The sequence below is a fragment of the Pseudarthrobacter sp. TRD_SC_9 genome, from assembly GCF_055361265.1.
In genome coordinates this window covers 3,423,163-3,478,645 of record NZ_CM143956.1, presented here as the reverse complement: position 1 = coordinate 3,478,645, position 55,483 = coordinate 3,423,163, and the positions used below count along the sequence as shown (strand labels likewise).

The 55,483-nt window shown below is 63.2% G+C and carries 53 protein-coding genes and 1 pseudogene (2 of these 54 running past the window's edge); 29 read left to right on the top strand and 25 right to left on the bottom strand.

Annotated elements, in window-relative coordinates:
• From ACWA13_RS16330 to ACWA13_RS16310, 5 genes and pseudogenes are all read right to left on the bottom strand, one after another.
• Positions 1-456 carry the 5' portion of a carbohydrate ABC transporter permease gene (locus ACWA13_RS16330; RefSeq protein WP_463935278.1) on the bottom strand. Its footprint begins 510 nt before the window's first position, so 456 of the gene's 966 nt are visible here — the first part of the coding sequence; the start codon lies at positions 454-456; its stop codon lies beyond the left edge, outside the window.
• A complete protein-coding gene (locus tag ACWA13_RS16325) occupies positions 456-1,748 on the bottom strand; it encodes an ABC transporter substrate-binding protein (protein ID WP_463935277.1) in 1,293 nt (430 codons plus the stop codon). Before ACWA13_RS16325 ends, ACWA13_RS16330 begins: the two co-directional genes overlap by 1 nt.
• A 105-nt stretch (positions 1,749-1,853) precedes the next feature.
• Positions 1,854-2,798 carry a D-2-hydroxyacid dehydrogenase gene (locus ACWA13_RS16320; protein WP_463935275.1) on the bottom strand — a complete coding sequence of 315 codons (945 nt, stop codon included), beginning with the start codon at positions 2,796-2,798 and terminating at the stop codon, positions 1,854-1,856.
• Entirely contained in the window at positions 2,795-4,840 is a 2,046-nt protein-coding gene (locus ACWA13_RS16315) for a beta-galactosidase trimerization domain-containing protein (RefSeq protein ID WP_463935273.1), read from the bottom strand. Before ACWA13_RS16315 ends, ACWA13_RS16320 begins: the two co-directional genes overlap by 4 nt.
• A 95-nt stretch (positions 4,841-4,935) precedes the next feature.
• Positions 4,936-5,721, bottom strand: a pseudogene (locus ACWA13_RS16310) (NAD(P)-dependent oxidoreductase); the annotation flags it as partial.
• 142 nt (positions 5,722-5,863) lie between these two features.
• Here ACWA13_RS16310 and ACWA13_RS16305 point away from each other — a divergent pair.
• On the top strand, positions 5,864-6,658 hold the full coding sequence (locus ACWA13_RS16305; RefSeq protein WP_463935271.1) for a hydroxypyruvate isomerase family protein: 795 nt from the start codon (positions 5,864-5,866) through the stop codon (positions 6,656-6,658).
• A 59-nt stretch (positions 6,659-6,717) separates the two neighbouring features.
• Here ACWA13_RS16305 and ACWA13_RS16300 read toward each other — a convergent pair whose 3' ends face one another.
• Both ACWA13_RS16300 and ACWA13_RS16295 read right to left on the bottom strand, forming a co-directional pair.
• Entirely contained in the window at positions 6,718-7,536 is an 819-nt protein-coding gene (locus tag ACWA13_RS16300; protein ID WP_463935270.1) for a methyltransferase domain-containing protein, read from the bottom strand.
• Positions 7,537-7,605: 69 nt separating this feature from the next.
• Positions 7,606-8,103 carry a MarR family winged helix-turn-helix transcriptional regulator gene (locus ACWA13_RS16295; RefSeq protein WP_463935269.1) on the bottom strand — a complete coding sequence of 166 codons (498 nt, stop codon included), beginning with the start codon at positions 8,101-8,103 and terminating at the stop codon, positions 7,606-7,608.
• 196 nt (positions 8,104-8,299) lie between these two features.
• Between ACWA13_RS16295 and ACWA13_RS16290 the strand changes: the two genes are divergently transcribed.
• Positions 8,300-10,438, top strand: coding sequence for an MMPL family transporter (locus tag ACWA13_RS16290; RefSeq protein WP_463935267.1), 2,139 nt, complete (start codon positions 8,300-8,302; stop codon positions 10,436-10,438).
• Positions 10,439-10,441: 3 nt separating this feature from the next.
• Here ACWA13_RS16290 and ACWA13_RS16285 read toward each other — a convergent pair whose 3' ends face one another.
• Positions 10,442-11,374 (bottom strand): NAD-dependent epimerase/dehydratase family protein, encoded by a 933-nt coding sequence (locus tag ACWA13_RS16285; RefSeq protein WP_463935266.1) that lies wholly within the window; start codon positions 11,372-11,374, stop codon positions 10,442-10,444.
• Between the two features lie 380 nt (positions 11,375-11,754).
• Here ACWA13_RS16285 and ACWA13_RS16280 point away from each other — a divergent pair, with 380 nt between their 5' ends.
• From ACWA13_RS16280 to ACWA13_RS16245, 8 genes are all read left to right on the top strand, one after another.
• A complete protein-coding gene (locus ACWA13_RS16280; RefSeq protein WP_463935265.1) occupies positions 11,755-12,759 on the top strand; it encodes a hypothetical protein in 1,005 nt (334 codons plus the stop codon).
• Between the two features lie 93 nt (positions 12,760-12,852).
• Positions 12,853-14,691, top strand: a complete 1,839-nt coding sequence (locus tag ACWA13_RS16275) for an LPXTG cell wall anchor domain-containing protein (protein ID WP_463935264.1) — start codon at positions 12,853-12,855, stop codon at positions 14,689-14,691.
• A 203-nt stretch (positions 14,692-14,894) separates the two neighbouring features.
• Positions 14,895-15,662, top strand: coding sequence for a TetR/AcrR family transcriptional regulator (locus ACWA13_RS16270; RefSeq protein ID WP_463935262.1), 768 nt, complete (start codon positions 14,895-14,897; stop codon positions 15,660-15,662).
• 45 nt (positions 15,663-15,707) lie between these two features.
• Entirely contained in the window at positions 15,708-16,145 is a 438-nt protein-coding gene (locus ACWA13_RS16265) for a hypothetical protein (protein ID WP_463935260.1), read from the top strand.
• A gap of 268 nt (positions 16,146-16,413) precedes the next feature.
• Positions 16,414-18,282, top strand: a complete 1,869-nt coding sequence (dnaK, locus tag ACWA13_RS16260) for a molecular chaperone DnaK (RefSeq protein ID WP_463935259.1) — start codon at positions 16,414-16,416, stop codon at positions 18,280-18,282.
• Positions 18,283-18,284: 2 nt separating this feature from the next.
• A complete protein-coding gene (locus tag ACWA13_RS16255; RefSeq protein WP_463935258.1) occupies positions 18,285-18,998 on the top strand; it encodes a nucleotide exchange factor GrpE in 714 nt (237 codons plus the stop codon).
• 140 nt (positions 18,999-19,138) lie between these two features.
• A complete protein-coding gene (locus ACWA13_RS16250; protein WP_463935257.1) occupies positions 19,139-20,116 on the top strand; it encodes a DnaJ C-terminal domain-containing protein in 978 nt (325 codons plus the stop codon).
• Positions 20,117-20,128: 12 nt separating this feature from the next.
• Positions 20,129-20,548 carry a heat shock protein transcriptional repressor HspR gene (locus tag ACWA13_RS16245; protein WP_463935255.1) on the top strand — a complete coding sequence of 140 codons (420 nt, stop codon included), beginning with the start codon at positions 20,129-20,131 and terminating at the stop codon, positions 20,546-20,548.
• On the opposite strand, the gene ACWA13_RS16240 is transcribed toward ACWA13_RS16245, so the two are convergent.
• Together ACWA13_RS16240 and ACWA13_RS16235 are read right to left on the bottom strand one after the other, a co-directional pair.
• Positions 20,513-21,049: a GNAT family N-acetyltransferase gene (locus tag ACWA13_RS16240; RefSeq protein ID WP_463935253.1), complete on the bottom strand. Its 537-nt coding sequence runs from the start codon at positions 21,047-21,049 to the stop codon at positions 20,513-20,515. The genes ACWA13_RS16245 and ACWA13_RS16240 overlap by 36 nt on opposite strands.
• Positions 21,049-21,702: a CG0192-related protein gene (locus ACWA13_RS16235; protein ID WP_463935252.1), complete on the bottom strand. Its 654-nt coding sequence runs from the start codon at positions 21,700-21,702 to the stop codon at positions 21,049-21,051. Before ACWA13_RS16235 ends, ACWA13_RS16240 begins: the two co-directional genes overlap by 1 nt.
• A 91-nt stretch (positions 21,703-21,793) precedes the next feature.
• On the opposite strand from ACWA13_RS16235, the gene ACWA13_RS16230 reads away from it, so the two are divergent.
• From ACWA13_RS16230 to ACWA13_RS16200, 7 genes are all read left to right on the top strand, one after another.
• Positions 21,794-22,297, top strand: a complete 504-nt coding sequence (locus ACWA13_RS16230) for a GNAT family N-acetyltransferase (protein WP_463935251.1) — start codon at positions 21,794-21,796, stop codon at positions 22,295-22,297.
• Between the two features lie 288 nt (positions 22,298-22,585).
• Complete coding sequence (gene urtA / locus ACWA13_RS16225; protein WP_463935249.1) at positions 22,586-23,851, top strand: urea ABC transporter substrate-binding protein; 1,266 nt, start codon at positions 22,586-22,588, stop codon at positions 23,849-23,851.
• A 59-nt stretch (positions 23,852-23,910) separates the two neighbouring features.
• Positions 23,911-24,795, top strand: a complete 885-nt coding sequence (gene urtB / locus ACWA13_RS16220) for an urea ABC transporter permease subunit UrtB (RefSeq protein WP_463935248.1) — start codon at positions 23,911-23,913, stop codon at positions 24,793-24,795.
• Positions 24,792-25,958: an urea ABC transporter permease subunit UrtC gene (gene urtC, locus ACWA13_RS16215; protein WP_463935247.1), complete on the top strand. Its 1,167-nt coding sequence runs from the start codon at positions 24,792-24,794 to the stop codon at positions 25,956-25,958. Before urtB ends, urtC begins: the two co-directional genes overlap by 4 nt.
• Positions 25,955-26,803 carry an urea ABC transporter ATP-binding protein UrtD gene (urtD, locus tag ACWA13_RS16210; protein WP_463935245.1) on the top strand — a complete coding sequence of 283 codons (849 nt, stop codon included), beginning with the start codon at positions 25,955-25,957 and terminating at the stop codon, positions 26,801-26,803. Before urtC ends, urtD begins: the two co-directional genes overlap by 4 nt.
• Complete coding sequence (gene urtE, locus ACWA13_RS16205; RefSeq protein ID WP_463935244.1) at positions 26,790-27,482, top strand: urea ABC transporter ATP-binding subunit UrtE; 693 nt, start codon at positions 26,790-26,792, stop codon at positions 27,480-27,482. Before urtD ends, urtE begins: the two co-directional genes overlap by 14 nt.
• Before the next feature lie 86 nt (positions 27,483-27,568).
• Complete coding sequence (locus tag ACWA13_RS16200) at positions 27,569-28,162, top strand: histidine phosphatase family protein (protein ID WP_463935242.1); 594 nt, start codon at positions 27,569-27,571, stop codon at positions 28,160-28,162.
• A gap of 27 nt (positions 28,163-28,189) precedes the next feature.
• On the opposite strand, the gene ACWA13_RS16195 is transcribed toward ACWA13_RS16200, so the two are convergent.
• The 6 genes from ACWA13_RS16195 to ACWA13_RS16170 form a co-directional block, all read right to left on the bottom strand.
• Positions 28,190-29,704 carry a DUF5129 domain-containing protein gene (locus tag ACWA13_RS16195; RefSeq protein WP_463935240.1) on the bottom strand — a complete coding sequence of 505 codons (1,515 nt, stop codon included), beginning with the start codon at positions 29,702-29,704 and terminating at the stop codon, positions 28,190-28,192.
• A 110-nt stretch (positions 29,705-29,814) separates the two neighbouring features.
• Complete coding sequence (locus ACWA13_RS16190; protein WP_463935238.1) at positions 29,815-31,083, bottom strand: DUF3500 domain-containing protein; 1,269 nt, start codon at positions 31,081-31,083, stop codon at positions 29,815-29,817.
• A 191-nt stretch (positions 31,084-31,274) separates the two neighbouring features.
• Positions 31,275-31,841 carry a hypothetical protein gene (locus tag ACWA13_RS16185; RefSeq protein WP_463935236.1) on the bottom strand — a complete coding sequence of 189 codons (567 nt, stop codon included), beginning with the start codon at positions 31,839-31,841 and terminating at the stop codon, positions 31,275-31,277.
• Between the two features lie 175 nt (positions 31,842-32,016).
• On the bottom strand, positions 32,017-33,495 hold the full coding sequence (locus ACWA13_RS16180) for a sensor histidine kinase (RefSeq protein WP_463935234.1): 1,479 nt from the start codon (positions 33,493-33,495) through the stop codon (positions 32,017-32,019).
• Positions 33,492-34,241: a response regulator transcription factor gene (locus ACWA13_RS16175; RefSeq protein ID WP_463937956.1), complete on the bottom strand. Its 750-nt coding sequence runs from the start codon at positions 34,239-34,241 to the stop codon at positions 33,492-33,494. Before ACWA13_RS16175 ends, ACWA13_RS16180 begins: the two co-directional genes overlap by 4 nt.
• A gap of 125 nt (positions 34,242-34,366) precedes the next feature.
• The gene (locus ACWA13_RS16170) at positions 34,367-34,624 is read right to left on the bottom strand and encodes a hypothetical protein (RefSeq protein WP_463935232.1); all 258 of its coding nucleotides are present in this window, start codon (positions 34,622-34,624) and stop codon (positions 34,367-34,369) included.
• A 271-nt stretch (positions 34,625-34,895) separates the two neighbouring features.
• Between ACWA13_RS16170 and ACWA13_RS16165 the strand changes: the two genes are divergently transcribed.
• Positions 34,896-35,864, top strand: coding sequence for an intradiol ring-cleavage dioxygenase (locus tag ACWA13_RS16165; protein WP_463935230.1), 969 nt, complete (start codon positions 34,896-34,898; stop codon positions 35,862-35,864).
• A gap of 214 nt (positions 35,865-36,078) precedes the next feature.
• Here the strand turns inward: ACWA13_RS16165 and ACWA13_RS16160 are convergent, their stop codons facing one another.
• The 6 genes from ACWA13_RS16160 to ACWA13_RS16135 are packed head-to-tail and all read right to left on the bottom strand — an operon-like array spanning position 36,079 to position 42,523.
• Complete coding sequence (locus ACWA13_RS16160) at positions 36,079-36,900, bottom strand: HpcH/HpaI aldolase family protein (protein ID WP_463935228.1); 822 nt, start codon at positions 36,898-36,900, stop codon at positions 36,079-36,081.
• Entirely contained in the window at positions 36,885-37,670 is a 786-nt protein-coding gene (gene hpaH, locus ACWA13_RS16155; protein WP_463935226.1) for a 2-oxo-hept-4-ene-1,7-dioate hydratase, read from the bottom strand. The genes ACWA13_RS16160 and hpaH overlap by 16 nt, the downstream gene beginning before the upstream one ends.
• A gap of 2 nt (positions 37,671-37,672) precedes the next feature.
• Complete coding sequence (gene hpaD / locus ACWA13_RS16150; protein ID WP_463935224.1) at positions 37,673-38,770, bottom strand: 3,4-dihydroxyphenylacetate 2,3-dioxygenase; 1,098 nt, start codon at positions 38,768-38,770, stop codon at positions 37,673-37,675.
• Positions 38,771-38,810: 40 nt separating this feature from the next.
• Positions 38,811-40,364 (bottom strand): 5-carboxymethyl-2-hydroxymuconate semialdehyde dehydrogenase, encoded by a 1,554-nt coding sequence (gene hpaE, locus ACWA13_RS16145; RefSeq protein ID WP_463935223.1) that lies wholly within the window; start codon positions 40,362-40,364, stop codon positions 38,811-38,813.
• A gap of 10 nt (positions 40,365-40,374) precedes the next feature.
• Positions 40,375-41,064, bottom strand: a complete 690-nt coding sequence (locus tag ACWA13_RS16140; RefSeq protein WP_463935222.1) for a GntR family transcriptional regulator — start codon at positions 41,062-41,064, stop codon at positions 40,375-40,377.
• Positions 41,057-42,523, bottom strand: coding sequence for a fumarylacetoacetate hydrolase family protein (locus ACWA13_RS16135; RefSeq protein WP_463935220.1), 1,467 nt, complete (start codon positions 42,521-42,523; stop codon positions 41,057-41,059). The genes ACWA13_RS16140 and ACWA13_RS16135 overlap by 8 nt, the downstream gene beginning before the upstream one ends.
• Positions 42,524-42,743: 220 nt before the next feature.
• Between ACWA13_RS16135 and ACWA13_RS16130 the strand changes: the two genes are divergently transcribed.
• Entirely contained in the window at positions 42,744-44,681 is a 1,938-nt protein-coding gene (locus ACWA13_RS16130) for an FAD-binding monooxygenase (RefSeq protein WP_463935219.1), read from the top strand.
• Between the two features lie 57 nt (positions 44,682-44,738).
• On the opposite strand, the gene ACWA13_RS16125 is transcribed toward ACWA13_RS16130, so the two are convergent.
• A complete protein-coding gene (locus ACWA13_RS16125) occupies positions 44,739-45,155 on the bottom strand; it encodes a hypothetical protein (protein WP_463935218.1) in 417 nt (138 codons plus the stop codon).
• A 770-nt stretch (positions 45,156-45,925) separates the two neighbouring features.
• On the opposite strand from ACWA13_RS16125, the gene paaA reads away from it, so the two are divergent.
• The 8 genes from paaA to ACWA13_RS16085 all read left to right on the top strand — a co-directional run bounded on the left by paaA (position 45,926) and on the right by ACWA13_RS16085 (position 52,313).
• The gene (paaA, locus tag ACWA13_RS16120) at positions 45,926-46,951 is read left to right on the top strand and encodes a 1,2-phenylacetyl-CoA epoxidase subunit PaaA (protein WP_463935216.1); all 1,026 of its coding nucleotides are present in this window, start codon (positions 45,926-45,928) and stop codon (positions 46,949-46,951) included.
• Positions 46,948-47,424 (top strand): 1,2-phenylacetyl-CoA epoxidase subunit PaaB, encoded by a 477-nt coding sequence (paaB, locus tag ACWA13_RS16115; protein WP_463935215.1) that lies wholly within the window; start codon positions 46,948-46,950, stop codon positions 47,422-47,424. The genes paaA and paaB overlap by 4 nt, the downstream gene beginning before the upstream one ends.
• Positions 47,421-48,311, top strand: coding sequence for a 1,2-phenylacetyl-CoA epoxidase subunit PaaC (paaC, locus tag ACWA13_RS16110; protein ID WP_463935214.1), 891 nt, complete (start codon positions 47,421-47,423; stop codon positions 48,309-48,311). Before paaB ends, paaC begins: the two co-directional genes overlap by 4 nt.
• 5 nt (positions 48,312-48,316) lie before the next feature.
• A complete protein-coding gene (gene paaD, locus ACWA13_RS16105; protein ID WP_463937955.1) occupies positions 48,317-48,853 on the top strand; it encodes a 1,2-phenylacetyl-CoA epoxidase subunit PaaD in 537 nt (178 codons plus the stop codon).
• Between the two features lie 9 nt (positions 48,854-48,862).
• Positions 48,863-50,104, top strand: coding sequence for a 1,2-phenylacetyl-CoA epoxidase subunit PaaE (gene paaE, locus ACWA13_RS16100; RefSeq protein WP_463935212.1), 1,242 nt, complete (start codon positions 48,863-48,865; stop codon positions 50,102-50,104).
• Between the two features lie 55 nt (positions 50,105-50,159).
• On the top strand, positions 50,160-50,951 hold the full coding sequence (locus ACWA13_RS16095) for an enoyl-CoA hydratase/isomerase family protein (RefSeq protein ID WP_463935211.1): 792 nt from the start codon (positions 50,160-50,162) through the stop codon (positions 50,949-50,951).
• A gap of 51 nt (positions 50,952-51,002) precedes the next feature.
• Positions 51,003-51,659 carry a LysE family translocator gene (locus ACWA13_RS16090; RefSeq protein WP_463935209.1) on the top strand — a complete coding sequence of 219 codons (657 nt, stop codon included), beginning with the start codon at positions 51,003-51,005 and terminating at the stop codon, positions 51,657-51,659.
• 102 nt (positions 51,660-51,761) lie between these two features.
• Positions 51,762-52,313 carry a YdeI/OmpD-associated family protein gene (locus ACWA13_RS16085; RefSeq protein WP_463935207.1) on the top strand — a complete coding sequence of 184 codons (552 nt, stop codon included), beginning with the start codon at positions 51,762-51,764 and terminating at the stop codon, positions 52,311-52,313.
• A 38-nt stretch (positions 52,314-52,351) separates the two neighbouring features.
• Here the strand turns inward: ACWA13_RS16085 and ACWA13_RS16080 are convergent, their stop codons facing one another.
• Both ACWA13_RS16080 and ACWA13_RS16075 read right to left on the bottom strand, forming a co-directional pair.
• Positions 52,352-53,209 carry a prephenate dehydratase gene (locus ACWA13_RS16080; RefSeq protein ID WP_463935205.1) on the bottom strand — a complete coding sequence of 286 codons (858 nt, stop codon included), beginning with the start codon at positions 53,207-53,209 and terminating at the stop codon, positions 52,352-52,354.
• Positions 53,210-53,371: 162 nt separating this feature from the next.
• Positions 53,372-54,205, bottom strand: coding sequence for an alpha/beta fold hydrolase (locus tag ACWA13_RS16075; protein ID WP_463935203.1), 834 nt, complete (start codon positions 54,203-54,205; stop codon positions 53,372-53,374).
• A gap of 97 nt (positions 54,206-54,302) precedes the next feature.
• Here ACWA13_RS16075 and ACWA13_RS16070 point away from each other — a divergent pair, with 97 nt between their 5' ends.
• A complete protein-coding gene (locus ACWA13_RS16070; protein WP_463935201.1) occupies positions 54,303-54,869 on the top strand; it encodes a TetR/AcrR family transcriptional regulator in 567 nt (188 codons plus the stop codon).
• 36 nt (positions 54,870-54,905) lie between these two features.
• Positions 54,906-55,483: the 5' portion of an FAD-dependent oxidoreductase gene (locus ACWA13_RS16065; RefSeq protein ID WP_463935199.1), read on the top strand. Its footprint extends 556 nt past the window's final position; only the first 578 of its 1,134 coding nucleotides appear in the window; the start codon lies at positions 54,906-54,908; its stop codon lies beyond the right edge, outside the window.

Genomic DNA, 55,483 nt, shown 5'->3' with positions numbered 1-55,483 from the left:
TTGCCTCCAGAGAATGGCGATGGCGACGCTGCCGCCTAGGAGGGACGGCAGGTAAAAGGCGCTCCGGTAGAGCGCCAGTCCCTTAATTCCCTTGTCGAGGATGATGGCGAGGAACAGCGCGAAAGCCAACTGCAGCGGCACCGAGACAATGACGTAGAGCGCGGTAACCCTCGTCGAGGCCCAGAACCGCTCGTCCCTCATCATCCGGGTGAAGTTGTCGAACCCGATGAACTCGGGTGCGGTGAGCAGATCGTAGTCGGTAAAAGCGAGTACTGCGGAGGCGATGAGCGGCCCGGCGGTTACTGCCACCATTCCGAGCATCCAAGGAAGGAGGAAAATGTGGGCTACCCAGCCCTGGCGCTGGTGCGATGCCTTGCCCGGCTTGGCCTGCACGCCCGCCTGCTTCGGGGGACTCCCGGAACCCCTGGCGGATTCGGGCTTGAGGGCGGTCGACATCAGGACTTCTTAATTTCTGCGGTCACACCGTCCACGAAGTTGGTGGCGGCATCCGATACGCTCCGCTGGCCGAGGGTGACGGCTTCCAGTTCGCGCGTCAGCATTTTGCGCCAGGAACCGGATCCGGCGGGAGCTTCATACCGTGCGCGCTGGTCTGTGCCTGCGATCTCCTTGGTGATTGCAATGACCTTCTGTTCGTCCGGGCTGGCGAACTGTTCGTATTCGGCGAGGAGCTTGGAGCTTGGCGGCGCTCCTGCTGAAAGTCCCACAAGCTTGAGCAGGTCAAGGGAGTTGAGGTTGAAGCTCATCAGTTCTCCCGCTGCCTCAACCCTGTCGTCTTCTATCCCCGAGTACATTGCAAAACGGCTGAAGTAGGTGAAGTGGTAACCCGCGGCAGCGTCAGTCAGGGCAGGCATGTCCCGCTGGTCAAACTCGTAGTCCGGGAATGCAGCAGCGTCATCGACGATGTGATTGGAGTTCGCGAACGTGACCAGGACTTTCCCACCGATGTCCGACCATCCCGGCTCGATTCCGTCCTGTTCGCTGATGGTGGTGGTTGCTCCGGCCTGGCGCAGCTTCTCCCACCAGTCAATCCACGCTGCCACTCCGTCCACACTGGCACCGAGGGTGCCATCCTGCGTCCACAGGTCCTCGCCGCGTTGGCGAAGAAACGACTCGAACGGCATGTCGTGGTACGGCCCGTAGGTTGTTCCCTTGCGCCCGTTCGGGTTGTTCTTCGAATAATCCACCAGGAACTCTGCGAGGTTGTCCCACGTCAGGGTCTGGGGCAGCGATACACCGTCCTCTTCGAGGAAAGTCTTGTTGAACCGCAGGACCGGGCTGAACATCGATTTGGGAAGCGTGTTCAACTCACCGTCCAGCCGGTATAGCTCGATTTCCTTGTCGCTGAAGGCGCTTAGGTCGAGGGAACCGATTCCTTCGAGGTCGCGGTAGATTCCAGCTTCCCGGTACGTCAGGACTGCGGGCGAGGGGATCCAGAAAACCTCGGGCACATCCTTTGCCGCCATCTGGGTCGTCATGCGCTCCTGGTAGGCGTTGTAGTCTCCGAATTCCGGCTCCACAGTGATGGCCGGGTTTTCCTTGCTAAAGCTCTCAAGCGAGCTAAGGTAGGCCTTTTGCCGTTCGGCGCCTCCCCACCAGGCAAAGCGGACGGTGGTATTACCGCTGTCCGCTCCTCCCGATGGTGCGCAGCCGGTCATGCCGAGCACTCCGACGGACAGGGCGCCAAGCCCGGTGATGGCCAGAAAATTCCGGCGATTTATGTCCTGCATGTTGTCCTTCTTTCAATACGGCGTTGTATGGATTGCATGGAAGCTTCAGGATTGGTTGTGCTCGTCTGACTGATTCAGGGCTCGCGGGCCGTCAGTCCCGGGTGGTCATGCCAGGGCATTGACGTCCACCTGGTTTTGGTAGGGAAGGCGGGAAAACCTTCGTTGCAGGTTGGAAAGGAAGATTTCCGTCGCCCGCGCTGCAGTTGCGACGGTTGTTGCTCCGTTGTGCGGCGTGACGATCACTCCGGGCATCGTCCAGTAGGGCGAATCGGATGGCAGTGGTTCCTGAGCATGGGCGTCGAGGCCGGCCGCGGCTATCCTGCGGGAGCGCAAGGCATCCAACAGGTCAGGTTCACGAACGATGTTTCCGCGTGAAACCACCACCACGTGGGCCCCGGGTTTCAGTGAGGCGAGCACAGCCGCATCGATTCTCCCTTCTGTCTCTCGGGTCTTTGCTGCCGCCACCACCAGGACGTCGCAGCCGGCAGCAAACTCGTACAGGTCATCCGGACCGAACATGCGGTCGACCAGGTCCGTATCCCTGTCGGGCCGGCGTCGGAGTGCAATAACGCGCATGCCGAATGCCCGGGCTCGAACAGCAAGTTCGCGTCCTACGTTGCCGAACCCGTAGATGCCCATCGTCTTGCCGTGGAGTTCCGAATGGGTAAAACGCTCCCAGCGGTGTTGACGCTGGGCGTCCAGCCAGCGGTGTGCCTCACGGTCCAGCATCAGGGTAAGCATCATGGCATGTTCCGCAAGCGGAATGGCGCCGTTGCCTGCATAAGAAGTTATTGTTATCCCGCTGCTGCGCAACCGTGGTCCGACTTCGGACTCGACCCCGGCTGCCCAGCAATGCACCCAGTCCAGCGCAGGCAGGGCAGCGAGTTCGCTGTCCTGCACACTGCCGGCGGCTATCGTCACTGACGCAAGATCGACGTCGTCACGCCCTGTGGTCAGTACCCTTACGTCCGGATGCTCCAGGCGCAGCCGCTCCGCAAGCAGTTTCTCCTGCCCGCCGCGGATGAGGACAACATCACGCGGGCCCGTCATGGCCTGCGGTCCTCAAGGACGATGACCTGGAAGTCGGAGACTTCGCCTACCTCGATAATGAGGTCACTGCCCGCTGTCGCGACTGACATTTCATGCGGAAATACGAGGCCGCGGGCAGCGTGCCCTCCTGCTCCCGCAATCCGGAGTGTCACCCCGCTAAGCGGGACGACCGGGCCAAAACCGTTGCGCCGCTGACCGGAGTGGTTGAGCAGGTGGATGAGGATGCCCGCGCTCGAACGTCCCAGGATGATCTCGAGCTGTTCCGGGGCCTCTGCCGTAACCTGGGCGTCAACGCCCAGGAGTTCAGTGACCAGGTCCACTGCGATATCGCGGATCCTTGTGAGGGACAGATCATGGTAGGCCGCACCCGGTGTCCAGGGAACCTGAATCACGCATCCGGAGCCGTGGGCCCGCTCACCGAGAGCGTGCTCAGCACCGCGGACATGCCCGTAGGCCTTTTCCGGGGGCCCATAGGGGGCGGCCTGAATTACGCGGTGCCGCAGCCGTGAATCGCTCCGCCAGGCCAGGGAATGATGACGGCCGTAACGGGGAACGAGGATGGAGCCTTCGACTTCTTCGGCTTCGTTGAGCTGAACATAGGACGACTTAAGGGTATGGGCGTCATTGACGACGCTGATTTGATAATCTCCCGGCATCCAGGAGCTTACGACTCCATCCATGCGGATGCCGCTGGCTCCGGTGGCTAATACGCGTCCGCCACCGCGGACGAAGGACTCCAGCGCATTGTCCTGTGCCTCGTCCAGGGTGGGAAGGTCCGGGAGGACCAGTACCTTGAACCGTTCAAGCGGTATGGTTCCGAGTGAATGTGCTGGAACGATGTCAAACGGAATGTGCTTCTCGACCAGCGCGGAAAACAGTCCCCGATACTCGGCAACGGCTTCAGTGTGTCGGTCGGGAACGGAGGTGAGGGGATCCGGCTTGACCAGTCCGACGGCGGATGCGGGCAACAATTCGTTGTAGAAGCCTGCGTGGTCACGGTGGAAACGCGTCAACGTAGCGGCGGCCGGCAGGCAGTCGTAGTTGATACGCCCGGGCACTCCCATAACGTATGTTGAGGGGTTTGCCCCGCGTGCTATCGCTTGGATGAGGTACTGGGCGAACATGTGTGGTTGTTCGCCGGCCAGGCGGTAGGGCATGTCGAAGAATGCCACGGCGTTGACGAGGACGGGTTTCTGCGGCTGGGATACGCGGAATGCTCCCACTGCTTCGGACGTTGCATGGGGCCACAGCGTCCGGCCAAGTGCACTGTTCGCTTCGTGGAACAGGATGTCTGCTGACCGGCCCAGGATAAGTCCCGCCTCGGGGTTGCGGGCTTCGATGTGGGCGCGGATTTTGGCAGTGAGGGCGTCCACGGTATAGGCCGTGAACCGCTTCCACTCGAGGTAGTCACGTGCCAGATGGTCAGCAGGCAGGTCAGCTATCCCGGTGAACTCGGTGAAGCCCTCCTTGCAGGCCCGGCAATGGCAGACGCCGTGGACCTTTGAGCCATAATCCACCTCATTGAACCCGAACCAGTTAAAGAAGAAGCCATCAACCGGGTACCGGTCCAGGATCTCGTCGAGGATGTCCAGCGTCCGTTCCTGGTAGTACTCGCCGCTAGGGCACACACTCACGAGCCCTTCGAAAACCTGCAACTCCCCGTCCTTGGAAACAAAACACCACTCCGGGTGTGCCTGGGCAATACGGGCATGCACCTTGGAGAAGTCCATTCGGGCGAGAAGCCGCACGCCACGCTTATGGGCTTCGACGATGGCGTCTCCAACCAGGTCCCCACTCTGCCTCAAGTCCAGAACCGGGTTCCGGGTTTGATATGGCAGATCGGTCGGAAAGTGCGAAAGGATGCCGCCGACATTCAGCAGCCAAACACCTGCGCCATGTTCCTGAATCGCATCCAGGGCGTCCTCGACGTCGAGATCGGCATCGATTTCTCTCAAGTTCGTCTGGAACATCTGGAAGGGCTTGTTCCACCATCCCGTCCGGATCATTTCGGCAGCAGGCGAAAGCGGCATCTTGGTAGTCATGCTGCGGCCCCTTTATTGAGTTCACGCGCGAACGTCACAAGGGACGAGTGATCGAGCGGGCCATCGCCGCGTGTGACGAGGGATTGCACGAGTTACGCGACAAGCGCCGTCACCGGCAGGGAGACCCCGGATTTTCGGGCTGCGTTCTGGACGATTCCCAGGTCCTTATGATGTAGCTCCGTCCGGAAGCCCGGCTTGAAGTTGCCTTCCAGTACGCCAGCTGCTTTGCGGTCGATGACGGTACTGCCGCCGAGTCCTTTCGCGATGACTGACAGAGCGAGGGCGACGTCGGCCTTCTGGGCTTCGAGGAACACGATTGCCTCTGCGAGCATCTGCAGGTGGCCTGCAACCATGAGCTGGTTGGCAGCTTTTACCACCTGGCCGGCTCCCGACGCGCCGACGTGCACCACGGTACTGCCCATGGCAGCCAGGACGTCCTGCCATTTCTCAACAGCGGAGGCCTCACCGCCGACCATGATGGAGAGCGCCGCCTCGCGAGCGCCCGCTTCCCCGCCGGAGACCGGAGCGTCGAGAGCGCTATGGCCTCGATCGCTGAACCTGGACGCTACGGCGCGTGCGGTCTCCGGCGTAATCGTACTCATGTCGATGTAGCCGGTACCTGCCGGTATCAAGGCGAGGATGCCGTCCTCGCCGAGTGCCACCGCTTCAACGTCAGGGGAATCCGGGAGCATGGTGATGACGAGATCAGCAGATTCCACGGCCGCTCTTAGCGAGTCAACAACTGGAATCCCGAGCGCCGACGCCGCGTCCCGGCTGGACTGACTGCGGCTGAATCCCTGGACTGAGTGGCCTGCTGCGACGAGGTTCGCCGCCATGGGCCGTCCCATGACACCGAGGCCGACAAATCCGATAGCGGACATACTGGCAATCTCCTTTGATTGGTTCGTAAATCGATATATCAAACGAGAATTCAGCCTTGTGAATCCGCGGATGTGCACTAGTATTTCGATATACCAGCGGGTTAGTCAACCCTTTCCCCGAACCAATTTGAAGGGAGTTTGCATGTTTTCGGCAAACATCTCCATCCTGTTCTCCGAGGTCCCGTTCCGGGAGCGACCGGAGGCCGCCCGGGCAGCAGGGTTTTCGGCAGTAGAGTGCTGGTGGCCCTTCGAGTCTCACAACCCATCAGGACAGGAAATCGCGGACTTCACCACGATGCTGGACCGGGCAGGGGTATCACTGAGCGGGCTGAACTTTTTTGCGGGCGATATGCCTGCCGGAGATCGTGGCATCCTCTCCCGCCCGGATCAGATGGATGTCTTTGCTGCCAACCTCTCCGCCGTGGTTCAAATTGCAGAGCGAAGCGGGTGTCGCGTCTTTAACGCCCTGTACGGCCAACGCCTCCCGGGGGCCGATCCGCGTTCCCAGGACGATGCGGCAATTTCGAACTTGAACCTTGCCGCCGCGGCGCTGGAATGGACGGGTGGAGTCGTAGTGCTCGAACCGCTCAGCCGTGGTGAGAACGGCGACTACCCACTTGTCACGATCGATGATGCGTTGGCAGTCATTGACCAAGCAGAAGAAGCATCGATAAAACTTTTGTTCGATGCTTATCATCTCCATAACAACGGTCTCGACGTCGTTGCCGACGTCGGGCGATACTCACAGCGCATCGGGCACATCCAGATCGCCGACAGTCCCGGGAGGGGGCAGCCAGGCACGGGCGATATAGACTTTGCGGCTCTCTTCTCTGCAATCGCAGCGTCCGGCTATGACGGTTTGATCGGATGCGAGTACCGCCCGCAGGGGCCAACGGCGGAGAGCTTTGGCTGGATCGGCCGCGGCAAACCCCACTGACTCGCATTTAACGCAGTGAAACGCCCGTTTGAGTGCTTTAAATGCAAGTCAGTTGGGAGCTATGCCCGGGCGACAACCTCGCCGTTGGGAATCAGGAACCAGCCGTCGTCAGTGGATCCCCAGCGGTGCCAGCCCGCGGCCAGCCTGCTCAGGTCGGATTCCTGCGCGAAGCCGTACTCCAGTGCCTGTTCGGCGAACGCGGAGTGCAGCACGCGCTCGCTCCAGACCCGCGCCTGCCACCGGCGCTGCTGGCTTGTGGCGTAAAGCCAGTTGCTGCTGGTGGGGGCAACGTCTGTGAAGCCTGCTGACTGCGCCCAGGAGACCAGCCGGCGCCCCGCGTCCGGCTCCGCTCCATTGCGCCTGGCGATCCGCTGGTAGAGGTCCATCCATTCATCCAGTTCGGTAATCTCCGGGTACCAGCTCATGCCGTGGAAATCGGCTTCGCGGACCGCAACGATTCCGCCGGGCTTGGCCACCCGCCGCATCTCCCGCAGCGCCTCGATGGGGTCGGTGAGGTGCTGGAGCACCTGGTGGGCGTGAACGAGGTCGAACGTGTCATCGGGAAAGTCCAGATCGTACACATTGCCGGCCATGAACTCCACGTTGCCCACGCCGCGCTCAGCAGCCAGCGCGGCGGCCTGCGCAATGATGTCCGGTGAACGGTCCAGCCCGGTGGCCGTACCCGGGGCGACCAGGAGGGCAAAGTCGCAGGTGATGCTCCCGGGTCCGCAGCCGACGTCGAGCACGTCAGTGCCCGGGGTGAGGTGCGGAATGACGAATGCGGCCGAATTTTCTGCCGTCCGGGACGCATGTGCGCGCACCACCGATTCGTGGTGGCCGTGCGTGTAGACGTCCTCCTGCGGCTGCTGCTCGCTCATGGATAAACGCTACACCCCCGGCTTTGCGGCTGCGGATCCCGTCCGCTGGTGCGTTTCCGGGCATTGATCTCAGGACGGTTCGGAGGCGGTTGTGGCTTCTTCTCCGGCGTCCAGTGTGGCGGCGATCATTGCCTCCATGAAGCGGGCTGCAATCTCGAGTTCCTCGGCGGAGAATCCGGCCATTGCTGCACCCATATGGCGGGCCAGCGGCAGAAACAGGGTCCTTCCATCCCGGTGCGCCTTGGCCGTCATCCGCAACTGCACCTGACGACGATCTGTGCCCAGCCGTTCGCGGATCACGTGGCCTGAATTGTCCAGCCTGTCGATCAGGGCAGTGGTGGCCGGCGAGCTCAGGTGGAGTTCCTTGCGCAGCACCCCCGGGGTCACCACCTGCCCCTTGGCCGTGTACCTGATGATGACGGCGAGCGCGGTAAGGTCCGTGCGGTGCATGTCATTGCGTCCGCCGGCGGCGTCCACGTAGCGGTTCGTCTGGAGCGAGAAGTCCTGGAGGAGCCGGACCAGTGTTTGGGGCGCGGGGTTCTCCGAGTGGAGCTCTTCGCCAGCCATGCTCCGCCTCCTTGTTCCCTGGTTCCTGCGTTCTTCGCCCAACTATGTAGCACTAACTGCCCTTGGGGGAGCGCTCATAGCAGCAACTAATGCTACCCAGTTGCAAGCGGACCAGCGCGGACCAGTTTATCTCCATGATCGAGATAGTTTATGATGGAATCAATTGTACCCGTCCCGCGTCTAGCCTGAAGGAACCATGACTTCTACTCCACGCCACAGCGCCCCCGTTCCTTTCTGGCTTCGCTGGCTCATCCCGGTCCTGCTGGTGCTGACGTGGCTGGCAGTTGCGGGCGTCGGCGGGCCTACCTTCGGCAGGCTGGACGAGGTTTCCTCCAATGACCAGGCGTCCTTCCTTCCGGCCGGCGCCGAGGCCACGGTTGCCCAGGAATGGCAGGCAAAGTTCCGCGACTCCGAGGAAATCCCGGCGGTGGTGATTATCGAGAACACGTCGGCATTCACTCCGGCGCAACTGGGCGAGGTTGCCGCGCTGAAGCAGGATATTGAAGGCCTGCAGCTGGGTAGCTCGGTGATTGGCCCTATTCCTTCGGAGGATGGGGCGGCCGTGCAGTTTATTACCCCAATTGCCGAATCCGGTGAATTGAAGGAATCGGTTGAGGAGTTGAGGGACCTGGTGTCCGGAGCTGCGCCGGATGGCATGGGGACTTTTGTGACCGGTCCGGCTGGCCTGACTGCAGACCTCGTCAGTGCCTTTGCCGGGATCGATGGCATATTGCTGCTCGTGGCGCTCGGCGCGGTTTTTGTGATCCTGCTGATTGTGTACCGCTCGATCCTGCTGCCGCTGGCGGTGCTCCTGACGTCGGTCTTCGCGCTCTGCGCCGCGATCCTCCTTGTTTTCGGCATGGCCAAACTGGAGTGGATCCAACTCAGCGGCCAAAGCCAGGGCATCCTGTCCATTCTGGTGATTGGTGCAGCCACCGATTACGCACTGCTCTACGTTGCGCGCTTCCGTGAAGCCCTGACGCACACCACCAATCGGACAGGGGCTGTGCTGTCCGCCTGGAAAGCCTCGTTCGAGCCCATCCTGGCCTCGGGCGCCACCGTGATCATCGCCCTGCTGTGCCTGCTGTTTTCGGACCTGAATTCGAACAAGGCGCTGGGGCCGGTGGCGGCGGCAGGCATTGTCTGCTCACTCTTCGCAGCGCTCACCCTGCTGCCCGCTTTTATGGCCCTCCTGGGCAGGGCAGCCTTCTGGCCGTTCATCCCCAAGCTGGTTCCGGCAGACGAGCGTGAACCGGAACTGGTTACCGGGCTGGAAGGGCAAAAAGGAATTTGGCGGGCCACCGGCTCCCTGGTCTCCCGCCGCCCGCGTAGCGTGTGGGTTGCCTCGGTTCTCCTGCTTGTGGTGGCTTCGGCGGGAGTATTGCAGCTCAAGGCCAACGGGGTGCCGCAGACCGACGTTATCCTCACCGCCTCCAATGCCGTGGACGGCCAGGACGCGCTGGCGCGGCATTTCGACGCCGGCAGCGGCAGCCCCGCCGTCGTGGTTGTGGATGAGGCGAAAGCCGAACAGATGCTGGAGGCGGTGAAGGCCGCCGACGGCGTGGGGGACGCCTACCTGCTGGCGCCTGGTTCAGTGCCCATCACCGGCGCGCCCGGTGGTCCCGCCACTCCCGATGTCCGGGAGGGGAAGGTGCTGATTAATGCCACCCTGGACTACGCGGCGGACTCGGCCGAAGCTGAGGAGGCGGTGAAGACGTTGCGCGGCGAGGTGAAGGCGGTGGACCCGGGTGCCCTGGTGGGCGGAGTGACTGCTACCGCGCTGGACACCAACATCACGGCGCAGCGGGACCTGGTGATCATCATTCCTGTTGTCCTGGTGGTGATTCTTTTCATCCTCATGTTGCTCCTGCGGTCAGTGCTGGCCCCCGTCCTGCTGGTGCTTTCCGTGGTGTTGTCCTATGGCGCGGCGATGGGCGTCTCCGCCTTGGTGTTCAACAACATCTTTGGCTTTCCTGGCGCGGACGCCACGGTCCCGCTCTTTGGCTTTGTGTTCCTGGTGGCGTTGGGCGTGGACTACAACATCTTCCTGATGAGCCGGGTGCGGGAAGAATCCCAGAAGCACGGCACCCGGCCCGGCATCCTCTACGGGCTTGGCGTGACCGGCGGGGTGATCACGTCCGCCGGTGTGGTGCTGGCCGCCACTTTTGCCGCCCTGGGCGTCATCCCCATCATGTTCCTGGTGCAGCTGGCTTTCATCGTGGCCTTCGGGGTGTTGCTGGACACGGTGCTGGTCCGTTCACTGCTGGTACCCGCCCTGGCTTACGACATCGGGCCGAAGATCTGGTGGCCCGGAAAGCTCGCCAGATCCTTGTGACCGTCAGACGGTTGCAGTCTTCCGCCACCACGCCACCGTGGCCGTTGCGGCTTCCGGAAGGGGCGTGGGCGGCAGTCCAAAGGCGGCTTCGCTGGCGGTCGAGTCCATCACGAACGGCTTATCGAACTGGTAGGCCATTTCCGCAAGTTCCTTGATATCCGGGGAGAACACACCGCTGAACCTCAGCACCCAGCCCGGAATCCCGAAGACACCCTTCAGCGGCACTCCTGCGGCAACGGCAAAGGCGGTAGCCAGCTCCCGCTGGGTCAGTGCCGGCAGTGTGGGCGCGTGCCACACCTCGTTCCACAGGGCAGGGGTCTCGGCTGCGTGGATCATCGCCGCAGCGAGGTCCGGTACGTAAGTGAAGGCGTGGGGTTGGCCGGTGCTGCCTACTACTGACAGCCTTTTCCCGGCCAAGACGTTGGGCACAATGCGCTCCCCGGCATGGGCTGTCCGGACGCGGGGCCCAAAGAAGTCACCGGCCACCACACTCACAGTGTCCGTGGCGGATGTTGCCCGGGCCGCCAGAAGCTTGGTCCGCACGCCGCGCTTGCCCCCGGTGGCCCCGCGCTGTGAATCCTCCTTCATGACGCGGTCCGGCTCACTGTAGGAGTAGAGGCTCTCCGGGAAAATCACGACGGCGCCCGCTTCCTTCGCGGCGGCCAGCACCTTCTGTTCCGCCCGGGGGAGTTCGGCCTCCCAGTCGCGGGTGTTGTACGCGGCGTGGACGCAGTGGAAGACGGCCTTGGCGCCCTGCATCAAGGTGCGGAGGGCGCCGGCGTCCTGGACATCGGCCCGGACGCGTTCCACCAGCGGGTGGTCCGGGCCCGTGCCGGAGCGGGTGGCGATGCGGACGTTCTTGCCCTGTTCGGCGAGGCGTTGGGCGATGGTCCAGCCGACCGGGCCGGCTCCGGTGACTACGTACGTGGCGGTCATGGCATGCCTTCTGTTGGTTTTGTGTTGTGGGTTCGTTGTTGAGCGTCTGGGGAGAGCGGTGCTCTCGAATCCAACAATGATGGCTCGCAGCGATTAAGTCAAGAGCGCCGCTCTCTAATGCTTACACCGCTCTATTCTCTTCAAGCCGTCCCCGTCGTCCGGGGAGCTTCGGCTGCCGGGGCTAGAAGTTGTGACGGTGGTGGTTGCAGCTTTGAAGATGGGTGTTTACAACCTTTAGGAAGCATGCTTTCCTTAGTTTTGAATTGGTCTTAGTGTGCGTCCGTGGGGGGTGGTGACAGATGGGCAGAGGTCTTCTTCGCTCTGCTGCTGTTGCTCTTCGGGTGTCACTGATCAGCGGGTGTGGCGCGTTGGGATTGTGGGTGTTGTCTGCAGGTGCAGCGGCAGCCGATGACAGCGCGCAGCAGTCTTTGTTGGGGTCTGTTACCCCGGCGATCGAGTCGGTCACGGCCCCTGTGCAGTCTGTCGTCCAGGGTGTTGTTGCTCCTGTGGAGTCCGTGGTGAGCGCGGTTATTCCGTCATCGTCCTCCTCGTCCTCTGGATCTCCCGGTCTGGTCAGCAGTGTGCCGGGGCTTGCGGGCGGGGTAAGTGTTTCCGGGGTGGTCGCGCCGCTGACTGGTGTGCTCGATTCCACACTGCCCCAGGTACCGATTGTTGTTGGGATTGTGCCGTCGGGAACGACTGCCGGCATCACCCAACCGTTATTGCAGGCCGTGGATTCGGCGGTAGCTCCGGTACTGGTCCCTGTGGAGCAGGTGGTGACCCCGGTTGTGGGGGTTCTTGACCCGGTCGTCGGAGTTCTTGACCCGGTTGCGGGAGTTCTGGACCCGGTCGTCGGAGTTCTTGACCCGGTTGCGGGAGTTCTGGAGCCTGTCGTGCCGGGTGGATTTCTGCCGGATTTCACGGGTCTGGTGGAGCCGGTTCTGCCCGGGAACGCAGCGGTAGTTACGGCCGGTAGTGAGGCTTTGTCCGGTTCCTCCGGGCTCAACGATGACCCCGTCGCAGGAGCGGAAGGCTCTGCCCTTTCTTTGTCTTCTGGTGACCCGCGGGGGGCGGATGTCAGGGGCGTGGATGCCCTGAGCGGTGGCGGTTTTGTTCTTGGGGTGGATGGTGCCCGGTACCTGTTGCAGGGCGCTGCGCAACTGGTCGATCCAGGTTCCGTGCCGGTGACTGATCCAGCGATCTTGCTTGGTGCTTCTGCCGGCGCCCGTGCCGGGACGGCAGGCTCTTCGGGTTCTACCGGCGCCGCTGCTGATGCAACGTCTCTTTTTGCTCTCGTTCTTCCTTCGGCGGTTTCGCCGGAGTCCGGCCCGCGCGTGGATTTGCCGCAGGGCCCTTCTTACGATCCCGGTTCGACTCCTGATTAGCGCGCCGTTCGCCGCCTGATACCTGGGCGGCAAACGGCCCATCGCAGCGGCCATCGTGCGCTGCATCAATCTTTGATTTCAGGAGAAAAAACCATGCAAACCTGCATTCAACGAGGAATCCAAGTATTCCTCCTGGCCGGGGGCATTCTCGTTCTCGGCGCCGGGGCGGCGTCCGCCGATGAACCCGGCACCACGGATCTCATTGGAGGGGTAACGGGTGTCGTGAACGCGGCGCTTCCCGTGAACGCCGGTGGTAACGCGATCACCGTCATTGGTGACTCCACCACCACCGGATCCGAAGCCACGGCCACGGGAACCGCCACCAGCACCACCACGGGATCCGGTTCCACTACTAACGGCACCATCCTCGGCGGCGACGGGCTCCTAGGTGATGTCCTCACTACTGTGGATGTTGCCGCACCGGTGAACGTCAGCGGTAACGCGGTCACCGTCATCGGTGACTCCACGTCTGAGGGCTCGGAGTCCTCGACGACGGGTTCCGCTGCGGGCACGAGCGGCGGCTCCGCTGGCGGTTCGAACGATGGCCTGGTCGGTGACGTTCTTGGCACCGTGAACGTTGCTGCGCCGGTGAATGTCAGTGGTAACGCGGTTACCGTCATCGGTGACTCCACGTCTAAGGACTCGACGTCTTCAACGACGGGTTCCGCTGCGGGCACGAGCGGCGGCTCCGCTGGCGGTTCGAACGATGGCCTGGTCGGTGACGTTCTTGGCACCGTGAACGTTGCTGCGCCGGTGAATGTCAGTGGTAACGCGGTTACCGTCATTGGTGACTCCACGTCTAAGGACTCGACGTCTTCAACGACGGGTTCCGCTGCGGGCACGAGCGGCGGCTCCGCTGGCGGTTCGAACGATGGCCTGGTCGGTGACGTTCTTGGCACCGTGAACGTTGCTGCGCCGGTGAACGTCAGTGGTAACGCGGTTACCGTCATTGGTGACTCCACGTCTAAGGACTCGACGTCTTCAACGACGGGTTCCGCTGCGGGCACGAGCGGCGGCTCCGCTGGCGGTTCGAACGAGGGTCTGCTGGGCGATGTCCTCGCTACCGTCGATGTTGCTGCGCCGGTGAATGTCAGTGGTAACGCGATCAGTGTCATTGGTGACTCCACTAGCGAGGACTCCAAGTCCTCGACGACGGGTTCCGCTGCCGGAACGACCGGCACGGGCACCTGGGGTACCGGAAGCGGTAACGATGGCCTGCTTGGTGGGGATCTGCTCGGTGGCGACCTGCTCGGTGGTGACCTGCTTGACCTGGACGGCTTGGTTGGCAATATCGGTCTGGACCTGAACGTCATCGCGCCTATCAATATCACGTGCAATGCGATTACTGTCATCGGGGACAGCGCGGTCAAGGGCTGCAACACTTCCGTAGTGATCCCTAAGGACCCGAAGGACCCTAAGGACCCGAAGGACCCTAAGGACCCGAAGGACCCTAAGGACCCGAAGGACCCGAAGGACCCGAAGGACCCTAAGGACCCGAAGGACCCTAAGGACCCGAAGGACCCGAAGGACCCGAAGGACCCGAAGGACCCGAAGGACCCTAAGGACCCGAAGGACCCGAAGGACCCGAAGGACCCTAAGGACCCGAAGGACCCTAAGGACCCGAAGGACCCTAAGGACCCGAAGGACCCTAAGGACCCGAAGGACCCGAAGGATCCCAAGGATCCGAAGGACCACAAGCACCCGGTTGTTTCTGTTGGCGGCGGCGACAAGTCCGGTACGACCGGATCCAAGGTTGTAGTGGCCGGCTCCGGTGTGGGCAGTGCTAAGCACGCTGCTCCGGCTACTGCCGGTGTTGGCAGTGCCCTGGCACAGACCGGCACGGACGCATCAGTTCTTCTGCTGCTCGCGGGCCTGCTGTTGGGAAGCGGGATCCTCCTCGTTTCCCGCCGGAGCCGCACCGCTCGGAACTAATACACAATGAGTTGGCCGGGGCCTTAGGGACCCAGTCAGCAACCTCTGAATAAGCAGTTGGCCGGAGCCCAAGGGCTCCGGCCAACGTTCCATGACGTTTCGCAGCTGGAACAGCAACTCTCAGGCGTGACACCGGCCGACCGGAGGCCAAGAGCGCTGATCTCAAGCGCTTGCGGTGCTCTCGGATGAGACCTTTGCGTGGCATGCTTGGTGATATGTCCGACGCCGAGTCTGCCGTTCTCCCGCTTACGCCCCGCGCTCGAGCCAGGGCCCAAACGATCGCCGATATCATCCGGCTGGGCAGGGAACATCTGGCCAAGCAGGGGGCCGCCGCGCTGTCGTTGCGGGCCGTTGCCCGCGACCTCGGAGTGGTGTCCTCCGCCGTCTATCGGTATGTCGACAGCCGGGATGAGCTGCTGACCCTCCTGTTGGTGGATGCGTACAACGAACTGGGCGACGCAGTTGACGCCGCCATTGCCGCCCGCACCGAAGGCGACCACCGGGGACGCTTTGATGCCCTGGCCCACGCCGTCCGATCCTGGGCGCTGCGTGAACCTGCCCGCTATGGACTTTTGTTTGGCAGCCCGGTTCCCGGCTACAAAGCGCCGGAGGAGCGCACCACCGAGCCTGGAACAAGGGTGGTGCGGGCGCTGATCAAGGTAGTGGATGACGCCTACCGCGCCGCGGGCGGACGGTTGCCTGCCGAGTCGCGGTCGCCCGCCGTCGGACCTGCCCTTCATGCTGACTTTGAGGCAATCCGCGGGCAATTGGGTGGTGCGCTCAGCGATGCCATGCTGGCGCGGGGAACGCTGGTGTGGACTGCACTTTTTGGCACTGTCAGCTTCGAGGTCTTTGGCCAGTATGGGCCGGATACCTTCCGCGCTAATGATGAACTCTTTGACCAGCATGTGGAGCATCTGGCCCGGCTGGCCGGACTCACAGCCCTGTCGCCCGATGCTGATGGTAAGTAGACTTTCTTTTGTTCTGAAGATGCCCCATCCAGAGGAGTGAAAGCCATGAGCGAGAACACCGATTCAGGATCAAGCAGGAACCCCCTCGACCCCGACGACACTCTTGGCGCCGGTCCGGATCGAGGCCAGGAGCGTGATGTGGTGCAGGACTCGGGCAGCAGCCCGTCCGGCGACGATGCCGACTACGTCGAGGGTGATTATGGGGACGCCGGCAGGGCGGGGGGTGCTGCCTCCGGCGACGAAGGTGGGTACACGACCGGGGACTATGGCAGCGCAGGAGAATCCGAAAGCTCAGGGGTGGCGCGGGAAGAGGGCGGGTATCCGGAGGGTGATTACGGCAAGGCCGGGCATCGTGGATCCGTGAGCAGTTCCGAGCCTGGAGGCGATGGGGATGCTGAATATCCCGAAGGCGATTACGGGCAGGCGGGGCAGGTAGGCCACGAGAAGTACCCCAAGAAGGAGCGCCCTTGGGAAGGCAGCTAGGGGTCGATCTTTCTTCCCCTGCAACCAACTCCGTAGCCAGCTGCCTCTGAGTGTTCGCGGACAGCGGAAGGCTTTTCAGCGTACTTTAACGTGTTCAAAACCCTTGCCAATTCAGGGAAGTCTCCCAACGCCGTCGGACTTTCCCGCTAAAGTTGAGCGGACCTGACTCAACTTTTATTGACATCGCGACGTCCTCGAGTAACCTTGAGTGCAGAACGCTCAAGGATTGAGCGCCGCAGCAAGTTTCCAAGAAAGAAGGAAGCATCACATGTCACGTGCAGTAGGTATTGACCTCGGAACCACCAACTCCGTTGTCTCCGTTCTCGAAGGTGGCGAGCCCACCGTTATTGCCAACGCCGAGGGTGGCCGCACCACGCCGTCGGTAGTTGCTTTCTCAAAGTCCGGCGAAGTCCTGGTTGGCGAAATCGCCAAGCGCCAGGCCGTCAACAACATCGACCGCACCATCGCTTCGGTCAAGCGCCACATGGGCACTGACTGGAACGTATCGATCGATGACAAGAAGTACACGCCGCAGGAAATTTCCGCGCGTATCCTCATGAAGCTGAAGAACGACGCCGAGAGCTACCTCGGTGAAAGGGTCACCGATGCAGTGATCACCGTTCCCGCCTACTTCAATGACGCCGAGCGCCAGGCCACCAAGGAAGCCGGCGAGATCGCAGGCCTGAACGTCCTGCGCATCGTCAACGAGCCCACCGCGGCCGCCTTGGCTTACGGCCTGGACAAGGGCAAGGAAGACGAACTCATCCTCGTGTTCGACCTCGGCGGCGGTACGTTCGACGTCTCCCTGCTGGAAGTCGGCAAGGATGAAGACGATTTCTCCACCATCCAGGTCCGCTCCACGGCAGGCGACAACCGCCTGGGCGGCGACGACTGGGACCAGCGCGTTGTTGAATACCTGCTGAACCAGCTCAAGGTCAAGGGCATTGACCTCTCCAAGGACAAGATCGCCCTGCAGCGTCTGCGTGAAGCTGCCGAGCAGGCAAAGAAGGAACTCTCCTCCTCCACCAGCACCAACGTCTCCCTCCAGTACCTGTCTGTCACCCCCGACGGCCCGGTCCACCTGGACGAGCAGCTCACCCGCGCCAAGTTCCAGGACCTCACCAAGGACCTGCTCGAGCGCACCAAGAAGCCGTTCCACGACGTCATCAAGGAAGCCGGCATCAAGCTTTCCGACATCGACCACATCGTCCTGGTCGGCGGCTCCACCCGTATGCCCGCCGTCTTCGACCTGGTCAAGGAACTGGCCGGCGGCAAGGAACCGAACAAGGGCGTGAACCCGGATGAGGTTGTAGCCGTTGGTGCAGCCCTCCAGGCTGGCGTGCTGAAGGGCGAGCGCAAGGACGTCCTGCTCATCGACGTCACCCCGCTGTCCCTTGGTATCGAAACCAAGGGTGGCGTGATGACGCACCTGATCGAGCGCAACACTGCTATTCCCACGAAGCGTTCCGAAACCTTCACCACGGCCGATGACAACCAGCCGTCCGTGGCCATCCAGGTCTTCCAGGGCGAACGTGAATTCACCCGCGACAACAAGCCGCTGGGCACGTTCGAACTGACCGGCATCGCCCCGGCTCCCCGTGGCATTCCGCAGATCGAGGTCACCTTCGACATCGACGCCAACGGCATCGTCCACGTGTCCGCCAAGGACAAGGGCACCGGTAAGGAACAGTCGATGACCATCACCGGCGGAACGGCGCTCTCCAAGGAGGACATCGACCGCATGGTCCGGGACGCCGAGGAGCACGCAGCAGAGGACAAGGCCCGCCGCGAGGCGACCGACACCCGCAACACTGCCGAACAGCTGGCGTACTCGGTGGACAAGCTCATCGCCGACAACGCCGACAAGCTCCCGGAAGAGGTCAAGACCGAGGTGCAGGCCGACGTCGACGATCTCAAGAAGGCGCTGGAAGGCACCGACGACGCAGCCGTGAAGAACGCTTTCGAGAAGCTGCAGGCCTCGCAGAGCAAGCTGGGCGAAGCAATTTACGCCCAGGCGGCTCCGGCCGACGCCGGCGCTGAAGGTGCTGAGGGGGCCTCGTCCGACGGCGCGTCCGCCAGTTCCGATGAAGACATCGTGGATGCCGAAATCATCGACGAAGACGAAGTGAAGAAGTAATTATGCCCCATCACGGTAACGAGGAAGAGCACGATCCGGTGGTCGAGCCTGTCGAGACCCAAGAGGATCGGGAGCAGTCCGGACGCCAGGAGCCGGTCATCCGGGACAACCGCAAGGTCGACCCGGTGACCGGCAAGGCACGGCACCCGGAGTCTCCCGCGGGCCAGCCCGCCTCTCCGGTGGTCGAGCCTGTCGAGACCGTCGAGACCGACGCCCTCGCCCAGGCCGAGGAAATCCTCAACGGCATCCAGGTGCCCGCCGAGGAATCCGTGGCCCAGGGGGTTCCTGCAGGCGCAACCACCGCTGAAGCGGCTGAACTGAAGAATGACCTTCTCCGGCTGCAGGCCGAGTACGTCAACTACCGCAAGCGCGTCGAACGCGACCGTGCCGTGGCAGGGGAGATGGCCGTCATCGGCGTCCTGAACTCGCTGCTTCCGGTACTGGACGACATCGATGCCGCCCGCCAGCACGGCGACCTCGAGGACGGCCCCTTCGCCGCGATCGCCGCCAAGTTGGAAAATGCGCTGAAGACGTACAACCTGGTCCGTATCGATGAGACCGGCGTGGAGTTCGATCCGACCATCCACGAGGCCCTCATCCAGCAGCCAGGCGAGGACATCGAGGTTGACACCGTCAGCCAGGTGCTTCGCTCAGGCTACAAAACGGGCGACCGCGTCCTCCGCGCGGCCCAGGTCATCGTCGCAGTTCCGGCGTAGTACTACCCCGGTGGTTGAGTCTCGATGGTTGAGCTTGTCAAAACTAAAGAGACTCAACCACCTACCCGGTGGTTGAGCTTGTCGAAACCCCGATCTCGACAGGCTCAACCACCGACCCACAACTTTGAAAGGAAACGCCATTGGCTAGCCAGGATTGGGTGGACAAGGACTTTTACAAGATCCTTGGTGTTGCCAAGGACGCTTCCGACGCCGATATCAAGAAGGCCTACCGGAAGCTAGCGCGCGAGCACCACCCTGACACCAATTCGGGCAACAGTGCGTCGGAGAAGAAGTTCAAGGACATCTCCGAGGCCTACTCCGTCCTGTCGGACCCCGAAGAGCGCCAGCAGTATGACGCCATCCGGGCCATGGGCGGCGGAGCCCGGTTCGCTCCCGGCGGTGCCGGTCCCGGTGGCAATGCAGGCTTTGAGGACATGTTCGGCGGCCTGTTCACCGGCAATGCCGGACGCCATGCCGGCGGTTTCGGCACTGCCGGCGGCATCCCGCCCGAGTTCGCTGACTTGTTTGGCAACGGGGGTTTTGGTGGTCCAGCGGGATACCAGCGCACCCCGCAAAAGGGTGCCGACCGGACCGCAACCACCAGTATTTCCTTCGCCGGCTCTATCAGAGGCACAACCATTGGTCTGCGAGAGCCCAACGGTGAGGTCATCGATGTCCGTGTTCCGCCCGGCATCAAGGACGGCCAGAAGGTCCGTGTCCGGGGCAAGGGTCAGCCCGGTGCCGCGGGGAACGGCGACCTGATGGTCCAGGTTTCGGTCAAGCCGCACCCCTTCTACACGCGCGACGGCGACAACCTCCGCATCCACGTCCCGGTCACCTTTGCAGAAGCTGCTCTGGGGGCGGAGATTGAGGTGCCGACGTTCGACGGCGAGCGGGTTCGGGTCCGTGTTCCTGCCGGGACCCCGTCCGGGCGCACGCTCCGGGTCAAGGGCCACGGCGTGAAGACCTCAAAGGGAACCGGAGACCTTCTGGTGACTATCGACGTCGCAGTTCCCGGCAATCTTAACAAGGCTGCGGAGGAGGCTGTGCGGGCGTTCGCCGAGGCTACCGCCGATGCCGACGTCCGTGAGGGTCTCGCCGCCAAAGCCCGGTTGTAAGGCGGGACGGTCATGAACATCAGTGCTGATCAGCCGATCTTCGTGATCTCGGTGGCTGCGGAACTGGCGGACATGCACCCGCAAACCCTCCGGCAGTACGACCGCCTTGGCCTCGTTTCACCGCGGCGTGCCCCGGGCAAATCCCGGCGGTACTCCCAGCGTGACGTCAATATGCTCCGGGAAATCCAACGGCTGTCCCAAGAAGGCGTCTCTCTGGAGGGCATCAAGCGGATCCTTCAGCTGGAGAACCAGGTGGCTGCGCTGCAGAACCGGGTCGCCGAGCTCACCGAGGAACTTAACGTCCGGCGCCGCCAGCCCCTGGACTCCCGCATCTTCGCAGCGGGAGCAGCTGGCGACGTCGTCAGCCTGGCCCGCGGCCAGCGCCCCCGGGCCAGGTCACAGGCCGTTGTGGTGTGGCGACCTAAGCAGTGAAGCCGGGCTGCCGGCGAAGATGAGCTGCTCCAGGCCGTCTGCTTTTGTGCGTTTTTCCAGCACCAGGCCACATTTGACAGCTACCCGCTGGGACGGAAAGTTGGCCGGATTGATGATAGCCACAACCCGGCCGATTCCCGCCTGCCCTGCGAAATTCAGACAGCCCGCTGCAGCCTCGCTGGCGTAGCCAAGGCCCTGGTGCTCAGGAAGGATGTGGTACCCCACCTCGACCTCGGAAATCCCGTCCACCACCTGCATGGTTAGTCCGCAGTCGCCCAGGAAGCGGCCTTCCTTGGTCTCCACGATCCAGAGCCCGAAGCCGTATTCGGCATAGTTGCGCTTGTTCCAGTCGATCCATCGCTGAGCCTCGGTGCGGGTTCTGGGCGCGGGGTAGTGGCGCATAACCTCCGGATCGCCCAGGAGGCCAGCCATCCGGTCCAGATCCTCATCCGCCATGCGGCGCAGCCGCAAGCGCTTCGTCTCGATGCTGTAGACGGACACTAGATCTCTTTTACCTGCACCAGCGTCGCGAGGGGGACGGGAAGTTCCTGTCCCGCCCAGGTACCGTTCAGCCCCGGTTCTGCAGGCGCCGCGTCCAGGTCCAGGACCCGGAAGACGAAGAGCTGCATCCTTCCGGCATCAATGACAGTGACGCGGTTTTCAGTGGTGGGCGTTGCGGGACTGAGCGTCGGCTCGTCGGTGGGGATCCCGCCGTCGGGCGTTCCACTTCCCTTGATACTGACTGTGCTGGGGCGGGGTTCCAGCTTCCCGTCCGCCTGGACGAACTGCTCCGCCTCTTCCTGACCCAGCAGGATCGCATCGGAGAGGGCAGTGGCGTAGACGGGATCGGCGCAGGCGTCGTAGACCCACCGCTTGCCCAACACCGAGTGGTCCATGGTGCCGGCGAGCCACGCCTCGGCGCCCGGCAGCTCGGAGTCGCGGTAGCTCAACGGGACCTGGTAGACGGTGCCGGCGTGGGAGACGAGGTGCGTCTCCAGCCCGACTTCGCCGTCCGGATCGTCAAAGCGGTAGGCGCCCAGGAGTTGAGGGGACGAATCCATGCTTCCTTGGGTGAACCACGGCTGCAGAGGCAGGAATTGCTCGATGAGCTGAAGCTTTGAAGGGGTCAAGGTTGCTTTGTGAAGGATGGCCATGGCCCCAGCCTAGGCCAGTCTCCGCGTACAAGCTGGGGGAACTGCGGAACTAAACTGTCGTCAAAACGACGGATACGGGGGGCAGGCTTTAATGACCATCACCATACGGGCTACCAGGGCCGAGGACTGGCGCCAGGTGCGGGACCTTCGCCTCGAAATGCTGGTGGACGAGCCGATGGCATTCGCTGAATCTCTGCAGGATGCCCTGCAACTCAGCGAGCAGGACTGGCGGCTTCGGGGCGCCCGGGGGCAGGCGGAATCAGGTACTGCACTTGTTGCAGTTGCTGAAGATGGCCGCTGGGTAGGGACCATGGGCTGCTACATTCCGGAAGGTGCGCAGTACCCGCTGCTCGTTGGCGTATACGTGACGCCGGAGTTCCGGGGAAGTGCTCACGGCGTAGCGGGCGCCCTGCTTGACGCGATCAAGGCCTGGGCCGGAGACCGGGGACGCGTGCTCCGGTTGGAAGTGCATGAAGACAACCCCCGTGCCCAGCGGTTTTACCTGCACAACGGGTTTAGTTTCACCGGTACCAGGAGGCCCTACGACCTCGACCCGAGCCAGACAGAGCTGGAGATGTCCTGCCCGCTGCCCTGACCGTTTGACCTGCTGCTTTGTGTCCGGGGGAGCCGGCCACGTTACGCCCAGCGCGTTTCCTGGACGTTAATTCTCAGGAGCCGAACTTCCGCAGGTCTTCGGGGAAGTCATCTGACCGGCCGCCCTCCGAGCCCGAAACATCACCTATTCCGAAATCACCCTGAAACGAATCAGCGAGCGCCCTGAAACATTCGACCCATACGTTTAGCGCAACGGGTCAGTGTCCTTATGGCCCCGGAGGCGTCCCGCTGCCTTGGCTGCAGCGGCGGAGTGAGAAACGGGTTAAACATGAAAGTTTCGGTCAAGAAGCGCGCACTTTATCCGGTAACCGCAGGCCTGATGGCAGCGGCACTGGCGGGTTGTGGAAGCCAAATCTCAGACCCGGCGGCGGCAGGGTCCACAGCAAGCACCGCAACCTCCTGCGTAGACACGTCAGGAAGCAGCGTCAAAGTAGGTTTCATCAACTCACTGTCCGGAACCATGGCCATCAGCGAAAGCACCGTCTTTGACTCGCTGTCCCTGGCGGCAGAGGAGATCAACGCAACAGGTGGCGTCCTGGGCAAACAGCTCACCGTGATCAGCGAGGACGGCGCCAGCGAGCCAACCAAGTTCGCCGAACGGGCCGGCAAGCTCATCCAGCAGGACTGCACCGCCGCCGTCTTCGGCGGCTGGACCTCATCCAGCAGGAAGGCCATGCTCCCCGTCTTCGAAGCTAACGACGCGCTGCTGTTCTACCCGGTGCAGTACGAAGGACTTGAGGCTTCCGAGAACATTTTCTACACCGGAGCCACCACCAACCAGCAGATCATCCCGGCCCTTGACTACCTGGCCGAGCAGGGCACCAAGTCCCTGTTCCTGGTGGGCAGCGACTACGTGTTCCCCCGGACGGCCAACAAGATCATCCAGGCCTATGCCAAGGCCAAGGGCATGGAAGTCCTCGGGGAGGAATATGCACCCCTGGGCTCCACGGAGTTCTCCACGATCGTCAACAAGGTCCGCGATTCCAAGGCCGACGCCGTTTTCAACACCCTCAACGGTGACAGCAACGTGGCCTTCTTCCGCCAGTACAAGAGCGTGGGCTTGACCGCGGACACCATGCCCGTGGTGTCGGTATCCATCGCCGAAGAAGAAGTCCCCGGCGTCGGACTGGAAAACGTCCAGGGGCAGCTGACCGCCTGGGACTATTACCAGACGCTGGACACCCCGGCCAACACGAAGTTCGTAGCCGCGTTCAAGGCCAAGTACGGCGCGAACCGCGTCACCAGCGACCCCATGGAAGCGGCCTACACCTCCCTGTACTTGTGGAAGGCGATGGTGGAAAAGGCCGGATCGTTCGACGTCGACAAGGTCCAGGAGGCAGCGGACGGCGTGAGCTTCGAGGCACCCGAAGGAACCGTGACGGTCAACGGGGACAACAACCACATCACCAAGACCCCGCGCATCGGCAAAATCAACGCGGACGGGCTCATCGACACGGTCTGGTCCTCGCCGGAACCGGTGGAACCGGACCCGTTCCTGGAGACCTACGACTGGGCCAAGGGCCTGGGCAGCTAACCCGCGTTCGCCGCTAACCACCGAAACACCGCAACTTCCCGGAAGAAAGGCCTCCCGGAATGGAACTCCTGATAGGGCAGATGTTCGCCGGACTCAGTCTTGGCTCGGTGCTGCTGCTTGCAGCCCTGGGACTCTCGCTGACCTTCGGCCAAATGGGCGTCATCAACATGGCACACGGCGAATTCATGATGGCTGGCGCCTACACAGCCTTTGTGGTGCAGCAGAGCATCGCCGATGCGGGCGTCTCACTGCTGGTTTCCATTCCGGTGGGCTTCCTGGTGGGAGGTTTGCTGGGGCTGGTGCTGGAAGCGGTCCTGCTGCGCCGCATGTACCACCGGCCGCTGGACACTTTGCTGGTGACCTTCGGGGTGGCATTGATCCTCCAGCAGGCCGCGCGGGACATTTTCGGGGCCCCCAGCGTTGACGTCCGGGCACCGGGGTGGCTGCAAGGCAACATCGAAATGCTTGGCGCGCCGCTTCCGCTCACCCGGCTGTTCATCCTCCTGCTTTCGCTGTTCTGCCTGGCGGTCCTGGCCCTGCTGCTGAAGGCCACTCCGTTGGGACGGCGCATCCGGGCGGTAGTGCTGAACCGCGACCTGGCGGAAACCAGCGGCATCTCCAGCCGGCGGACGGACCAGCTCACGTTCTTCATCGGCTCTGGCCTGGCGGGGATCGCCGGTGTGGCGGTCACTCTGATCGGCTCCACCAGCCCGTACCTCGGAACCAACTACATCGTTGACGCTTTCCTGGTGGTGGTGGCAGGCGGCATCGGCCAGATCAAGGGTGCTGTCATCGCGGCCTTCACACTGGGCGTCCTGCAGTCCGTCTTTGAATACTCGACGACGGCGAGCATCGGCAAGGTGCTCATCCTGCTGGTGATTGTGGTGTTCCTGCAGCTCCGGCCGCAGGGCATCTTCAGCCTCAAGACAAGGAGCCTGGCATGATCGCCTTGCTACGCGGCCTACGCGGCCTACGCGGCCCGCGCGGAACGGCAGTTGGCTTCATCGTGGGTGCGCTGCTCCTGCTGGTGGCCGCCCCGGCCCTGCTGTCCACCTTTAATCTCGGCCTGCTGGGGAAGTTCCTCTGCTTCGCGATTGTGGCGGTCGGCATCGGACTGGCCTGGGGGCGAGGCGGCATGCTGACGCTCGGCCAAGGTGTGTTCTTCGGCCTCGGTGCCTACATCATGGCCATGCACATGAAACTGGCCGATGCCTCGCTCTTTGGCGGTTCCGGCGTACCGGACTTCATGGCGCTGTACGGCAGCGGCCAGGTCCCCGGCTGGTGGGAACCGTTCCGCAGCCCGGTGGTGACCATTGCCGCCGTCGTACTGGTTCCGGGCCTGGTGGCACTCATCCTGGGCCTGGCAATCTTCAAACGCCGAGTCAAAGGCGCCTACTTTGCGATCCTCAGCCAGGCGCTGGCGGCGGCGTTTGCCGTCTTCCTGATCGGCCAGCAAGCCACCACGGGCGGCTCAAACGGGCTCAACGGCTTCAGGTCCTTTTTCGGTTACGACCTGCAGGATCCCGGTAACAAGGTGATGCTGTACCTCATCGCCGCCGTTGTCCTGCTGCTTTCCATCGCGGTGGCGCGGCAGCTGATGTACAGCCGCTTCGGCGAACTGCTGGTGGCCGTCCGCGACCAGGAGGAACGGGTACGCTTCCTTGGCTACGATCCGGCCACCATCAAAACCGTGGTGTACGTGGTGGCAGCCGTGATGGCCGGCATCGCAGGGGCGCTGTTTGTACCGATCGTGGGCATCATTTCGCCGGCAGATGTAGGCGTTATCCCGTCCATTGCGTTCCTGATCGGCGTGGCAATCGGCGGCCGCTCCACTCTGTTGGGTCCTGTGCTGGGAGCCATCGGTGTTGCCGCGGCGCAGTCCGGCCTGTCCTCCACTTTCCCGTCGTTCTGGGTCTACTTCCAGGGCCTGCTGTTCGTCCTGGTAGTCGGCTTTATGCCCGGCGGGTTGGCATCGCTGCCCGGGCTGGTGGGCCGTTGGCGGGGTGAGGGACGCAGCACAAAGGAAAGCCCGACGGCGGCACCTCCCGGTCCTGCCGGCGGCGCCACCACCAACCTGGAACCTGTACCGGAAGAGGTCAGCCGATGACGGCAACAACCATGCTCCCCGAAGGCGAACCGCGCGCCGGTGGCCTCCGCGGCCGGCCAAAGTACCTCGAAGTGCGGGGCCTGTCCGTGTCCTTCGACGGTTTCCTTGCCGTGGACAACGTAGACCTGGACGTCATCCAGGGTGACCTCCGGTTCCTGATCGGTCCCAATGGCGCCGGCAAAACCACAGTCATCGACGCCATCACGGGTCTGGTTCCTGCTACAGGTTCCGTGAACCACACGGGCAAGGAGATCCTGGGCCGCAAGGTGCACCAAATCGCCAAACTCGGAGTGGGGCGCACCTTCCAGACCGCCAGCGTGTTTGAAAACCTCTCCGTGCTGCAAAACCTGGATATCGCAGCAGGATCCGGCCGTACGGCGCGGCAAATGCTGCGCCGGCGGAAGGCCGTGGAGCCGGCAGTCGCCGAAGCGCTGGAAATTATCGGCCTGGAAGACCTGGCAGACAAGCAGGCCGGCATCCTGGCCCATGGCCAGAAACAGTGGCTGGAGATCGGCATGCTCCTGGTTCAGAACTCGGACCTGCTTCTTTTGGATGAGCCCATCGCGGGAATGAGCCAGGACGAGCGGGAACAGACCGGCCAGTTGCTCCGCCGCATCGCGGCCAGTCGAATTACTTTGGTGATCGAACATGACATGGACTTTGTCCGCGAGTACGCCACCTCGGTGACAGTACTGGCTGCCGGAAAAGTCCTCAGCGAAGGAAGCGTTGCACAGGTGCAGGCGGACAAAAAGGTGCAGGACGTTTACCTGGGCACCACAGCCTCCACGGCCACCACCACCACACCAGAACGTCAGGAAGGGACGGCCACTGATGCTGGAAATTAGCGGACTGCAAACAGGGTACGGGCGCACCCAGGTGATCTCCGGAGTTGACCTCACAGTGCCGAACGGCAGCGTGGTCTCCATCCTGGGCCACAACGGCGCCGGCAAAACCACCCTGCTGCGTGCCGTCGTCGGACTTCTCAAACCCAGCCGCGGGACCATAAAACTGGACGGCGAGGACCTGGCCGGGCTGCGGCCGCACCAGCGGGTTGCCCGCGGGATGGCCTACGTCCCGCAGGGCCAGCAGTCGTTCGGGCAGCTCAGTGCTTTGGAAAATCTGCAGCTGGTGGCGGACGGACGCAAAAACGGCGGCGAACGTGTGGCCGAGGCGCTGGACATGTTCCCTGCCCTCAAACCGCTGCTGTCCCGCCGAGCCGGACTGCTGTCCGGCGGCCAGCGGCAACAGCTGGCCATTGCCCGGGCGCTGATTACCCAGCCCACGCTCCTGATCCTGGACGAACCCACCGAAGGCATCCAGCCCAACGTGGTTGCAGAGATCGAAGCGACCATCATCAAGCTGTCCCAGCGCAGCGGGATGCGCGTGCTCCTGGTGGAACAGCACATCGGCTTCGCGCTGCAGGCAGCGGACAGCTACTGCGTGCTCGCCGCGGGGAGGGTCTCCTCCACGGGCCGGGGTGGTGCGGACTCTGCCGCGACGGTCCGCGACGCGATGCTGATCTAGCACGGATGCTGTTCTCTCTCTGCGGAGATGTCTGTGATTCATTCGACAGGAATCCGGGGAGGACACACGCGCCGCCATGGACAACAATGGAAGGCATGACCCTCACCACTTTCGCCCTCGTCCGCCATGGCCAAACCGACTGGAACGCGCAGCGACGCCTGCAGGGAACCACTGACATCCCCCTAAATGACGTCGGTCGCGGCCAGGCCCGGGACGCCGTGGCCGCCCTTTCGGGGTACGAATGGGACGCCGTAGTGTCCTCGCCGCTTAGCCGGGCTGCGGAAACTGCTGACATCATCGCCGAAGGCCTTGGCCTTGCCGTGACCAGGCGCCTGGCGGACCTCAGGGAGCGCAGCTACGGGGAAGCTGAGGGAATGCAGGACGGCCCCGAGCTGGACGCCCTGCGTCTCCCCGGCGGTTTCCTGGGGGCAGAAAGTGAGGAGAGCGCCGCCTCCCGTGGCCTGTCAGCGTTGGAGACGCTGGCCAAGGAATTTCCGGGCCAGCGCGTGCTGGTGGTGGCCCATGGTTCACTCATCCGGCTGACGCTCAACATGGCGCTCGGCCAAACGCTGGACAGCGTGGACAATGCCGTGCTCAACCTGGCCCACCACCACGTCACTGACGGCTGGCAGCTCGAGTACTTCAACGGCGCACGCCTGACGGCTGACGTGCAGGCCTGAGTAACTTTTCCGGACATCCCTGGGGCGTCAGAACCTGGACGAGCTGCCAGATCCTGAAAAGCTGCCGCCACTGGAGCCATAACCAGTGCTGCTCCCGGACGAGGACGAGGACCGGGAGGATGCCACGGCATCTCGGCCGGCGTCCACACCTCCACTGAAGCCAACCACGGAGACTATCGGCATCCTGGGGTAGGCGATGTCCACGATGCTGCCTCTGTAACGTTTGGTGTGCCACTGGTTCCTGGCGGTTTCGTCCATCTTTTCGCGCATCAGTTCCGCTTCCCGCTGTGTTCGAGTATTGGCGGTGATAACGGCGTCGGCGTGCTGTTCCAGGAGGGCGGCGATTTTCTCCCGCTCTGCCTTGAGCCCGTCAAGCGCCGCGTCCGGGGTAACGGTGCGGCTGTCCAGACCGGCTTCAAAGGCGGCTATCCGTGTCAGGGCCGCAGCCGAATGGGCCCGCAGGGCTGCGGCAGTTTCGGGGCTGCCTTTGGTGCTGCCGCGCTTGAGCATCCCGTCCACTTCGCTGTGCTCTGCCACCAGATCGGCGCTCTGGTTCCGCCAGGCCTCCCGCCAGGATGAGTGAAGGTTCAGCAGGGCGTTGGAGTCTGCGATGGCGTCGTCTAGACCGTCAAGTTCTGTTGTCACCTGCTGGAACTCTACGGCTCTGTTCACGTTGGCCTTGACGGACCGTTCTTTGGATCCCAGGGCACCCAGGAGTTCGCGTTGCCTGGTTGCGTCATGCAGTCGGGCAGACAAGGTATGCCACTTCTCAAGCACCTGTGAGCCGTAGGTGGAGTCAGCGGGGATGGTCGAGGCGTTCACCTCGGTTTCATCCAGGCGGAGGGTAACGGAGGCATACGATCGGTCACCGGCGTCGAGTGCTTCCTGGAACTTGCGCCGGTTTCCTGCACGGATGCCGGCGCGGATTCCGAATCCGGCAAGGAGGCCGGCCGCCCCGATTCCGCTAGCCCACAGGGTGCCCGGGTGAAGGTACCAGGGCCTGCCGATGCGGGACGCGGCTGAACGCACGGCGGCCAGTGTTCCGTCCGTCCACTGGGCCTCCCGGAACAGATCCTTGCCGTCCTCCTGGATGGCTTCCTGATCATCCAGCGGGACCTTCCGGTCCTCGCCAAAGTAGGTACCAACCTGGCGTCCGGTGCTGTCCAGCGCGAAGACAAACAGTCCGTCAGCCCACTTCTGGCCGTCCGGACTGAGCCACTCGGGATGTTCGGCGCGCGCGTAGCGGAGTACTTCCTCATTGAGGTTGTCGCTGGAGCGGCCGGCCCTGGTGAAGACCGCAACTTTAGTCGGCTGATAGAAGGAGATTTCTGCCAGGGCAGGCTGGAGTTGCGGCAGATACAGCGCGCCGGCAGTATCCTCCACCACCACCTCCGAGGGTGGCTCTGCCCGGGCGGCCTCCGCCGTGACCAGCATCGGAACCAGACACAATACGACGGCGAGCAGCAGCATCGGGATCAGGGCTGCGGTTTGACGGAAGGTGCGGGCAGCCGTGGCGGCAGCTGTAACGGCTGTTGTTTTCATTTTCCCCCGGGAATGCGTGGATCGGTCTGTAAGCGACAGCCTAGTTGCACTGAAGGGCGCAGTGGACCCGGATACTTGGGCCCGAATGGCCCTGTTTTGTTGGTTGCCTATCATCCGTTGGGCGGTGTGCCGCCGGGGGTGCCCATGCCGCCGCCCATCGTGCCGGTGCCTTCTTCCTGCATGACGCTGCCGGCGTAGTCGTTGGTGGGATCCCGGTAGATGCTGTGGATGTGGCCCCATCCGCCGGTAACGACACCGGTGACGTCAGCGCCTGCTGATCCTTGCTGGTTGGAGAATTCGATGAAGACGTTGGGTCCGGAGATCTGGAAGTAGATGCCGTCTCCCTGGTTCATGTCGAAGACGGTGGCCCCGGACCAGTTGATGTAAGTCTCATCGAGGGTCGCCTCGATTGCGGTGAGGGCGTCAGCGGTGGTTTGCTCGTCAGCAAGTCCGACCCAGTTCGCGATGACGTCGAGCAGGAGCTGCTTTTGGTCGTCCGTGAGGTCGGAGCCGGCGAGCCCTGTCCCAATGGGGTAGTCGCACGTGCCGCCGGGGGCGCAGGTCAGGTTGGAGACCTGTGTGCCCTGGTAGAGCGCGGCCTGCTGTTGAGCGTCAAGGCTTTCATAGAACGCAAATGCGGTCTCGTACATCCCCGCCGACGGCTGGACTTCGATACCGTCAGCGGCGGTGTAGACGGCGGGTTGGGAGCCGAGGTGCGTGGGGGCGAACGTAATGGCATCAGTGCTGCCGTCGAGTGTGGCGTTGATGCCGAGGTGGTGCCCGCCGAACTGAACCTCCCACGCGCTGGTGTCGGAGGGGTCGCCGAAGAACGCAATGTAGTACTGGCCGAGCGAAGCCTCGGGGCTCGTGCTGTTTTCCAGCAGATACTGGTCGCCGTCCATGATCCCGGTGACTTCCGCGTAGGCGTCATCACTGAGCAGCGACTCGAGGACGGCCAGAGCCGCAGTCTGCTGTTCCTCCGTGAGGTCAGCCAGGTTAACCCCGGCCCGTTCTACGAAGGTCACGGGGAAGTTGGACCAGGAGGTGGTCTTGGCAGCGTCGTCGTAGGCGTACAACGTCTGTTGCTTCTGCTCTGTTGTGAGGGTGGCGTAGAACGCTGCCGCCGCGGTTGCGGTGTTCGTGATAGTTTCCGCCGTCGTCGTCGCGCCAACCGTGTTCCCGTCCGCCGGCGCGGTCACTCCAACGGCAGCGCTTGCGGTTGCTGGTGACTCGGCAACGGCTGAGGCGCCGGTGCCGATAGTGGAGGAGTCGGTGGCCGTGCTGCAGGCGGCGAGGGAACCTGCAAGTGTGAGAGCGGCGACCGACGACGCGAAGCTCATCCAGAACCGGCGCATGGGGGAAAGAGTTGAAGTAGTCATAGGAAGAGTCAATAGCCTGACCCTGTTCCTGAATTAGCCTGCGCCTGTGACCTGCCTGTGAGCTGGACACCGTCCATCGAGGAAGCTCCCGTGCGTCGTCAATCTGCTGAACAGTTGCAGCGCTAAGGAGGCCCCTGCGTAACAGGGGCCTCCTTCATGCTGGTGGTGCTGGTGGTGGGCTGCTGGAACTGTTAGCCGCGTCCTCCGCCGCCAAGTAGGCCGAGTTCAACCGCCTTGGCGGCACCGTCGGCCTCGGCCCGTGTGAGGGAACCTTCGGTGACTGCAGCGTCGAGGCGTTCCTGCACTGCCGCCGTGCGTTCGGCTTGCTTTTCGGCTTTCAGCTCGTCGATTGCGGTCTGGATGGTTACCTCGTCCAGTCCGAGAGAGGCGGCAAGTGATGCGGTGAGCGATGCTTCCATCGCTTCGCGGTCGGGCTTCTCGTCTGTTCCGGTGCCGGAGGCCTTGGCTGCGTCCCTGGCTGCCTGGAGCGCGTCACTGACTGAGGTCTCGTCGACGCCGAGCTTTGTGGCGAGGTCCGCAGCGTTGACCCCACCCACGGGTCCGTGGCCGCCCCGCCCTTCCGTCATACCGTCGCCCCTGGTTCCGATGCCGTTGGGGGATTCGGCGGTGGCGGACGACGACGCGGAAGGAGCCGGCGTCGTGGTGGTAGCCCAGGCCATTCCGGTCGCCCCAAGGCTGACTCCCAGTGCAACAGCAGCTGTGCTGGCCCCGAGTGCGATCTTTTTTCCGTTCAACATTATTAGTGATCCTCGTTCTGCCGCTGAGCGGCGTTGTGGTCGTAGTCCTGGTTGGTGGACTGGAACCAGCATTGAACGGCAAGGTAAGCGGCTGCTGTCGCGAACCTGTTCCCTTACTGTGAAATACAGCAGATTTCTGTGCTTACGAGCTGGAGCCCGCACGAACCTGCTGGCACTAGGAGGCCGGAAGCTCCACCCGGAACTCAGTGGCGCCCGGCTTACTGGTCACACTGATGGTTCCACCATTGGCCTGCACGAGAGCCTGGACGATCGCCAGCCCGAGGCCTGTGCTTCCGGTTTTCGCCGAACGCGCGGCATCACCCCTGCTGAATCGCATAAAAATGGTGCCCAGGAAAGCGGGATCGATGCCCGGACCCGTGTCCGTAACGCATATGCGTGCTATGCCATCTTCAAGGCTGAGCGCGGTAGCGATCGCGGTGCCGGGCGGCGTGTGTTTGGTGGCGTTGGACAGCAGGTTGATGAGCACCTGCCGGATTTCAGCCTCCACGGCCCGCATCTCGACCGGTTCATCCGGCAGGTCCAGGCTCCAGTAGTACCCGGGCGCGGCAACCCGTGCGTCACTGGTCGTCTCGATCACGAGCTCCGTGAGGTCGACATCGGAAACTTCTCCGCGTTGCCCTTCGTCGAGGCGCGCGAGGAGCAGGAGGTCCTCGACAAGGGATGACATTCGTTTGGATTCGCTGTCCACCCGATCAAGCGCCAAGCGGCCGGCGGGGCTCACTTCCTCGTTGATCAGGACCAGCTCGGTGTATCCCCGGATGGACGTCAGGGGTGTGCGGAGTTCATGGCTCGCGTCTGCGACAAACTGGCGGACCTTCATCTCACTTGCGTACCGCATCCGCAAAGCGCTGGTCACATGGTCGATCATGTCGTTCAGAGCGAGTCCGACCGTGCCGACCTCGGTCCCTGGTTGTGCGGCTGCCGGGGGAACGCGAACAGGGATGGCAACTTCCCCCGCTGACAGCGGGAGTTGCGAGACGGCCGTCGCGGCAGCGGACAGTTCCTCGAGCGGGCGCAGGGACCTGCGGATGATCACGGTGCCTGCGACGCCGGTCAAGGCCAAACCCGCTAGAGAGAGACCCGCAACTGTAATATTCAGGGAGGCAAGAGTGCTGTCGCGCTCGGCCGTGGGCAGGCCTGTGACCAGGACGCTGCCTTCGGCACCCGTCGGCAGATTCGCAGCATCAACCCGGTAATGTCCTGAACTGAGGGTCACTTCCTCCGGTCCTGCCACGGGATCTATGCCGGCAAGAAGAGACAGATCCGCTGCGGTGAGCGGCATAGTGCTGCCATCCTCCTGCACCAGCGCTGAGGCTTGCGCTTCGCCGCCCTCAAATACTGCATTGAGGGTGCCCGGCCGCTGCCCGGCCGCATTCCCGGGATCGAGACCGCGGAGGGGACGCTGGTCGTTGCCCGGCGGCGGCCTGTCGGGGAAACCGGCCCGGCCTGCCGCCGGAGTGAGGGCATTATCGATTTGGGTGGTGAGGTACCTGCTCATGGCAACGTGACTGAAAATGCCAATTGCCAGGCAGATCGCCGTAAGGAGGGCGAGCGTGGCAAAAATCAGTTTGGTGCGCAGGTGCAAAGGCCGTCGCCTGGCAGGTGCCCGAGCGGTGTTTTGGCGCATGGTCATGGAGCGGCGGGTTTAAGGACGTAGCCGGCACCCCGCACGGTGTGGATCATTGGTGTGCGTCCGACGTCGATCTTCTTGCGGAGGTACGAGATATAGAGCTCGACGATGTTGGCCTGGCCGCCAAAATCGTAGTTCCACACGTTGTCGAGTATCTGGGATTTGCTGACAACGCGCCGTGGGTTCTCCATCAGGTAGCGGAGCAGTTCCCACTGGGTTGAGGTCAGGGCGATGTCCTCACCGCCACGCGTAACTTCGCGGGTGTCGACGTTCATTACGAGGTCCCCGACCACGAGCTCGGCGGAGTCCGATGCAGCGACGCCCGAGCGCTGCACGAGCCTGTGCAGGCGCAGCAAGAGCTCTTCCATGCTGAACGGCTTGGTGACGTAATCGTCCCCTCCGGCAGAAAGGCCGGAAATGCGGTCCTGAACGGCGTCCTTGGCAGTAAGGAACAGCGCCGGCACCTCCGGGGCGAAGGCGCGGATCTTCCGCAGCGCCTCGATGCCGTTCACACCCGGCATCATCACATCGAGGACCAGGACATCAGGGCGGAAGTCACGGGCCGCAGAAACCGCACTGAGCCCGTCATGTGCCGTCGTCACGCTCCACCCGGCCATGCGCAAGCCCATGCTGACGAGTTCTGCGAGGCTTGTCTCGTCATCGACCACGAGGGCCCTGATGGGGGTGCCGTCCGGGTGCGCGAGACGGGGCAGATTGTTGGTCATCGAGTGGTGCGAGGCGTCAGCCATCATGTCTTCCTAGGTGTTTTCCTGCGTGGCGGCGCAAGCCGGATTCTGTTTGTGGCCTTGCGATCCAGTATCGCGCACCAGGCCAGCTCAGCAGTGCTTGGCTTATGCTGTTGATGAAGCCCCTGTCAGGCCTGCATTGGATCCGCGGCGTCGCGATCGAGAAGTCCGCTCGTGTCCGGACGCCGGATGATGGCCTGTTGCGTGGGGACTGTGGCTGCAATGGCGACGGCCGTGCTTGTCGAACCTGCGGGGACGGCAGCCGTAACTCCGGCTGGACCAAAAGCCGTGGTGCCGAGGACTGCGGCCAGCATCATGGCTCCGATGGCTGCCCGGAATCCCGTGCGTCCGGTGCTTAGATTGGGGGTAGGGCGGTAGGTAATCATTGTGGCCTCCTTAATGGGCTGTCTTCCTCAACTCTGATGCCTGTCCTTAGCTCCCCGCTTTCAGTTAGCTGTGCAGCTGCTGTGCAGGAACCCGGGAATTAGGCGGGACTGCGGCAGAATCACGGCAGTGCTTCCGTTCGAATGTGTAAGGGCGCCTCTCTGGAGGTTCAATATTGAACGTTCTTAGGTGCCGCACAGCTTCGCCATAGCTCCGTCATTGCCTTGTCGTTGACGCTGGAACTATCCGCCCAACCAGCCAAGCGAGGACCACATGAGCAAGATCCCAGAACCTGAATACACCCCGAACGGCCCGACATATGAAGGCCGACTGCTGGACCGCATTAACGAGGAGGTTGTCGATCAGGGCGTGTCCTTTGATATCGGCACTTTGGTGAGCCGTCGCTCCATGATGGGAATCTTCGGGGCCGGCATGGGAGCCCTTGCCCTTGCTGCCTGCTCAACAACCGCTACGGGGAGAACCGCTACCCCAAGTGCGACGGCCAGTGCAGCCGCGGCTTTGGCTGAGGTTCCTGATGAAACCGCCGGCCCGTACCCGGGTGATGGATCCAACGGCGCGGATGTTCTGGAAAACGCGGGCATTGTCCGCAGTGACATCCGCTCCAGCATCGATGGCGGTACGACGGCTGCCGGTGTGCCGACGACACTGACTCTCACCATTTTGAACATGGCCGATGGCAATGTTCCCTTCGCCAACGCTGCCGTCTATGTGTGGCACTGCGATGCCGCGGGTGGGTACTCGATGTACTCAGAAGGCATCGAGAGCGAAACCTACCTCCGCGGAGTGCAGGTCGCCGACAACGACGGAAGGGTAACGTTCACGTCAATATTCCCGGCCTGCTACACCGGCCGCTGGCCGCATATCCACTTCGAGGTTTACCCCACAGTAGACGAGATCACAGATTCCACGAACGCTATCGCTACTTCCCAGGTTGCCTTGCCCCAGGACGTGAGCGAGACGGTGTACTCCCTCTCCGGTTACAAGGGTTCCACCGCAAACCTCTCCGATGTAAGCCTGGAATCGGACAACGTTTTCAGCGATGACAACGGTGCCCTGCAACTCGCGACGGTGACAGGAAATGCATCGTCGGGCTATCAGGTTGATCTGACGGTAGCGATCGATACCACCACCACGCCCAGCGCTGGCGCCGCACCGGGCGGCGGCATGGGCGGCGGGGGTACCCCTCCGAATGGCGCCACTCCAGCCGCACCAACCGGCTGATAACGGGGCCGGTCGGAGACCGGACGGACTGGAAAGAGTTGGCGGCTGGAACAGACGGGGCGCTGCAGGCTGCCTGCAGCGCCCTTCTCGTTTGGGGTGTTAGCCGTTCCACGGTGAGACGTTTGACGGTGTCGGCGGAGAATTTGATGATCGCTTTGCCGGCCGCGGTGGAGCCGCTGAAGGGGTGACTGTCATGCGAATCCTTAAGAAAGTGTCAGTAGCTGTCGGGAGTTTGGCCGTCGGTGGGCGGGATGTACTGCGCGGCGAGGGCTTCCGAACCGCGCGCCAGTAGGGCGACGTCGGCTCCGACGAGGATGAAGTCGGCGCCATTGTCCAGGTAGTGTTTTGCGGTGCTTGGGTTGAAGGCATTCACGCCGGCGGGTTTGCCTGTGGCTTTGGCAACTGAAAGGCAGTGTTCGACGGCGGCGCGCACCTCGGGGTGTTCCTGCTGTCCCAGGAGCCCCATCGAGGCAGCGAGGTCGGAGGGTCCGATGAAAATGGCATCTACGCCGTCGACAGCAAGAATGTCGGCTACAGCCTCGACGGCGGCCGTCGACTCGATCTGTACGGTGACGCTGATGGTTTCGCTGGCGCGGGCAAGGTAGTCGGGAACGCGGTTCCAGCGAGCGGCACGCGCCAAAGCCGATCCAACGCCACGGACCCCCTGGGGTGGATACCGGGTGGCGGCCACGGCAGCTTTCGCCTCCGCCACCGAGTGAACCATAGGGATGATCAGGTTTTGCACGCCAAGGTCCAGGTACTGCTTGATCACCACCACGTCGTTCACTGGCGGCCGGACCAGGGTGTGGACCGGATAGCCGTTGATGGCCTGAAGCTGGGCCAGTATGGATTCGAGCCCGTTGGGACTGTGCTCGGCGTCAACCAGAAGCCAGTCCAGGCCTGATCCGGCGCACAGTTCGGCCACCAATGGGCTGCCCGAGCAGACCCACATGCCCGCCAGCGGACGGCCGTCTTGACCTGTCTGCTCGCGCAGTGCGTCGCGGAACGTGGCCGGCGCGTTTAAGTGAATTGGCATGTGACAGCTCCCAGCGGTCCGTAGTCGGCGTGGACGGTATCACCCTTGTATACCCACATTGGCCGGGTGAAGGAGCCGGCCAGGATGATGTCGCCGGCTTTCATGCTGTCCCCGTGGGCAGCAATCTTGTTGGCCAGCCAATGCACCCCATTCGCGGGGTGATCCAGCACGCCGGCGGCGACGCCGGTTTCCTCCACGGTCTGGTTCTTGTAGAGGATGGCCGAGACCCACCGGAGGTCCACTGCGTCTGGCTTCACGGGCCGGCCGCCAATCACCATGGCGCCCATGGCGGCGTTGTCAGCGATGGTATCCACTATGGTCCGGCCCTCCATCTCGATCCGGGAATCCAAAATCTCAAGAGCCGGGACCACGTAGTCCGTGGCGTTGAGGACGTCAAAGATGGTGCAGCCAGGGCCTTTGAGCCCAGCCTTCAGGACAAAGGCCAGCTCCACCTCCACGCGCGGATGCGTGTACTGGTCCCATTGAACCGTGCAGCCGGTTTCCAGCACCATGTCATCGAATATGGCGCCATAGTCCGGTTCAGTGATGCCCGTGGCCGCCTGCATTGCCCGGGAGGTGAGGCCGATTTTCCGGCCTATGAGAGTGCGGCCGGCCTCTTCATTCCGTCGGCGCCACAGCTTCTGCACGGCGTAGGAGTCCTCTACGGTCATGTCCGGGTAGCGGGCTGTCAGGCGCGGGACCGGAGTGCGGCTCCGGCCGGCTTCCAGTAGCTCGTCCGCGATGGCTTCAATCGTGTTCTCATCCAGCATGGCTAGAGCTGCGCTCCCAGCTTGAAACCTTCGACGGCGCCACCCGGCGCGCCGCCGTCGTCGTCGTTCCTGCGGGTGTAACTGAAGCCGTCGGCACCCACGGTGACAGCCATTTCGCTCTTTTCCTCCCGCACAGTGACCGGCTGCGGGTTGCCGTCCAGGTCCAGGACCAGGGAGGCTTCCGTGTACCAGGACGGGACCACCGGGTTGCCCCACCAGTCACGGCGCTGATTGTCGTGCACATCCCAGGTGATGGTGGGGTTGTCCGGATCGCCGGTGTAGTAGTCCTGCGTATAGATCTCGATGCGGTGATCGTCCGGGTCAAGGATGTAGAGGTAGAACGCGTTGGACACGCCGTGGCGGCCCGGGCCACGCTCGATGCGGTCGCTGATGCGCAGGGCACCCATCTTGTCGCAGATCTGGATGATGTTGTGCTTCTCATGGGTAGCGAATGCGACGTGGTGCATCCGCGGTCCGTTGCCGCCGGTGAGGGCGGTGTCGTGGACGGTCTGCTTGCGGTGCATCCACGCCGCGTATGTCACGCCGTCGGAGTCCTGGATGTCTTCGGAGACGCGGAAGCCGAGGTCCTCCAGGTACTTGCGGCCCCGGGGAACGTCCGGGGTGACCTGGTTGAAGTGGTCCAGGCGTACCAGTTCACCCGCGGAGTAGAGGTCGTAGCGCTGGGTAAGGCGTTCCACGTGCTCAACGTCATAGAAGAACTCGTAAGGGAAGCCCAGCGGGTCCTCCACCCGGACAGAGTCACCGATGCCCTTGGTGAAGCCTTCCTTGCGGCGCTCGGTCCGGCAGCCCATTTCCTTGTAGTAGGCCTCGGCGGCGTCCACCTCCGCCGGGGATTTGACCCGGTAAGCGAACGCCGCGACGGCCGCGACCGGGCCCTTGCGAAGCACAAGGTTGTGGTGGATGAACTCTTCAAGCGAGCGCAGGTAGATGTTGTTTTCATCCTCTTCGGTGACATGCAGGCCCAGGAGGTCCACGTAAAAGGCGCGGGACCTGGCGAGGTCGGTGACCACGATTTCCATGTAGGCACAGCGGACGATGTCCGGAGCCGGAACCGACGGGGTGGGTACAAAGTTCGTCATGGTCTTCTCTCTTCGTTGAGCAGTATTGGCGGAGGGCCGTTTAGCCTTCGTTGGCAGCGGCGGCTTCGATGCTGCCGAATTTAGGCGTGTGGACCGTTCCGAGCGTGATGTGCACGGCCTGCTGGTCGGTATAGAAATCGATGGAGCGGTAACCGCCTTCGTGGCCCAGGCCGGAGGCCTTGACGCCGCCGAACGGGGTACGTAGATCGCGGACGTTGTGGCTGTTCAGCCATACCATGCCGGCCTCCACGTTCTGGGAAAAGTTATGGGCACGGTTCAGGTTCGAGGTCCAGATGTAGGCAGCCAGGCCGTACCTGGTGTTGTTCGCCAGGGCGAGTGCTTCGTCGTCGTTATCGAAAGGGGTGATGGCGACGACGGGGCCGAAAATCTCCTCCTGGAAGATGCGGGCATCGGGGGAGACGTCGGCGAAAACCGTGGGAGCGATGTAGTTGCTGTTGTTAAGCCCTGCGGGCAGGTTCTCGGGGCGGCCGCCGCCGGCGAGCAGCCTGCCTTCGGACTTGCCGATTTCGACGTAGGAGGCCACCTTCTTGTAGTGCTCGGGGTGGACCAGGGCGCCGACCTCGGTCTTGGGGTCGTGCGGGTCGCCGACCACGATGTTCTTGGCCCGGGCGGCATACTTTTCGCAGAACTCGTCGTAAACGGCCCGCTCCACCAGGATGCGGGAGCCCGCTGTGCAGCGCTCGCCGTTGAGGGAGAAAACTCCGAACAGCGCGGAGTCGATGGCGGCATCCACGTCTGCGTCGGCAAAGACGACGCAGGGGGACTTTCCGCCCAGTTCCATGGACAGGCCTTTGAGGTTGGCCGCGGCGTTCCGGAAGATGGTTTGACCGGTGGTGGTCTCGCCGGTGAAGGAGATGAGCGGTACGTCGGGGTGCTTGACCAGCGCGTCGCCTGCCTCCTCACCGAGGCCGTTGACCAGGTTGAAGACGCCGTCCGGGAGCCCGGCGTCCTTGAAGATGGTGGCCCACAGCGACGCCGACAGCGGCGTGAACTCGGCCGGCTTGAGGACTACGGTGTTGCCGGTGGCCAGGGCCGGGGCCAGTTTCCAGGACTCCAGCATAAAAGGCGTGTTCCACGGCGTGATCAGACCTGCGACGCCGATCGGCTTCCGGTTCACGTAGTTGATCTGGGAGCCCGGGACCTTCATGGCATCGTCGAACTGGGCCACAATCAGATCCGCGAAGAAGCGGAAGTTCTCTGCCGCCCGCAGTGCCTGTCCCTTGGCCTGGGTAATCGGCAGCCCGGTATCAAAGGTTTCCAGTTCGGCCAGGCGGGCCTCCTGCGCTTCAACGGCGTCGGCAATTTTGTTGAGCACCCGGGCACGTTCGCGGGGCTTCATCCTGGGCCATGGGCCGTTGACAAAGGCGCCCCGGGCCGCGGCCACCGCGAGGTCGATGTCTTCTTTCTGGCCGGCGGCGGCGGTGGCGTAGTTCTGATTGGAGACCGGATCCAGGACGTCGAAGGTCTGGCCGCCCACGGAATCAACGAATTCGCCGTTGATGTAGTGCTGGATGTGGGCAGGCAGGTCCTGGGGAACGTAGCGCTCTTTGGTTTCTTCAGCAGTGAACGTCATTGTTGTTTCCTTACTTCTGCGCAGTGCTTTGGGCGAGGTAGGCGTCCAGGGTGGCGGAGCGGTGCCGGCGAGCGGCCTTTTCGATCTGGTCCGCATTGGCCCCGGACTCAATCAGCCGGAGCAGCGCTTCGTGTTCGTCCACGGAGTCGTGGGCGCGGCCGGGGACAAACCGGAACGTGGAGGACCGCAGCGATGCGAGCCGGTTCCAGCCCCGGTGCACCAGGTCCAGGATGTGCGGGTTGGGGCAGTGTTCGAACAGGATGCTGTGGAACTCCTGGTTGAGCTGGGTAAAGCGCACCGGGTTGAAGTGTTCCAGGCAGTCGCGCATCTCTGCGTTGACTCCGCGGGCCCGGGCAATGTCCACCGCACCGATAAGCGGCGCGGACAGTGCTGTGGCCGCGCCTTCCACGATGCTCAGTGTCTGCATCGTGTAGAGGTACTCGGTGGGGTCGATCCCGGCAACCGTTGCTCCGACGTTGCGTTCAAACCTGACCAGGCCTTCGGCCTCGAGCCTGCGGATGGCCTCGCGGACCGGAACCACGCTGAACCCGAGGTCTTTGGCGATGCTGTTGAGGACCAACCGGTAACCGGGGGTGTAGGTGCCCGCTACTATCCGCGCTTTAACTTCGGAATAGGCCTGCTCGGACTTGCTTCCGGCGGCAGCCGGGGCTGCGGAGAGGTTAACTGCAGTTTCAGGCATCGGCTTTGCCTTCTTCCCACTCCTTGAACCGGACCTGCCATTGCGCGTTCATGGGGTAAAGGCCGTCAACACTGTTGCCCTGCTTCACCATCTCGAAAATGAAGGTTTCTTCCTTCTCCTGCTGGATGCAGTCATCCACCAGTTCCTCGGCGATGGCAGGCGGTATCACCAGGATGCCGTCTGAGTCGGCCACGATGATGTCCCCGGGCTGCACTGTGGCGCCACCGCAGGCGATGGTGATGTCAGTGTCCCAAGGAACGTGGCGGCGGCCCAGGACTGCAGGGTGCGGATTGGCGAAATATGTGGGCATATCAAGACCGGCTACGGCCGTGTAATCACGGACACCGCCGTCGGTAATGATGGCAGCGGCTCCACGGACCTGCGCGCGGAGGGCCAGAATGTCTCCTACGGTTCCGGTGCCCTTTTCGCCGCGGGCCTCCATCACCAGGATTTCGCCCTCGTTGACGGAGTCGATGGCTTTCTTCTGGGCGTTGAAGCCGCCGCCGTGGGTTGTGAAAAGGTCCTCGCGGTTGGGGACGTAGCGAAGGGTCCGGGCCAGGCCGACGACGCGGCGGTCCGGGCGGGTGGCCTGCAGGCCATCAATGCTGACGTTGTTCAACCCGCGCTTGCGCATCTGCGAGGACAGGGTGGCGGTTGCAACGCTTTCGAGCTTACCCTTCAGTTCAGGGGTAAGGACACCGGCCGGCTCAGGGAGTCCTGCAGCCTTGCGGGACCCGTAGGCTTCTTCCCGCTGGGTGTCATCCACCTTGGGCCCCGCACCAAAGTCCGCGAACGGCGTCGTACCTTCCTCCACAGTGGTGGCCAGGCGCCCGGTGCTGATGGCACCGTCAACCGTTGCCACTTCGACTTCGAGGACATCGCCCGGCTTGGCGACGGAGGCGCCTGCGGGGGTACCGGTGAGGATGATGTCGCCCTCTTCGAGGGTGAGCAGCTGGGAAAGATCGGCCACCAGCCGTGCGAACGGGAAGAGCAGGTCCGCGGTGGTGTCGTCCTGGACCAGTTCTCCGTTGTGCCAAGTGCGGATGCGTAGCTGGGAAGGGTCGACGGCGTCTGCCGGAATCAGTGCCGGGCCTAGGGGGGTGAAGCCATCGCCGCCCTTGGACCGGACGTTTGAACCCTTGTCCGCATAACGGAGGTCATACACCCCAAGGTCATTACTGGCGGTAACGGCGGCTACATGGCTCCAGGCGTTCTCGAGGCTGACCCGGCGGGCAGTCTTGCCTATCACGAGGGCAATCTCACCCTCGTAACCAAGAAGCTCGCAGCCGGCCGGCCGCTCGACTGCGTTGCCGGTCAGGGCCAATGAGGATGGCGGCTTCAAGAAGTAGGAGGGCTGCGCGGGAGTCCGGCCGCGCTGCGCCGCTCGGCTGGGGTAGTTGATGTGCACAGCTATAACCTTGCGGGCCGAGGCCAACGTACGGTCGGTGACCTGTTGCAAGCGATCCTCCTCATCGAGTACGAAATCGTATACGAATTACTATGGGCCTGGTCGTCCTGCTTCGTCAACCCCGATCCTGGGCTGAGAATTTGGCTCTTGTAGTCCGCATCACACCTGGCGTACAGTATTTGCCTGAGCTCAAAGTTTCGAATATCGAAACGTCTGTTCGATTATTGAACACTCCTAGACATGGAAACCCACAGTGAAGTGAGGAAACCGCGTGCAATTCCACCACCACGGTTACGTATCAGGTGATCCTAGAGTCCAGCCTGCCGCGGGTGTCGGTATTGATCGGGCCGAAGAGCTCCCCGACGCGGTTGACGTTCTCATTGTGGGCACCGGTCCTGCCGGAATGCTCGCCGCTGCGCAGCTGTCTCGCTTTCCCAATGTCAGCACGCGCATCATCGAGCGGCGCTCCGGCCGGCTGGCCATCGGGCAGGCCGACGGCATTCAGGCCCGGAGCGTCGAGACGTTCCAGGCCTTCGGTTTCGCGGAACGGATCATCGCCGAAGCCTACGCCATAACCGAAATGGCCTTCTGGAAGCCAGAGCCAAACAATCCGTCACACATCGTCCGGACGGCCCGTACCCCCGATGACCCTGAAGGCATCAGCGAGTTCCCGCACCTGATCGTCAACCAGGCCCGTGTGCTGGACTACTTCGCCGAGTACATGGCAAACGCACCCACCCGGATGCGCCCCGACTATGGGTACGAGTTCCTTTCGCTCAGCGTCGCGGACGGGGAGGAATACCCCGTGTCCGTGACCCTGCTGCACACAGCCGGCCCGAAAGAAGGGCAGGAACGGGTGGTTCGGGCCAAGTATGTGGTGGGTGCGGACGGTGCCCACAGCAAGGTCCGCGCGTCGATCGGATGCACCATGGCCGGGGACCACGCGAACCATGCATGGGGTGTTATGGATGCACTGGCTGTCACCGACTTCCCGGACATCCGGACCAAATGCGCCATCCAATCCGGTTCCGGCGGCAGCATCCTGCTGATCCCGCGTGAGGGTGGCCACCTGTTCCGCATGTACGTTGACCTCGGAGAAGTGGATCCCAAGAATAAGGGCGCAGTCCGCAACACCACCATCGAGGAAATCATCCACAAGGCCAACGAGATCCTCCATCCCTACACCCTGGACGTCCGCAACGTGGCGTGGCACAGCGTCTACGAGGTGGGGCACCGGCTCACAGACCGCTTCGACGACGTCCTGCCGGAGGACCGCGGTCAGCGTACCCCCCGGGTCTTCATCACAGGCGACGCCTGCCACACCCACAGCGCTAAGGCCGGGCAGGGAATGAACGTGTCCATGCAGGACGGGTTCAACATCGCCTGGAAGCTGGGCCACGTGCTGGAGGGCCGCAGCCCGGAAAGCCTGCTGTCCACCTACTCCGAGGAGCGCCAGGTTGTTGCCAGGAACCTGATCGACTTCGATAAGCAGTGGTCCACCTTGATGGCCAAGCGGCCGGAGGAGTTCGAGGATCCTACCGAGCTGGAAAATTTCTACGTCAGCACGGCCGAGTTTCCTGCGGGCTTTATGACCCAGTACGCTCAGTCCCTCGTTATGGGCAGCGCCGATCATCAGGACCTGGCCAGCGGTTTTCCGGTAGGTAAGCGCTTCAAGTCCGCTCCGGTGGTCCGCGTGGCTGACACGAATCCGGTGCACCTTGGCCATCATGCGACTGCGGATGGCCGCTGGCGGATCTATGTGTTCGCTGATTCCGCCCGCCCCGCTAAACGGCAGGAGGGTTCAGGGCAGGCAGTTCCTTCTGCGACGGAGCTGTTTGCCGAGTGGATCATGGAGTCTCCCGAGTCGCCGTTGGCCGTGACCCCGGCAGGAGCAGATCCCGATGCCTGGTTCGACGTCAAGGTGATCTATCAGCAGGACCACCACAGCTTCGACATCACCGACGTTCCGGCGACCTTCAGGCCGCAGGTTGGGCCGTTCAAGCTCACCGATTACGAAAAGGTCTACGCCACCAACCCAGCCGCTGACATCTTCGAGCTGCGCGGCCTGGACCGCGGCGGTGTTGTCGTGGTGGTCCGGCCCGATCAGTACGTGGCGAATGTCCTGCCCCTGACAGCGACAGCGGAGTTCGGCGCATTCTTTGCGCCTCTGCTGTCCCATCGTTCTCATCGAGTGCGCACCCAGCCTTGACCTGAACATCGTCAACGCGTTGCTGGCAGCGCGCCGGGCTCTGGGGAAGCGGGTTGGCTATCCATACGGGTTGTTGTAGGTCGAGAGCTGGTACAGGAGGAACGCTACGAGGGCAACGACTATCAGCTGCACGCCCGACATCAGGATGATGATGGTTGTGCTCCAGATACCACCGAACCGGTACCTGCGCCTCGTCGTCAGCCAGACGACCAGGTAGATCAACGAGATCAGGAGCATGATCGGAAAGGCGACGAAGAGAAACGCAATGAGGAAGCTGTAGAAGCCGGAGTTGCCATCCGCGCCCACGCCCGCCAACAGGGAGAGCGGGAGCAGCAGGTAGGAGAGCAGGAGCGCGAGCCTCAACCAGCGGATTAACCGGGGCGGGCGCGGCTTCTCTTCCTGGATCAGTGTCGCCGGACTGGCAGGAGGGGCAATGACGCCGCCTGGTTCGGGTTGGTTCTCGTGGGTTGGCATAGTGCGCTGCTTTCAGGTGATGGAGTAGGGCCTTTGTTATGTCCGAGGCTGCCGGACACCGAACCATCCAGGCAGGCTCGCAGGCCTCACCCCTGGATGCTCCCATGGGCGTCAATTTAAAATGACTGTTCGTTTCTTAGTGCCTTCGATCGTCGTGTGCCTAGGCGATATCCGACACACTGCGTTGGTGCTTGCACGCAACAGTAGAGGACGCAGTCTTTGGGCCCTCGTGGGAGCCTAAGTTAAAATCCATGCTTGATGCGAAACCCTTGCCGATAGTCCGGTCTGGACGGGTCTTGCTTTGCAAGCATTTCTGGCTTTTATCTGAGGATGCAGGTAGGGGGCAACTCCAACGAGGGCAGTGAAATGGCCTATTTGTCTATTCGGTCAGGGCTGTCTCCGACGGTGACCAACACGGTTGGCTGGCAACGTCCGTTCCGACACCTGAGAGGTCACAAAGCATCGGAGCTAAGTATCAAGGATCTCTTTGAGCGCTGAGTCGGCGGTCGGTGATTTCTGCGGCTAGGGACTGATAGCGGGTGGCCAGGGCTTTTAGTGTCAGCAGGCACACGTATTCGGGGTCAGCCAGGTGGCCTGAAGGCCGGGCGCGCTGAAGGGCGGTAATCATCGCGGCAGTGCCAAGCCCGCGGTATTCCGCCCGCAGCGGTGTCCCGCTCTAGGGCGATTGGGTATCGGCCGTTGACCCGGGGGCTTCCTGCACATATCCTGAACGAACGTTCGGTAATAAAGCGCTGTACGAAGGAGCAACGATGGCCATGCAGGACTTACAGTCAGCATCTGCTGAGCGGTCCCCGGAAGAGCGGGAAGATTCTGCACGCCTGATGGCCGAAGCCCAGGCAAATTTCGACCGCGTCATGGCCGACGATTCCCGGATCGAGCCGCGCGACTGGATGCCGGATGCATACCGTAAAACGTTGCTGCGCCAGATCTCCCAACATGCACACTCCGAGATCATCGGGATGCAGCCGGAGGCGAACTGGATTTCACGTGCCCCCAGCCTGAAACGCAAGGCCATCCTCATGGCCAAGGTCCAGGACGAGGCCGGCCACGGGCTGTACCTCTATTCGGCCGCCGAGACCCTGGGCCAGTCCCGGGACAAGATGATGGCAGACCTCATTGCCGGCAAGGCACGTTACTCCTCTATCTTCAATTACCCGGCGCTCACCTGGGCGGACATGGGTGCCATCGGCTGGCTGGTGGACGGCGCGGCCATCTGCAACCAGGTGCCGCTGTGCCGCGCCTCCTACGGCCCCTATGGCCGCGCCATGGTTCGGATCTGCAAGGAGGAGTCGTTCCACCAGCGCCAGGGCTTCGAGATCCTGCTGGAACTGGCCAACGGCACCCCCGAACAGAAGCAGATGGCCCAGGACGCAGTGAACCGCTGGTACGCGCCGTCGCTGATGATGTTCGGACCGCCGGACGACGATTCACCCAACTCCAAGCAGTCAATGGCCTGGAATATCAAGCGCTTCAGCAACGACGAACTCCGTAGCCGCTTCGTGGGCATGATGGTGGAACAGGTCCGGGTCCTGGGCCTTACCCTCCCGGATGAACAGATCCGCTACAACGAGGACACCAAAAAGTGGGAGCATGGCCCGCTGGACTGGCACGAGTTCCAGGAAGTCCTGGCCGGCCGCGGCCCGTGCAACGTCCAGCGCCTTGAGCGCCGCAGGGAAGCGCACGACGACGGCGCCTGGGTCCGCGAGGCAGCCGTCGCGTATGCGGACAAACAGCTGGCAAAACAGTCAATGACGACGAAGGAATACGCAGCATGAGCCCCCACGGCAACCCGGAAGCCCCGGCCAGCTCGGCCACTGAGATCAACCGCGAGGCGCCCAAGGTTTCGATAAGCTCAAGCGCCGATCAGACGGTGGTCGAGCCTGTCGAGACCCGGAAGGTTTCGACAGGCTCAACCACCGGGGTTTCGACAGGCTCAACCACCGGGATTTCGAGCTCAACCACCGACCGCAACGCTTGGGGCCTTTGGGAGGTTTTCGTCCGGTCCAGCCGCGGCTTGAGCCACGTCCATGCCGGCTCGCTGCACGCACCGGATGCCGCCATGGCCCTGCGCAACGCCCGCGACCTCTACACCCGGCGCAACGAGGGTGTATCAATTTGGGTTGTCCCGGCGGACGCCATCGCTGCCAGTGATCCGGATGCAAAGGGCGCGTTTTTTGAGTCGCCCCAAGGCAAGGATTACCGGCACGCCACGTACTACACCAAGAGCGAAGGGGTGAAGCACCTGTGATCCCCACCGGCTCAACCGGCGTGGCCGGCGGCGACTCCAACGCGAGTGCCACCCGCATTACTCCCGGCAACGCCCTCCGTCCGGAAGACATCGCGCTCGAGGTCCGCACCGGCCTGGCCAAACCCACCCAGGACGTGGCCGAGTACGCGCTGCGGCTGGGCGACGACGCCCTGATCCTCGCCCAGCGCTTGGGCCACTGGATTTCCCGTTCCCCGGAACTGGAGGAAGATGTCGCCCTGGGCAACATCGCACTGGACCAGCTGGGCCACGCCCGGTCCTTCCTCAGCTATGCCGGCGGCGCTATGGAAGGGGAAGGCGGGACCACGAAGACCGAGGACGATCTGGCCTATTTTCGCCGCGAGCACGAGTTCCGCAGTGTTCAGCTATTCGAGCAGCCTAACGGCGATTTCGCGGTGACCATTGCCCGCCAGTTCATCGTGAGCTACTACCAGTTCGAGCTGTATCGCCGGCTCGCCGAATCCACCGACGCAACGCTGGCTGCCATCGCCGCCAAGGCCGTGAAGGAGGTTGACTACCACCGGGACCACAGCGCCCAGTGGATCCTGCGCCTGGCCGGCGGCACCGAGGAGTCCCGCACCAGGATGATCCACGGCCTGCGCCTGATGTGGCCGTACGTCAACGAACTGTTCCAGGATGACGACCTGACGCGCCGCCTCGCTGAGGCGGGTGCCGCCGTCGCGCCTTCAAGCCTGCGCGAGGACTTCGACCGGCTCACCGGCGACGTCCTGGTCGAGGCGGAGCTCGAGGTGCCGGACGTCCCGGCAGCCCCCGGCGGCGGACGGCACGGCAGGCACTCGGAGCACCTGGGCTACATCCTCGCGGAGATGCAGGTCCTCGCCCGCGAATACCCCGGAGCAAGCTGGTGACGGCCATGTACATCTCCGACTTCGAAACCCGCACCCCTGTAAGGGAGAAAACTGCGCGGCACACGGCGTGGGACATCGCGGCCACCGTCTGCGATCCGGAAATCCCCGTCCTCACCATCGAGGACCTGGGAATCCTCCGGGACGTGCAAGTGGGGCAGGGCGGAGCAGTGACAGTCACCATCACCCCCACGTACTCGGGCTGCCCGGCCATGGACGCCATCCGCGACGACCTCAAGACGGCATTCGCCAAGGAGGGCTACGCCGACGTCCACGTGGACCTGGTGCTCGCCCCGGCCTGGACCACCGACTGGATGACCGAAGCCGGAAAGGCGAAACTTCAGGAGTACGGCATCGCACCGCCGTCGGGCAAAGCAGGAGCGGCCCGCCACGCAGGCCCCATCCGCCTCCAGATGGCCGTGAAGTGCCCGCAGTGCTCGTCCCTGAAAACCAGGGAACTCACCCGTTTTGGTTCCACGTCCTGCAAGGCGCTCTATGTGTGCCAGGACTGCAAGGAACCGTTCGACTACTTCAAGGTCCTCTAAGGAAGCCCCATGCCTGTTGTCCGCCCCACTGACGCAGAGACGGAGCAGGCCACCGGCCGCCGTCGTCCCTCCTTCCACACGCTCACGGTCAAGGAGGTGCGCCGGCTCACCGAGGACGCCATTGAAGTCTCCTTCCATGTCCCGGCGGAGCTCGCCGGCCACTTCGACTACCTGCCCGGCCAGTACGTGGCGCTGCGCACCAAGCTCGCGGATGAGACCGGCGAACTGCGCGAGGTCCGCCGCAGCTACTCCATCTGCGCCGAGCCGCGCAGCTTCGAGGACGGCAGCAGCGAGATCCGGGTGGCGGTGAAAAAGGACCTGGGCGGGTTGTTCTCCACCTGGGCGAATGCCGAGCTGAAGGCCGGGGACACGCTGGACGTCATGAGCCCCATGGGCGCATTCGTGTCCAAGCACGGCCGGGACGGCAAGGCCGTGGAGCAGAACCGCATGAACTCCATGAATAACCCGGAGGAGCTGGCCGGTGATGTAGCCGCCAACGGGGAAGCCACGTTTGTAGCCATCGCCGCCGGCAGCGGCATCACCCCCGTGATCGCCATCGCCCGCACGCTCCTTGCCGCCAACCCGGAATGCCGTTTCGACTTGATTTACGCTAACAAGGCCGCCATGGATGTGATGTTTCTGGAAGAACTCGCGGACCTGAAGGATAAGTACCCGCAACGGCTGGCCATCCACCACGTCCTGTCCCGCGAGCAGCGGATCGCTCCCTTGCTCAGCGGCAGGATCGACGCCGAGAAGCTCCAGCAGCTGCTGGGCACTGCCATCCATGCTGAGAATGTGGACGAGTGGTTCCTGTGCGGACCGTTCGAGCTGGTACAGCTGTGCCGTGACACTCTGGCCGAGCGCGGCGTGCAGCCGGAAAACATCCGTTTCGAGCTGTTCACCTCGGGAAAACCCGACCGCCCGGAAGGCAACGCCGGCCGTCCGGTAGCTGTGGACACATCCCGGGATACGTACAAGATTACGTTCAAGCTTGACGGCCTGCAGGGCGAGGTAGCCAGCCCCACCCACGCCCGTGAGTCGATCCTCAACGCAGCGCTGCGGGTCCGCCCGGATGTGCCGTTCGCCTGCGCCGGGGGAGTCTGCGGAACGTGCCGCGCCAAGGTTGTCGCCGGGAGCGTCACCATGGATGAGAATTACGCGTTGGAGCAGGACGAGTTGGACAGAGGCTACGTGTTGACCTGCCAGTCGCACCCCACCACCCCTGAAGTCACCGTCGACTTCGACGTCTAGCGGTGGGATTGTTGGTCGAGCTTGTCCAAATCCGAGACCCACAAAAGGAGCCCGAATGATCTCCCTCTCCATGAGCAACGGTGTTGCCGAGGTGGTGCTGGACGCGCCAAACAAGCTGAACTCCCTAGACGAACAGGCGCTGACTGATTTGTCTCAGGCGTACGACGACGCCGCTGCCGCCGCCTCCCGCGGCGAGGTCCGGGCACTGCTGCTCAGGGGAGAGGGCCGGGCCTTCTGCGCCGGCCGGGACATTTCCGGCGTGAGTCCGGACAGTGATGACGCCGCGGCGTACCTGGGCGGGCTGGTAGAACCGTTGCTGAAAAAAATGAGCTCATTCCCGGCGCCCACCTTCGCGGCGGCCCACGGCGCCTGTTTAGGCGTGGGCCTCGGGCTGCTGCTGGCCACGGACGTGGTGTACGTAGCGGACACCGCGAAGTTCGGTTCCCCGTTTGCGAAACTGGGAGCCACGCTGGATTCCGGCGGGCATTGGTACTTCACCGAGCGGCTGGGCATGCACCGGACGCTGGACCTGATCTATACAGCGGAACTGATGAGCGGCGCGGAAGCCGTGGCGCAGGGGCTGTTCAGCCGGGCAATGCCGGCACATGAACTTCTGGACTCCACCAGGGACATCGTGGCCCGGGTGGCGGTGGGTGCCACGGGCGCCTTCGTTGCCAGTAAGGAGCTGGTTGCACACATCCGCGACCAGCGCCTGGGCTTCTGGGACGCGATGGCGCAGGAGAATGCGGAACAGGCCAGGCTGTGCGCCACCGAGGACTATGCCGAAGGGTTCCGGGCCTTTCAGGAGAAGCGGGAGCCGGTATTCCGGGGTTTCCAGGCTCGCTGAGATGTGGAGGCACCTTGCCGTCCGCCGCCTCCTGTCCGGATAATTGCGCTCATGACCCTTGCTTCCCTCGCCGCGTTTGCCGGTCTGTGCGTTGTTCTTGCCCTGACGCCCGGACCGGACACCTTCCTGGTCCTGCGCATCGCGTTGAGCCGGCCAAGCGCCGGGGTGGCTGCTGCGGCTGGTTCTGCGGCGGCCTCGCTGGTGTGGGCTGCCCTGGTAGGTATTGGTTTGGCGGCACTCCTGGAGCAGTCGGCCGAGCTCTTCCGCTGGCTCAAGATTGCCGGCGGCGTGTATCTCCTCTACCTCGGTGTATCGTCCTTCATCAGGTCACGGAAGGCCGCCAAGGCCCTGGCAGCCAGGACCGGCGTGGACGGCAGTGTGCAGGAATCGGCGCTCCTGTACAGCCGGCTCACCGGCTTCGGTGCCGGAACCCTTTCCACCCTGCTCAATCCCAAGGTCGGCCTGTTCTACCTGGCCGTGGTTCCGCAGTTCATCCCCCGCGGCGGCGACACAATGGGCACGGCGCTCCTTCTCGGCGTCGTCGTGGCCGTCGTTTCGTTTGCCTACCTCTCGATGGTTTCGCTGGTGGCCTTCAAAGCGATGCGGTGGCTGAAGCGCCCCAAGGTGAGTGCCGCCGTCGAGAATTCCAGCAGCGGGATCATCGCGGCACTGGGCCTGGGTGTGGTGGCGTCCGGCGCCACGAGCTGAGGGTTTCCAGCCCGGAGGAGTGACCTTGCCGGGGACGAGTCGCTTGTGAAGCGCTTACGGCACAATGACAGCAGGAAATGGAAAGGGTGGGCCAGGTTGGAAATGCTGGAGTTCCGCAATGCCGCGGAGTGGGAGGACTGGCTGGAAGCCAACCAGGCTGAACGGACAGAAGCCTGGCTGCTGATCGGAAAGCGGCACTCTGGAGCGGGGCTGATCGCGATCGAAGATGCACTCGATGTGGCCCTGTGCTATGGCTGGATCGACGGCCAACGGAAATCGCATAGCGACACTGCCTACCTGCAGCGGTACTCGCGGCGGCGGGCCAGGAGCGCGTGGTCGCGGATCAATGTGGACAAAGCGGAGGCCCTGATAGCGGCCGGGCGCATGCGGCCGTCGGGCTTGGCAGAGATTGAAGCGGCTAAGGCGGACGGGCGTTGGGAGGCTGCCTATGAATCCCAGCGAAAGGCCGAGGTGCCGCCTGACCTGGCGGCGGCCCTGGCGGAGGATGCTGTTGCTGACTCTGCCTTCCAACAGCTGGGACGGACCGGACGCTACGCGGTGATCCTGCTTCTTCTCAAGGCCCGAACCCCTGAATCCCGTGCCGCGGTTTTGGCCAGGGAGGTAGCCAAGCTGGCAGGGCGCGATTCTTCCTGAAGCCCCGCGTGGGCCTGCCCGGGTGGTCCACGCGAAGCTCAGGCGCCGGCGGCCTGCTGCAGGCGGTAATCGGCGGCCGGGTAAACGCCAAGGATCCGGACCTCGGTCGTGAAGAAGGCCAGTTCCTCCAGCGCCAGCTTCACCGACAGATCCTCAGGGTGGCCTTCCACGTCCGCCATGAACATGGTGGCGGCGAATTCATTGCCCACCATGTAGCTCTCCAGCCTGGTCATGTTCACGCCGTTGGTGGCAAATCCGCCCAATGCCTTGTACAGCGCGGACGGGACGTTGCGGACGCGGAAAACAAAGCTCGTGACGGCGGGCCCGTCGAGTTCGTCGCGGGCAGGAAGTTCCTTTTCGCGCGCCAGCACCACAAAGCGGGTGGTGTTGCTGGGGTCATCCTCGACGGCGGTGGCCAGGACTTCCAAGCCGTACAGCTGGGCGGCCATGGGTGGAGCCAGGGAGAGTTTGGTGGGATCATTCCAGTCCCGGACTTCGCGGGCGGAACCGGCGGTGTCGCCCGCAATAACAGGCTTGAGGCCGTGGGCGCGGATGATCCGGCGGCACTGGCCCAGGGCGTGGATATGGCTGTGGACTTCGGTGGCCGCCTCGATGCTGCTGCCCGGCAGGCCAAGCAGGTCAAAATGGATAGGCAGGAAGAACTCGCCAACAATCTGCAGCTTGGACTGGGGCAGGAGGGCATGGATATCCGCCACCCGGCCTGCGATGGAGTTCTCGATCGGAATCATGGCAAGTTCGGCCTCACCGCTGGACACCAGTTCAAAGGCGTCCTCAAAGCTGGCGCACGGCACGCTTTCCATGTCGGGGAACATGTCCTGGCAGGCAATGTTGGAGTTGGCGCCGGGTTCACCCTGGTACGCGATCTTCTGAGGCATGGACACCATCGTTCCATGTCCTTCCGAACCACCCAATTCAGTCGTCTTGGATGTCGGTGACGCCGGCCGGCTCCGGGATTCCCTGGCTTGTCCGCAGAACCCGGCTTTGAAGCCTGGGACGTGCGGACAAGCCTGGGAGTGCCCGTTGGAAGGGACGGCCGGCTACTTGGCCAGGAAGGGCAGCAGGATCTGGTTGATTTCCGCGCCGTGTGTCCAGAGCATGCCGTGGGGTGCGTCGTCGATCTCCACATACTCGGCGGAGGGAAGCCGCTTGGCGAACTCGCGTCCGGTGGCGTCGATGGGCAGGATGCGGTCATCCGTGCCGTGCACGATCAGCGCTGGGACCGTGACCTTTTCGATGTCCGCACGGAAGTCCGTTAGCCAGGAGTCGACCACCGCGAAGGAAGCGTACCAGGAGGAACCGGCAGCCACATTCCAGGCGCTGCGCAGGGCTTCCTCGCTGAGCCGGTTGCCCAGGAAGTTGTCCGTGTTGAAAAAGTCATTGTAGAAGTTGCTGAACCAGGCGTAGCGGTCCTCGATGGCCGCATCGCGGATGCCGTCGAAGACGGTGGCAGGAACGCCTGTGGGGTTGTCGTCCGTCTGGAGCAGGAACGGCTCCAGGGATGCCAGGAAGACTGCCTTCGCGATGCGCGCTTCGCCGTAGGTCCCGATGTAGCGGCCCACCTCGCCGGTGCCCATGGAGAAGCCGACCAGGACTGCGTTCTGCAGGTCCAGGGTTTCCATCACTGTGTTGAGGTCTGCAGCGAAGGTGTCGTAGTCGTAGCCGGTGGTCGGTTTGCTGGACTTGCCGAATCCGCGGCGGTCGTAGGTGATGACCCGGTAGCCGGCCTGCAGGAGAGCCGCGGTCTGCTTCTCCCAGGAGTCGCCGTCGAGGGGGTATCCGTGGATAAGAACCACTGGCTGACCTGTGCCGTGGTCCTCGTAGTGCAGTTCAATGTCCGTGGTGTTCTCCGTGCCGACTTTGATGAAACCCATGATCCAGTGTTCCTTTTCTCGATGGGAGAACGATCGTTCTCCGTCATGTGTAACAGCCCTATAGAACGATCGTTCTCATTGCAAGTAGAATCGCTGCATGGATGTTTCCGAGATTCGCACCCGCATCGTCGCCACCGCGGACGAGCTCTACAACGCGAAGGGAATCCAGGCCGTCGGTATGGACGAGCTGCGCACGGCGGCCGGTGTCTCACTAAAAAGGCTGTACCAGGAATTCCCGTCCAAGAGCAGGATTGTCATGGCGGTTCTTGAGTGGCGGCATCAGGCCTGGACGGAGGGCCTGGATGCCAAGGTGCGCGAGGCGGCAACGCCGCGCGGACAGCTCCTGGCCATCTTCGACTACCTCTCGCAATGGTTCTGCCAGGACACGTTCCGCGGCTGCGGCTTTATTAACAGTTTCGCGGAACTGGGAGCCGTTAGCCCGGAAGTCGCCGACTATGCGCGTCAGCACAAGGCGTCTTTTCAGGAGTATGTGGGGAAGCTGACCAGGGAGGCCGGTGGGCCGCCGGTGCTTGCCGCGCAGTTGTCCATCCTGGCCGAGGGGGCGCAGACCACTGCTGCCATCGCCGGCAGTCCGGATGCCGCGGGGCAGGCGCGGCAGGCCGCCGAAGTCCTGATCGACGCGGCGCTGAACGCTGCTTCGTAGCTGCCTCTACACCCATCAACAAGGCTTGGAGCACATGTGAAACTGACCGGAACTGCTGACTTCGTGGTGGTGGGCGCGGGCTTGGCCGGCGCCGCTACCGCCTGGCAACTGGCCTCGCGCGGACTGGACGTCACGCTGGTGGAGCAGGATGTGCCGGCGGGCCGTCATGGAAGTTCGCACGGTTCAGCCCGGATTTTCCGTTACGCCTATGAGGATCCTTTTTATGCCGGCGCCGTGGTTGAGGCGAAAGTCATGTGGGATGCCCTGGAAGCGGTCAGTGGAGAAAAATTCATCACCCCCGCTGGCGCCGTCGATTACGGCCCCGGGCGCGATCCCGGCCTACTGGCGGAAGTCCTGGCGGGTGCCGGCGTCGAACATTCCCTGCTGGCCGCCGGCGAGGCGCGCAGCCGTTGGCCCGGGATCGCGTTCGATACCGACGTCCTTTGGCACCCCGGTGCTGGGGTGATTGACGCCGAATCGGCAGTTAGCGCCATGGTCCGGCTTGCCGTCGCGAACGGCGTACGGCTCCACACTGGCTGGCAAATGGAGCGCATTGAGCGGAGTGGAAGCGGGTACCGGCTCACCGCCCGGAACGGTGAAACGCTCGACGCCGG

What these genes read in the sequence shown, in the direction of transcription:
- hpaH (WP_463935226.1), bottom strand. Translation starts at nt 37,670, where the DNA reads ATGCTGGATGAGAACACGATTGAAGCCATCGCGGACGAGCTACTGGAA.
- ACWA13_RS16175 (WP_463937956.1), bottom strand. Translation starts at nt 34,241, where the DNA reads ATGGCTGACGCCTCGCACCACTCGATGACCAACAATCTGCCCCGTCTC.
- ACWA13_RS16290 (WP_463935267.1), top strand. Translation starts at nt 8,300, where the DNA reads ATGACTTCTACTCCACGCCACAGCGCCCCCGTTCCTTTCTGGCTTCGC.
- ACWA13_RS16200 (WP_463935242.1), top strand. Translation starts at nt 27,569, where the DNA reads ATGGAAGGCATGACCCTCACCACTTTCGCCCTCGTCCGCCATGGCCAA.
- ACWA13_RS16245 (WP_463935255.1), top strand. Translation starts at nt 20,129, where the DNA reads ATGAACATCAGTGCTGATCAGCCGATCTTCGTGATCTCGGTGGCTGCG.
- ACWA13_RS16075 (WP_463935203.1), bottom strand. Translation starts at nt 54,205, where the DNA reads ATGGGTTTCATCAAAGTCGGCACGGAGAACACCACGGACATTGAACTG.
- hpaD (WP_463935224.1), bottom strand. Translation starts at nt 38,770, where the DNA reads ATGACGAACTTTGTACCCACCCCGTCGGTTCCGGCTCCGGACATCGTC.
- urtC (WP_463935247.1), top strand. Translation starts at nt 24,792, where the DNA reads ATGATCGCCTTGCTACGCGGCCTACGCGGCCTACGCGGCCCGCGCGGA.
- urtB (WP_463935248.1), top strand. Translation starts at nt 23,911, where the DNA reads ATGGAACTCCTGATAGGGCAGATGTTCGCCGGACTCAGTCTTGGCTCG.
- ACWA13_RS16070 (WP_463935201.1), top strand. Translation starts at nt 54,303, where the DNA reads ATGGATGTTTCCGAGATTCGCACCCGCATCGTCGCCACCGCGGACGAG.
- ACWA13_RS16235 (WP_463935252.1), bottom strand. Translation starts at nt 21,702, where the DNA reads ATGGCCATCCTTCACAAAGCAACCTTGACCCCTTCAAAGCTTCAGCTC.
- ACWA13_RS16090 (WP_463935209.1), top strand. Translation starts at nt 51,003, where the DNA reads ATGACCCTTGCTTCCCTCGCCGCGTTTGCCGGTCTGTGCGTTGTTCTT.
- ACWA13_RS16300 (WP_463935270.1), bottom strand. Translation starts at nt 7,536, where the DNA reads ATGAGCGAGCAGCAGCCGCAGGAGGACGTCTACACGCACGGCCACCAC.
- ACWA13_RS16270 (WP_463935262.1), top strand. Translation starts at nt 14,895, where the DNA reads ATGCTTGGTGATATGTCCGACGCCGAGTCTGCCGTTCTCCCGCTTACG.
- urtE (WP_463935244.1), top strand. Translation starts at nt 26,790, where the DNA reads ATGCTGGAAATTAGCGGACTGCAAACAGGGTACGGGCGCACCCAGGTG.
- ACWA13_RS16185 (WP_463935236.1), bottom strand. Translation starts at nt 31,841, where the DNA reads ATGTTGAACGGAAAAAAGATCGCACTCGGGGCCAGCACAGCTGCTGTT.
- ACWA13_RS16315 (WP_463935273.1), bottom strand. Translation starts at nt 4,840, where the DNA reads ATGACTACCAAGATGCCGCTTTCGCCTGCTGCCGAAATGATCCGGACG.
- ACWA13_RS16190 (WP_463935238.1), bottom strand. Translation starts at nt 31,083, where the DNA reads ATGACTACTTCAACTCTTTCCCCCATGCGCCGGTTCTGGATGAGCTTC.
- dnaK (WP_463935259.1), top strand. Translation starts at nt 16,414, where the DNA reads ATGTCACGTGCAGTAGGTATTGACCTCGGAACCACCAACTCCGTTGTC.
- hpaE (WP_463935223.1), bottom strand. Translation starts at nt 40,364, where the DNA reads ATGACGTTCACTGCTGAAGAAACCAAAGAGCGCTACGTTCCCCAGGAC.
- urtD (WP_463935245.1), top strand. Translation starts at nt 25,955, where the DNA reads ATGACGGCAACAACCATGCTCCCCGAAGGCGAACCGCGCGCCGGTGGC.
- paaE (WP_463935212.1), top strand. Translation starts at nt 48,863, where the DNA reads ATGCCTGTTGTCCGCCCCACTGACGCAGAGACGGAGCAGGCCACCGGC.
- ACWA13_RS16160 (WP_463935228.1), bottom strand. Translation starts at nt 36,900, where the DNA reads ATGCCAATTCACTTAAACGCGCCGGCCACGTTCCGCGACGCACTGCGC.
- ACWA13_RS16320 (WP_463935275.1), bottom strand. Translation starts at nt 2,798, where the DNA reads ATGACGGGCCCGCGTGATGTTGTCCTCATCCGCGGCGGGCAGGAGAAA.
- ACWA13_RS16325 (WP_463935277.1), bottom strand. Translation starts at nt 1,748, where the DNA reads ATGCAGGACATAAATCGCCGGAATTTTCTGGCCATCACCGGGCTTGGC.
- ACWA13_RS16080 (WP_463935205.1), bottom strand. Translation starts at nt 53,209, where the DNA reads ATGCCTCAGAAGATCGCGTACCAGGGTGAACCCGGCGCCAACTCCAAC.
- paaD (WP_463937955.1), top strand. Translation starts at nt 48,317, where the DNA reads ATGTACATCTCCGACTTCGAAACCCGCACCCCTGTAAGGGAGAAAACT.
- ACWA13_RS16305 (WP_463935271.1), top strand. Translation starts at nt 5,864, where the DNA reads ATGTTTTCGGCAAACATCTCCATCCTGTTCTCCGAGGTCCCGTTCCGG.
- ACWA13_RS16140 (WP_463935222.1), bottom strand. Translation starts at nt 41,064, where the DNA reads ATGCCTGAAACTGCAGTTAACCTCTCCGCAGCCCCGGCTGCCGCCGGA.
- ACWA13_RS16230 (WP_463935251.1), top strand. Translation starts at nt 21,794, where the DNA reads ATGACCATCACCATACGGGCTACCAGGGCCGAGGACTGGCGCCAGGTG.
- ACWA13_RS16085 (WP_463935207.1), top strand. Translation starts at nt 51,762, where the DNA reads ATGCTGGAGTTCCGCAATGCCGCGGAGTGGGAGGACTGGCTGGAAGCC.
- ACWA13_RS16285 (WP_463935266.1), bottom strand. Translation starts at nt 11,374, where the DNA reads ATGACCGCCACGTACGTAGTCACCGGAGCCGGCCCGGTCGGCTGGACC.
- ACWA13_RS16170 (WP_463935232.1), bottom strand. Translation starts at nt 34,624, where the DNA reads ATGATTACCTACCGCCCTACCCCCAATCTAAGCACCGGACGCACGGGA.
- paaA (WP_463935216.1), top strand. Translation starts at nt 45,926, where the DNA reads ATGGCCATGCAGGACTTACAGTCAGCATCTGCTGAGCGGTCCCCGGAA.
- ACWA13_RS16165 (WP_463935230.1), top strand. Translation starts at nt 34,896, where the DNA reads ATGAGCAAGATCCCAGAACCTGAATACACCCCGAACGGCCCGACATAT.
- ACWA13_RS16295 (WP_463935269.1), bottom strand. Translation starts at nt 8,103, where the DNA reads ATGGCTGGCGAAGAGCTCCACTCGGAGAACCCCGCGCCCCAAACACTG.
- ACWA13_RS16255 (WP_463935258.1), top strand. Translation starts at nt 18,285, where the DNA reads ATGCCCCATCACGGTAACGAGGAAGAGCACGATCCGGTGGTCGAGCCT.
- ACWA13_RS16275 (WP_463935264.1), top strand. Translation starts at nt 12,853, where the DNA reads ATGCAAACCTGCATTCAACGAGGAATCCAAGTATTCCTCCTGGCCGGG.
- ACWA13_RS16265 (WP_463935260.1), top strand. Translation starts at nt 15,708, where the DNA reads ATGAGCGAGAACACCGATTCAGGATCAAGCAGGAACCCCCTCGACCCC.
- ACWA13_RS16095 (WP_463935211.1), top strand. Translation starts at nt 50,160, where the DNA reads ATGATCTCCCTCTCCATGAGCAACGGTGTTGCCGAGGTGGTGCTGGAC.
- ACWA13_RS16180 (WP_463935234.1), bottom strand. Translation starts at nt 33,495, where the DNA reads ATGACCATGCGCCAAAACACCGCTCGGGCACCTGCCAGGCGACGGCCT.
- paaB (WP_463935215.1), top strand. Translation starts at nt 46,948, where the DNA reads ATGAGCCCCCACGGCAACCCGGAAGCCCCGGCCAGCTCGGCCACTGAG.
- urtA (WP_463935249.1), top strand. Translation starts at nt 22,586, where the DNA reads ATGAAAGTTTCGGTCAAGAAGCGCGCACTTTATCCGGTAACCGCAGGC.
- ACWA13_RS16195 (WP_463935240.1), bottom strand. Translation starts at nt 29,704, where the DNA reads ATGAAAACAACAGCCGTTACAGCTGCCGCCACGGCTGCCCGCACCTTC.
- ACWA13_RS16125 (WP_463935218.1), bottom strand. Translation starts at nt 45,155, where the DNA reads ATGCCAACCCACGAGAACCAACCCGAACCAGGCGGCGTCATTGCCCCT.